General features: G+C 67.0%; 35 protein-coding genes, 1 other RNA gene and 1 pseudogene. 6 read left to right on the forward strand and 31 right to left on the reverse strand.

Going from position 1 to position 41,767, the window contains the following annotated elements:
• The 11 genes from ACYP5B_RS35925 to ndk all read right to left on the reverse strand — a co-directional run.
• A partial coding sequence (locus tag ACYP5B_RS35925; protein ID WP_459572816.1) for an HflX-like GTP-binding protein occupies nt 1-503 on the reverse strand: 503 nt, incomplete at its 3' end.
• 295 nt (nt 504-798) lie between these two features.
• Complete coding sequence (hfq, locus tag ACYP5B_RS35930; RefSeq protein ID WP_006157757.1) at nt 799-1,038, reverse strand: RNA chaperone Hfq; 240 nt, start codon at nt 1,036-1,038, stop codon at nt 799-801.
• Between the two features lie 207 nt (nt 1,039-1,245).
• A complete protein-coding gene (gene der, locus ACYP5B_RS35935) occupies nt 1,246-2,589 on the reverse strand; it encodes a ribosome biogenesis GTPase Der (RefSeq protein WP_043347450.1) in 1,344 nt (447 codons plus the stop codon).
• 224 nt (nt 2,590-2,813) lie between these two features.
• Entirely contained in the window at nt 2,814-4,001 is a 1,188-nt protein-coding gene (gene bamB / locus ACYP5B_RS35940; RefSeq protein WP_318231095.1) for an outer membrane protein assembly factor BamB, read from the reverse strand.
• 104 nt (nt 4,002-4,105) lie between these two features.
• The gene (locus ACYP5B_RS35945; protein ID WP_400097528.1) at nt 4,106-4,738 is read right to left on the reverse strand and encodes a YfgM family protein; all 633 of its coding nucleotides are present in this window, start codon (nt 4,736-4,738) and stop codon (nt 4,106-4,108) included.
• Between the two features lie 97 nt (nt 4,739-4,835).
• Nucleotides 4,836-6,116 (reverse strand): histidine--tRNA ligase, encoded by a 1,281-nt coding sequence (hisS, locus tag ACYP5B_RS35950; RefSeq protein WP_400097560.1) that lies wholly within the window; start codon nt 6,114-6,116, stop codon nt 4,836-4,838.
• Nucleotides 6,117-6,263: 147 nt separating this feature from the next.
• Entirely contained in the window at nt 6,264-7,556 is a 1,293-nt protein-coding gene (gene ispG / locus ACYP5B_RS35955; RefSeq protein ID WP_459572817.1) for a flavodoxin-dependent (E)-4-hydroxy-3-methylbut-2-enyl-diphosphate synthase, read from the reverse strand.
• Between the two features lie 50 nt (nt 7,557-7,606).
• Entirely contained in the window at nt 7,607-8,602 is a 996-nt protein-coding gene (locus ACYP5B_RS35960; protein WP_459572818.1) for a RodZ domain-containing protein, read from the reverse strand.
• A complete protein-coding gene (gene pilW, locus ACYP5B_RS35965) occupies nt 8,595-9,374 on the reverse strand; it encodes a type IV pilus biogenesis/stability protein PilW (RefSeq protein WP_400097522.1) in 780 nt (259 codons plus the stop codon). The genes ACYP5B_RS35960 and pilW overlap by 8 nt, the downstream gene beginning before the upstream one ends.
• Nucleotides 9,371-10,525 (reverse strand): dual-specificity RNA methyltransferase RlmN, encoded by a 1,155-nt coding sequence (rlmN, locus tag ACYP5B_RS35970; protein ID WP_267603628.1) that lies wholly within the window; start codon nt 10,523-10,525, stop codon nt 9,371-9,373. Before rlmN ends, pilW begins: the two co-directional genes overlap by 4 nt.
• 53 nt (nt 10,526-10,578) lie before the next feature.
• Nucleotides 10,579-11,004, reverse strand: a complete 426-nt coding sequence (ndk, locus tag ACYP5B_RS35975; RefSeq protein ID WP_006157747.1) for a nucleoside-diphosphate kinase — start codon at nt 11,002-11,004, stop codon at nt 10,579-10,581.
• 339 nt (nt 11,005-11,343) lie between these two features.
• Between ndk and ACYP5B_RS35980 the strand changes: the two genes are divergently transcribed.
• Nucleotides 11,344-12,045 (forward strand): Bax inhibitor-1/YccA family protein, encoded by a 702-nt coding sequence (locus ACYP5B_RS35980; RefSeq protein ID WP_006157746.1) that lies wholly within the window; start codon nt 11,344-11,346, stop codon nt 12,043-12,045.
• A gap of 102 nt (nt 12,046-12,147) precedes the next feature.
• Here the strand turns inward: ACYP5B_RS35980 and rlmD are convergent, their stop codons facing one another.
• The gene (rlmD, locus tag ACYP5B_RS35985; protein WP_459572903.1) at nt 12,148-13,452 is read right to left on the reverse strand and encodes a 23S rRNA (uracil(1939)-C(5))-methyltransferase RlmD; all 1,305 of its coding nucleotides are present in this window, start codon (nt 13,450-13,452) and stop codon (nt 12,148-12,150) included.
• Nucleotides 13,453-13,781: 329 nt separating this feature from the next.
• Here rlmD and ACYP5B_RS35990 point away from each other — a divergent pair, with 329 nt between their 5' ends.
• Nucleotides 13,782-14,651 carry an endonuclease/exonuclease/phosphatase family protein gene (locus ACYP5B_RS35990; protein WP_400097520.1) on the forward strand — a complete coding sequence of 290 codons (870 nt, stop codon included), beginning with the start codon at nt 13,782-13,784 and terminating at the stop codon, nt 14,649-14,651.
• A 30-nt stretch (nt 14,652-14,681) separates the two neighbouring features.
• Here the strand turns inward: ACYP5B_RS35990 and ACYP5B_RS35995 are convergent, their stop codons facing one another.
• From ACYP5B_RS35995 to surE, 5 genes are read right to left on the reverse strand one after another with little or no spacing between them, the layout of a single operon-like run.
• Nucleotides 14,682-15,530: a 3'-5' exonuclease gene (locus tag ACYP5B_RS35995; RefSeq protein WP_174423309.1), complete on the reverse strand. Its 849-nt coding sequence runs from the start codon at nt 15,528-15,530 to the stop codon at nt 14,682-14,684.
• The gene (gene rpoS / locus ACYP5B_RS36000; RefSeq protein WP_400097517.1) at nt 15,527-16,705 is read right to left on the reverse strand and encodes an RNA polymerase sigma factor RpoS; all 1,179 of its coding nucleotides are present in this window, start codon (nt 16,703-16,705) and stop codon (nt 15,527-15,529) included. Before rpoS ends, ACYP5B_RS35995 begins: the two co-directional genes overlap by 4 nt.
• A gap of 6 nt (nt 16,706-16,711) precedes the next feature.
• The gene (locus ACYP5B_RS36005; RefSeq protein WP_400097515.1) at nt 16,712-17,545 is read right to left on the reverse strand and encodes a peptidoglycan DD-metalloendopeptidase family protein; all 834 of its coding nucleotides are present in this window, start codon (nt 17,543-17,545) and stop codon (nt 16,712-16,714) included.
• An 8-nt stretch (nt 17,546-17,553) separates the two neighbouring features.
• On the reverse strand, nt 17,554-18,450 hold the full coding sequence (locus ACYP5B_RS36010; protein ID WP_318231103.1) for a protein-L-isoaspartate(D-aspartate) O-methyltransferase: 897 nt from the start codon (nt 18,448-18,450) through the stop codon (nt 17,554-17,556).
• A 28-nt stretch (nt 18,451-18,478) separates the two neighbouring features.
• Nucleotides 18,479-19,231 (reverse strand): 5'/3'-nucleotidase SurE, encoded by a 753-nt coding sequence (gene surE / locus ACYP5B_RS36015; protein WP_006157739.1) that lies wholly within the window; start codon nt 19,229-19,231, stop codon nt 18,479-18,481.
• A 232-nt stretch (nt 19,232-19,463) separates the two neighbouring features.
• On the opposite strand from surE, the gene ACYP5B_RS36020 reads away from it, so the two are divergent.
• A complete protein-coding gene (locus ACYP5B_RS36020) occupies nt 19,464-20,438 on the forward strand; it encodes an NADPH:quinone oxidoreductase family protein (RefSeq protein ID WP_150993125.1) in 975 nt (324 codons plus the stop codon).
• Between the two features lie 107 nt (nt 20,439-20,545).
• Here ACYP5B_RS36020 and ACYP5B_RS36025 read toward each other — a convergent pair whose 3' ends face one another.
• Entirely contained in the window at nt 20,546-21,604 is a 1,059-nt protein-coding gene (locus ACYP5B_RS36025) for a porin (RefSeq protein ID WP_459572821.1), read from the reverse strand.
• 257 nt (nt 21,605-21,861) lie between these two features.
• On the opposite strand from ACYP5B_RS36025, the gene ACYP5B_RS36030 reads away from it, so the two are divergent.
• Both ACYP5B_RS36030 and ACYP5B_RS36035 read left to right on the forward strand, forming a co-directional pair.
• Nucleotides 21,862-22,560: a response regulator gene (locus ACYP5B_RS36030; RefSeq protein ID WP_459572822.1), complete on the forward strand. Its 699-nt coding sequence runs from the start codon at nt 21,862-21,864 to the stop codon at nt 22,558-22,560.
• Nucleotides 22,557-23,980 (forward strand): annotated as a pseudogene (locus ACYP5B_RS36035) (sensor histidine kinase N-terminal domain-containing protein). Before ACYP5B_RS36030 ends, ACYP5B_RS36035 begins: the two are co-directional and overlap by 4 nt.
• A gap of 108 nt (nt 23,981-24,088) precedes the next feature.
• On the opposite strand, the gene ACYP5B_RS36040 reads toward ACYP5B_RS36035, so the two are convergent.
• From ACYP5B_RS36040 to ACYP5B_RS36095, 12 genes are all read right to left on the reverse strand, one after another.
• The gene (locus tag ACYP5B_RS36040) at nt 24,089-24,880 is read right to left on the reverse strand and encodes an ABC transporter permease (RefSeq protein WP_459572823.1); all 792 of its coding nucleotides are present in this window, start codon (nt 24,878-24,880) and stop codon (nt 24,089-24,091) included.
• A 63-nt stretch (nt 24,881-24,943) separates the two neighbouring features.
• On the reverse strand, nt 24,944-25,756 hold the full coding sequence (locus ACYP5B_RS36045) for an ABC transporter ATP-binding protein (RefSeq protein ID WP_459572824.1): 813 nt from the start codon (nt 25,754-25,756) through the stop codon (nt 24,944-24,946).
• 198 nt (nt 25,757-25,954) lie between these two features.
• Nucleotides 25,955-27,001 carry an ABC transporter substrate-binding protein gene (locus ACYP5B_RS36050; protein ID WP_267603641.1) on the reverse strand — a complete coding sequence of 349 codons (1,047 nt, stop codon included), beginning with the start codon at nt 26,999-27,001 and terminating at the stop codon, nt 25,955-25,957.
• A gap of 231 nt (nt 27,002-27,232) precedes the next feature.
• The gene (locus tag ACYP5B_RS36055; protein ID WP_459572827.1) at nt 27,233-28,267 is read right to left on the reverse strand and encodes a Bug family tripartite tricarboxylate transporter substrate binding protein; all 1,035 of its coding nucleotides are present in this window, start codon (nt 28,265-28,267) and stop codon (nt 27,233-27,235) included.
• A gap of 110 nt (nt 28,268-28,377) precedes the next feature.
• Entirely contained in the window at nt 28,378-29,346 is a 969-nt protein-coding gene (locus tag ACYP5B_RS36060) for a hydroxymethylglutaryl-CoA lyase (protein WP_267603644.1), read from the reverse strand.
• Entirely contained in the window at nt 29,343-30,539 is a 1,197-nt protein-coding gene (locus tag ACYP5B_RS36065) for a CaiB/BaiF CoA transferase family protein (protein WP_459572829.1), read from the reverse strand. The genes ACYP5B_RS36060 and ACYP5B_RS36065 overlap by 4 nt, the downstream gene beginning before the upstream one ends.
• 233 nt (nt 30,540-30,772) lie before the next feature.
• Entirely contained in the window at nt 30,773-31,678 is a 906-nt protein-coding gene (locus ACYP5B_RS36070; RefSeq protein WP_043347514.1) for a LysR family transcriptional regulator, read from the reverse strand.
• A 52-nt stretch (nt 31,679-31,730) separates the two neighbouring features.
• Nucleotides 31,731-32,345, reverse strand: coding sequence for a recombination mediator RecR (recR, locus tag ACYP5B_RS36075; protein WP_150993105.1), 615 nt, complete (start codon nt 32,343-32,345; stop codon nt 31,731-31,733).
• Nucleotides 32,342-32,659, reverse strand: a complete 318-nt coding sequence (locus tag ACYP5B_RS36080; RefSeq protein ID WP_267603649.1) for an antibiotic biosynthesis monooxygenase family protein — start codon at nt 32,657-32,659, stop codon at nt 32,342-32,344. The genes recR and ACYP5B_RS36080 overlap by 4 nt, the downstream gene beginning before the upstream one ends.
• Nucleotides 32,660-32,677: 18 nt before the next feature.
• Nucleotides 32,678-33,010 carry a YbaB/EbfC family nucleoid-associated protein gene (locus ACYP5B_RS36085; RefSeq protein ID WP_006157727.1) on the reverse strand — a complete coding sequence of 111 codons (333 nt, stop codon included), beginning with the start codon at nt 33,008-33,010 and terminating at the stop codon, nt 32,678-32,680.
• 82 nt (nt 33,011-33,092) lie between these two features.
• Complete coding sequence (locus ACYP5B_RS36090; RefSeq protein WP_459572830.1) at nt 33,093-35,447, reverse strand: DNA polymerase III subunit gamma/tau; 2,355 nt, start codon at nt 35,445-35,447, stop codon at nt 33,093-33,095.
• A gap of 82 nt (nt 35,448-35,529) precedes the next feature.
• A complete protein-coding gene (locus ACYP5B_RS36095) occupies nt 35,530-38,040 on the reverse strand; it encodes an adenosylcobalamin-dependent ribonucleoside-diphosphate reductase (RefSeq protein ID WP_459572831.1) in 2,511 nt (836 codons plus the stop codon).
• 103 nt (nt 38,041-38,143) lie between these two features.
• On the opposite strand from ACYP5B_RS36095, the gene ffs reads away from it, so the two are divergent.
• Nucleotides 38,144-38,242, forward strand: an RNA gene (ffs, locus tag ACYP5B_RS36100) — signal recognition particle sRNA small type.
• Nucleotides 38,243-38,453: 211 nt separating this feature from the next.
• Here ffs and ACYP5B_RS36105 read toward each other — a convergent pair.
• The coding region (locus tag ACYP5B_RS36105) for a UvrD-helicase domain-containing protein (protein WP_459572832.1) at nt 38,454-41,767 on the reverse strand (3,314 nt) is incomplete at its 5' end.

The following is a 41,767-nucleotide window of genomic DNA, read 5'->3' on the forward strand; positions in this document are numbered from 1 at the left end:
CGGTCCAGCTCGAGCTGGCGCTCCCCCGGGCCGCCGCGCATGCCAATACCGCCCTTCTGCCGCTCCAGGTGGCTCCAGGCGCGGACCAGCCGCGAGGCCTGGTACTGGACCTGGGCGAGCTCGACCTGCACCTTGCCGACGTGGCTCTGCGCCCGCTGGCCGAAGATGTCCAGGATCAGTCCGGTACGGTCGATGACGTGGCGCTGCAGGAAGCGCTCGAGATTGCGTTGCTGGGCCGGGCTGAGCGAGTGATTGAATACCACCACGTCGGCATCGAGTGCATCTGCGGCCTCCTTCAGCTCCTCCGCCTTGCCGGAACCGATGAACAGCGCCGGGTCCGGACGGGACCTGCGCCCGGTCAGCGTGTGCACCGGCGTGGAGCCCGCGGTCGACGTCAGCAACGCCAGCTCGCTCAGGCTTTCCTGGAAATCATGCTTGCCGAAATCGACACCAACGAGGATGGCGCGGGAAGACTCGGAATTGGAGGTGGCTCTAGATTGCAAACGGGAGGATCGCGAAACGCGAGAAAGGAAAACGGGTTGGAGGCTACTGGGAGGCAGTGGCTGGTGCCGTGAGGCAGGAGCCTTGGCCTGGGAAGACGCTTGAAGCGGGGACGCTGTCCGTGGCGGAATGCACCAGGGCGAAGCATGTCCGTGCCCGTGGCCACTTTGCAGCCAGGCCGGGCTGGTGTTTTTGGTGTCGCGCCGGAGCATCTGGCCCCTGCGCGACACCGGCAACTAGCGGCCGTGTCGTGGTACGACTGGCCTGCCGGAAAACTGCGGTGCTATCCGCGAATGATCAGCCTTCGGCCGTTTCGTCCACGCGGAAATTCACGGCGCGGGCCGGTACGACGGTGGAAATCGCATGCTTGTAGACCATCTGCGTCACGGTGTTGCGCAACAGGACGACGTACTGGTCGAACGACTCGATATTGCCTTGCAACTTGATGCCATTGACGAGGTAGATTGAAACCGGTACGTGCTCTTTGCGCAGCGCGTTCAGGAACGGGTCTTGTAGCAATTGCCCTTTGTTGCTCATGGCACACTCCAAATTTATAGATTTAGTGATAGATGATGGGGACGGTAATCCCCGATTCAAGTCAAACGGCGCAAACCGCGCCAAAAAAAGATCAAAACGGTACCAAGCTAGCATCGCCTCGCAGGGAACCCCCTGCTACCGTGAATTTAGCCTCAGTTCCAAACGAACGCAAACGAAACTTGCCCGCCTGGGCTCCCGCTGCCTGACTCAATCCTTCGAGTCTGCATATGGGTTTTTGTTCGTACGAAATTCGATGCGAAGCGGTGTGCCCTTCAGTTTGAAAGCCGAGCGGAAACGGTTTTCGAGATAGCGCCGGTAGGTGTCGGCGATGCCGGAAAGCGAATTGCCGTGCACGATGATAATGGGCGGATTGGAGCCACCCTGGTGCGCGTAGCGCAGCTTGGGCCGGGTCGCGCCGACACGCCGCGGCTGCTGGAACTCGACCGCTTCCTGCAGGATCCGCGTGAGCTGCGGCGTGGGCAGCTTGACCATGGCCGCGGCATACGCGTCATCCACCGAGCGCAGCAGCGCGCTGATGCCCGTGCGCTGCTGCGCGGACACAAAGTGGAAGTTGGCGAAGTCCAGGAACTGCAGCTTGCGCTCCAGATCGTGCTTGATGCGGTCGCGACTGTGGCCGTCGAGGCCGTCCCACTTGTTGACGCCAACCACCAGCGCGCGCCCGGATTCCACGATGAAGCCGGCGATGTGCGCATCCTGCTCCGACACGTCCTGCTGCGCGTCGAGCAGCAGCACCACGACGTTCGCATCGGCGATCGATTGCAGCGTCTTGACCACCGAGAACTTCTCGATGGCCTCGAACACCTTGCCGCGCTTGCGCAGGCCGGCTGTATCGATCAGCGTGTAGGGCTTGCCGCCGCGCTCGAACTCCACGTAGATGGCGTCCCGCGTGGTGCCGGGCATGTCGAACGCGATCACGCGCTCTTCGCCGATCAGGGTGTTGACCAGCGTGGACTTGCCCACGTTCGGCCGGCCCACGATGGCGATCTTGACGCCGCGCTGGGCGCCCTCGTCTTCCTCGGCGAGTTCCGGGCGCTCTTTCACCGCCAGTTCCAGCGCCTCGTCGACCAGCTCGCGCACGCCGTCGCCGTGGGTCGACGAAATGGCATAGGGGTCGCCCATGCCAAGCTCGTAGAACTCCGACACCACGGTGGTGTACTTCATGCCCTCGGCCTTGTTCACGGCCAGCATGACGCGGCGCCCGGTCTTGCGCAGGTAATCGGCGATCACCCGGTCCTGGGGCGCCAGCCCGAGGCGGCCGTCGACGAGGAAGATCACCACATCGGCCTCGACCACCGCCTGGCGGGTCTGCTTGGCCATCTCGGCAACGATGCCTTCCTTGGCCACCGGCTCGAAGCCGCCGGTATCGATGGCGATGAACGGACGTTCACCGATGCGGCCTTCGCCATAGTGGCGATCACGCGTGAGCCCGGGCAGATCGGCGACAAGCGCGTCGCGCGAACGGGTCATGCGGTTGAATAGCGTCGACTTGCCCACATTGGGACGGCCGACCAGAGCGATAACTGGTTTCATGCAATAAACGGAAATGGGGGCCGGCAGATGCCGCCCCCCAGGAACTCCGGAGTGATATGGGTCCGACGGCCGGGCGTTGCGCGCCTGGCCACTTTTCCTGTCGGGCGGCCGGGTTAGCGTTGCAACCCGACCTCGTTCACCTGCACGACCAGGAGGATCGTGCTACCGGATTGGCGCCGCCCATGCCGACAGGTGCACGAGCAGTCGCCATGATGTTGACCGCCTCAGTCCGGCACGAAGCCGTAGAGGTTGCCGTCGCGCGTCTGCACCACCAGGGACGCACCCGCCACCACCGGCGCAGCGGTAATCTCGCTGCCATCGGTCTTCATGCGGGCCACGAACTGGCCGTCGTCGCGAGAGAGGAAGTGTACATTGCCTTCGAAGTCGCCCATGACAACCGAGCGTCCCAGCGCCAGCGGCGCGCCCAGGCGACGATACAGGAGCTGATCGTTCTTCCAGCGCTCCGTGCCGTTCTGGCGGTCGAAAGCATGCACCACCGAGCGCTCGTCGCTGGCGTACAGCGAGCCGTCATCCTGCGCGGGGCCGGTCGGCGACGAGAATTCCTTGCCCCATTGCGGCTGGCCATTGGCCAGTTCCAGGCAAGCCACGCGGCCCTGGAACGTGGTGGCACAGACCTGGCGCCCGTCGACCATGGGCTGGCCCGTGACGTCGTTGAGCCGCTCGATCTCGGATACGCCCTTGGGATAGGACACCGTGCTTTCCCAGCGCAGCACGCCGTTGCCGGGAGCCAGCACGCCCAGCTTGCCGCCGGGGAAGCCCATCACGATGCCGTCGCCGGCAAACACCATGCCCATCGACGCGCGCAGGTTGAGCGGGGTCTGCGAGCGCTGGTAGATCCAGCGGCGCTCGCCGGTCTGCGCGTCCAGGCCAAGCACGCGGGTGTCGGTCGTGCGCACGACCACCAGGCCGTTGCCGACCAGCGGCGCGGAAAGGACCTCGCCATTGACCTGCTTCTTCCAGATCTGCTTGCCGCTGGCGTCAAAGGCGAACACCGCGCCCTTCTCGCCCGCCACCGCCGTGACGCTGCCGTCGCTGCCGGGGCCGGAGGTCAGGTCCGTGTCGGTCTTGGCCTCCCACAACGTGCGTCCGGTGCCGCCATCGAACGCCATCACCTTGCCGCCGTTCGAGGAGGCATATACGGTGCTGCCGGACACCGCCGGCTGCAGCGAGTACGGGCCGCTCTTGCCGACGCTGGCCTTCCAGGCCTGGCGCACCGACAGCGTCTGGGTGATCGGCTTGAGTTCGACCGGCGTGCGCTTGTCAGCCTTGCTGAACAGCGAGCAGCCGCCAAGGCTGGCGAGGCTGGCCGCACAAGCGGCGGCCACCACCAGGCCGCGGACGAAATTGCCGTGTTGCTGGTTCTGGGCCGTGCCGGAAAACAATGACTTCATGAGGTTCCGATCCTGATTTAAGTTGAGGCGCAAGGGTGCGGGCATGCGGGACATGCATGGCATGCGTATCCCGCGGGCCTGTCGGCGAGCCGGGCCAACCGCCTTCAGGCGGTGCCCAGCGCGTCAAGCTTGAACTGAATGATCTGGCGCATGGCGGCATCGTTGGCGCTCAGCTTGTCGAGCGCCTTCTGGTACGCCGAGCGGGCTTCCGCCCGCTTGTCCTGGGCAGCCAGCAGATCGCCGCGGCGGTCCGCATACAGCGCCACGAACGGTGCCGGCGGCTCGTCCTTGAGCAGTGCCAGGCCCTGGTCGTAGGCCTTCTCGTCAAGCAGCACGCCAGCCAGGCGCACGCGCGCGAGGTGAGCATACTCGCCATCGCCATGGTCGATCGCCCATTGCAGCTGGGCCTTCGTGGCGGCCAGGTCGCCTGCATCGTACAGCACCTTGGCCGACACCAGCGCGGTCATGGGGCCATAGGCGGTCTTGCCGAATTTTTCCTCGAGGTCGCCGGCAGCGCGCTTGACCCGCGCGACATCGCGGCTCTCGGCGGCCTTGACGACCTGCTCGTACAGCAGCGCCGCTTCTCCGGCCTGCTTGCGTTGCCAGTAGTTCCAGCCGCTCCAGGCAGCGAAAGCCAGCAAGCCGGCGATCAGGGCCCAGGTCACGGTATTGCCGTACTGGCGCCACCAGGCCTTGAGGCTCTCAAGCTGTTCCTGTTCTTCTAGATCGTAAGCCATGTCGAGGGATCCACCCGCGTTTGTTTGTATGAAGGACCGCGCTCGCGCTGCCCCTGGTTCCGATGCTGCCTGCTTACCTGCCCGCTTACCAGCCCGCTTATTCGCTGGCGCCAACCATCGCGTCGATGATGTGGTCGACCAGCTTCTCAGCCGCCACCGTCACCTGCGCGCCACCGCCTTCGGCCTGGGCGCCCTGGCGCAGGTCCTTGACCTGTGCCGTGCCCGCCACTACCTCGTCCTCGCCAATGATAACGGCATAGGCCGCACCGCTACCGTCGGCGCGCTTCATCTGCGACTTGAAGCTGCCGCTCTTGCCATCGGGCGTGGCATGCAGCAGCACGTCGAGGCCGGCATCGCGCAGGCGCTCGGCGATGACCATGGCCTGCTGGCCAGCCGCTTCGCCCTGGTGGACGAGGTACACATCGGCGCCTTCCGCCTGCGGCACGAGCTTTTCCTCGCGCAGCAGTTCGATAATGCGCTCGATGCCCATCGCCCAGCCGCAAGCCGGTGCCGCCCTGCCGCCCATCTGCGCGATCAGCGGATCGTAGCGGCCGCCGCCGGCGATGGTGCCCTGCGCGCCGAGCTTGTCGGTGATCCACTCGAACACGGTCAGGTTGTAGTAGTCCAGCCCGCGCACCAGGCGCGGATTGATCTTGAACGGGATGTTGTTGGCCTTGAGCAGGCGCTGCACGCCGTCGAAGTGGGCCAGCGATTCCTCGCCCAGGAAATCGATCAGCTTGGGCGCGTTGCTTGCCATTTCCTGCAGCGCCGGATTCTTGGTATCCAGCACGCGCAGCGGGTTGGTGTACAGGCGGCGCTTGCTGTCTTCGTCAAGAATGTCCTGGAAGCCTTCCAGGTACTTGATCAGTTCTTCGCGGTGCGCGGCGCGCTCATGCGCCTGGCCCAGCGAATTGAGTTCGAGGCGCACGCCGACCAGGCCCAGGTCATCCCACAGGCGCTGGCACATCATGATGATCTCGGCGTCCACGTCCGGGCCGGCAAAGCCGAGGGCCTCGGCGCCAAGCTGGTGGAACTGGCGATAACGCCCGCGCTGGGGACGCTCGTGGCGGAACATCGGGCCGGTGTACCACAGGCGCTTGGGGCCGTCGTACAGCAGGTTGTGTTCGATGGTGGCGCGCACCGCGGCCGCCGTGCCCTCGGGGCGCAGCGTCAGTTGCTCGCCGTTGAGCGCATCGGTGAAGGAATACATTTCCTTCTCGACGATGTCGGTGACCTCGCCGATGCCGCGCACGAACAGCTGCGTGTGCTCAACGATGGGCGTGCGCAACTGCTGGTAGCCATAGGCGCGCAGCATCGCGCGCGCGGCGTTCTCGAAATGCTCCCACAGCGGCGCGTCGGCGGGCAGCATGTCGTTCATGCCCTTGACGCCCTGCAGTGCCTTGGGCAACTTGATCTTGCTGTCGGCCTTGCTATTGTCAGCCTTGGCGCCGTCGCTGGCGACCACCTGATTCACGGGTTGATTCATCTTCTCTTGTCTTTCCCTGCAGCGCCTGGCCTTGTCGGCTCAGGCTGCCACCTCATTGCTGGCGCTCCCGGCCTTGTTGCCGTAATGGGTGCGCACATAGTCATCGACGATCGCCTGGAATTCCTCGGCGATGCGATCGCCGCGCAGCGTCTTGACCTTGACGCCGTCGACAAACACCGGCGCCGCCGGCGATTCGCCCGAGCCCGGCAGCGAGATGCCGATGTTGGCATGCTTGCTTTCGCCCGGCCCGTTCACGATGCAGCCCATCACGGCCACATCCATTTCTTCCACGCCAGGGTAGGCGGTCTTCCAGGTCGGCATCTGCTCGCGCAGGTAGCTCTGGATGCTGGATGCCAGTTCCTGGAAGGTGGTGCTGGTGGTACGGCCGCAGCCCGGGCAAGCAATCACCATCGGGGTGAAGTTGCGCAGGCCCATGGTCTGCAGGATCTCCTGCCCCACATAGACTTCCTTCTCGCGCGCGGCGCCGGGTTCCGGCGTCAGCGAGATGCGGATCGTGTCGCCGATGCCTTCCTGCAGCAGCACGGACAGTGCCGCGGTGGAGGCCACGATGCCCTTGCTGCCCATGCCTGCCTCGGTCAGCCCGAGGTGCAATGCGTAGTCGCAGCGCTTGGTCAGCTCGCGGTACACCGCGATCAGTTCCTGCACCTGCGAGACCTTGCACGACAGGATGATCTGGTCGCCCGAGAGCCCGATTTCCTCGGCCTTCTTCGCCGATTCGATGGCCGAGGTGATCAGCGCCTCGACCATCACGTTCTGCGCCGGCCACGGCTCGGCGCGCAGGGCGTTTTCGTCCATGATGCGTGCCAGCAGCGACTGGTCCAGGCTGCCCCAGTTCACGCCGATGCGAACCGGCTTGTCGTAGCGGCAGGCCATCTCGATCATCTGCGCGAATTGCGTGTCGCGCTTGGCCCCCTGCCCCACGTTGCCGGGGTTGATGCGGTACTTCGACAGCGCCTGGGCGCAGTCGGGATAATCGTGCAGCAGCTTGTGGCCGTTGTAGTGGAAGTCGCCCACCAGCGGCACGTTCACGCCCATGCGGTCCAGTTGCTCGCGCAGGGCGGGCACCGCCGCCGCGGCTTCCGGCGTGTTGACCGTGATGCGCACGATCTCGGAACCGGCACGCGCCAGCTCCTTGACCTGGATCGCGGTGCCGATGGCGTCCACCGTGTCGGTATTCGTCATCGACTGCACGCGCACGGGGGCGTCGCCACCGATCGTGACCACGTTGTCGCCCCACACCACGCGCGCCTGGCGCGTTTTGCGGCGGGGCAGCGGGCCGGGCAGTACCGGCATACAAGCCTGTTGGTTCATAGCATTACCACCTTGCAATGCGGCGTTGCGCATGGCTGGAGAAACGATGTTCAGGGCAGCGTCAGGCGCGCCACATTATTGCGGTTGGCCGCCTGCAGGTCGACCGGCGTGCCGTTGCGCGTCAGCGACTCGACGCCCTTGACGTTGCCGATCACGATTTTGTACGGCGGCGTGCCGCCGCCACTGAGATCCTGGCCGGCGCGCGCGGTACCGCCGAGCACAACCTTGCCGCTACGGTCGCGGACCTCATACCAGGTGTCCGAGGCGAAACGGATGCGCAGCTCGCCCGCGCCAGCTGCTGCTGCGAGCGCAGGCACCGCCGCCGAAGCGGCTACCGCGGGCACGGCGGCTGGAGCCGGCGCTGCCGAAGGTGCAGGTGCCGCCGAAGGTGCCGGCGCCACCGCCACCGGGCCGCTGGCAGGCAGCGACTCGGACGGCGCGGGGGCGTCGGACGCGGCCATCACGGGCGGCAGCGCGGCCGTGACGGTACCGGGCTCGCTGCCTTGCACCGTGGCTTGCGCCGCCGGGGGCGCCGTGAGGGTTTCCTTGCGCGCCTCGATCCATTGCTTGAAGTGGTCCAGCCCGAACAGCACCCCGCCGCCGATGACAGCGACCACCAGGGCCAGCCAGATCCACCGGCCGCCCGAGCCACCGGAGCCAAAGCGGTTACGGTCGTCGAAACTCTCGTTCAGGCCGCCTTCGCGGCGCATGCCGATTTCCACCACCGGCACGGCCTGCGCGTGGAAACGCGCCAGCAAGGCATCGATGTCGATCTGGAGCATGCGCGCGTAGGCCCGCATCACGCCTTTGGCAAAGGTCACGTCGGGCAGCGCCGCGACGTCGCCCTGCTCGATGGCGGCCAGCTTGTGCGAGGCGACCTTCAGCCGCGCGCTGACATCTTCCAGCGAGAAACGCTGATCCTTGCGCGCTTGCGCCAGGCGTTCGCCAATCTCGCGCGCCACCGCCTCGCGCCCGGCATCCGCGGGGGTACCCCCCGCATGACCCGTCGCTGCAGTCTGGCCTTCGGCGCGCTCGTGCTCACTCATCCCATGCTCCTTGTTCGTATGCGGTCAACTCACGCGAATCGGGGAAACGGCTGCGCAACAGTGCCACCAGGGCATTCTGCGCGGCTACGTCACCCTGACGGCGGGCAATGCGCGCACCCAGCCAGAGGGATTGCGCGCTGACGAAATTGCTGCTGTTGATGCGGCCGACATACTGCTGGGCCCGCTGGTAGTCCCCGCGCTGGTAATACAGCAGCGCCAGGTTGTTGTTGGCTACCGGGTTGTTGCGATCGAAGCGCAGCGCGCCAAACAAGCTCTTCTCGGCTGCCTCGCTGTTGCCATTGCGCAGCTGGCAGGCGCCAAGGCTGGTCAGTGCCTTGCCGGGCCCGCTTGCCGAAGGCGCGTTGACCGCGCGCTCCAGGTAAGGCACGGCCTCGGCATAACGCCCGTTCACGCACAGGAACCAGCCGTAGTTGTTCAGCACGTCGCCATCGTCGGCACGCATGGCCAGCGCGCTACGGAAGCTCTCTTCGGCCAGCGCGCGCTCGTTCATGTTCATGTAGACCAGCGCGCGGATATGGTACGCGTCGACCAGCGTCGGGTCGATCGCGATGGCTTGCTTGGCCTCGTCCAGCGCGACGTTGTACTGCCCGGCTTCAAGGTAGCTGGTAGCCAATTGGAGGCGGATAGTGGCACGCCGGCTCAGCTCGGTCTGGTCGGACGCGGTCTGCAATTCGGGCTTGACCGGCGGCGGCAGCTGGCACGCGGCCAGCAGCACCAGCCCCATCAGGACCGCGACTATCAGACGGGTCATGCAGGCCGGGCCTCTTGCGGCTGGCCGGCCGCGGGCGCCGCCACGATCGGCGTGATTTTGCCGAACTTGCCACGCTGGGCCAGGCGGGTACGGTCCTTGACCTCGCCCGCGAGCTGGCCGCAGGCCGCGTCGATATCGTCGCCGCGCGTCTTGCGGATGGTGGTGACGATGCCGGCGTCCATCAGGACCTGGGCGAAGCGGCGGATCTGCTCGTTGTTCGAGCGCTTGAGCCCCGACTCAGGGAAGGGGTTGAACGGGATCAGGTTGAACTTGCAAGGCACGTCGGCCACAAGCTTCAGCAGTTCCCGGGCATGCTCGACGCCGTCATTGACGCCATCCAGCATGCAGTATTCGAAGGTGATGAAATCGCGCGGGGCAAATTCCAGGTAGCGGCGGCAAGCCGCCATCAGCTCGGCGAGCGGGTACTTCTTGTTGAGCGGCACCAGCATGTCGCGCAACGGATCGTTGGACGCGTGCAGCGATACCGCCAGCGCCACGGGCAAATCCTTGGCCAGTCGGTCCATCATCGGCACCACGCCGGAGGTGGACAGCGTCACGCGCCGGCGCGACAGCCCGTAGGCATGGTCGTCCAGCATCAGGCGCATGGCCGGCACAACCTGGTCATAGTTGAGCAGCGGCTCGCCCATGCCCATCATCACCACGTTGGAGATGACGCGGTCGTCCTTGGCGCCACGGCCCAGTTGGGCACGCATGGCAAACTCGGCCATCCACAACTGGCCGATGATCTCGCCAGTAGTCAGGTTGCGCGAGAAGCCTTGCTTGCCGGTCGAGCAGAACCGGCAATTGACGGCGCACCCCGCCTGCGAAGACACGCACAGCGTGCCGCGCGTCTCCTCAGGGATGTACACCGTCTCCACCGCATCGCCGGCGCCAACGTCCAGCAGCCACTTGCGCGTACCGTCGGCCGACAGGTTGTCGGTGATGACGGCAGGCGAGCGGATCTCGGCGCGCGTGGCGAGCTTTTCGCGCAGCGACTTGGCGAGATCCGACATGGCATCGAAACGGCTGGCGCCGAACTGGTGAATCCAGCGCTGCAACTGCCGCGCACGAAACGGCTTCTCGCCGAGCTCTCCGCAATAGGCGGTAAGCGCGTCCGCATCCAGGTCGAGCAGGTTGACGAGAGTGTTCATGACGGCAGTATCAACTTCAATAGCAGTCTAGTCTTGTGGAATAGACCAGACAATCAGCGGCTGTAAACGTTCATGCCGGGGAAGAAGAAAGCGATTTCGACGGCAGCGGTTTCCGCTGCGTCCGAGCCGTGAACAGCGTTGGCGTCGATGCTGTCAGCGAAGTCTGCACGGATCGTGCCGGCTTCAGCCTTCTTCGGGTCGGTTGCGCCCATCAGGTCGCGGTGCTTGGCAATGGCGTTTTCGCCTTCCAGGGCCTGGATGATGACCGGGCCGGAAACCATGAAGTCCACCAGGTCCTTGAAGAACGGGCGGGCAGCGTGCACTGCATAGAATTGCTCGGCTTCGCCGCGCGACAGGTGAACCATCTTGGCAGCCACGATCTTCAGGCCGGCGGCCTCGAAACGAGCGTAAATCTGGCCGATGACATTCTTTGCCACGGCATCCGGCTTGATAATCGACAGGGTGCGTTCGATCGCCATAAAAACTCCAAAAAATGAAGGGGTTACAATTCAAGTAAACGTGCAATTCTAGCACGAGACGGTTATGGTTTCGAGAAGGCCCATGGCCGCTGGTTCCCCGGAGCCAGCCAAGGCACAACACACACCGCAAAGAGTCCAAAGAAGCACTTGAGATGGCGGGCCATGTGCAGGGAACGCATGAGGCCGGTTGCGATCAAATCATCACCGTCAGCGCGGGTTTTGCGAAAAAAGTGGCCGATACGTTTCACAACCCTTGCAATTCCCTTACTGCGATGCCACATTGGCGTTGTGCCCGCCTGGGTTACCCCGGCGCCTCACCGTTTTGAGACAGGAGTCACCATGGATAACAAGCTGAACACATACAGTTTCGGCAGCGGCACCGCGACGAGCGACGTCGTGGTGCGCAATCGGGTCATGCGCAACACCTACTGGTTGCTTGCCATTTCGATGATTCCCACCGTCATCGGTGCGTGGATCGGCGTCACCACGGGCTTCAGCCTGATGAAAGGCAGCCCCGGCCTGTCGATGATCCTGTTCCTGGGCATCGCGTTCGGCTTCTTCTATGCCATCGAGAAGACCAAGAACAGCAGCATGGGCGTGGTCCTGCTGCTGGCCTTCACCTTCTTCATGGGCCTGATGCTGTCGCGCCTGATCGGGTCGGTGCTGCAGTTCTCCAATGGTCCGGCACTGATCATGTATGCCTTTGGCGGCACAGCGGCGGTGTTCGGCGCCATGGCCACCATCGCTACCGTCAGCAAGCGCGACTTCTCCGGACTGAGCAAATTCCTTTTCGTCGGCGTGATCCTGCTGATCCTGGCCAGCGTCGCCAACATCTGGCTGCAGCTGCCATCGCTGATGATCACGGTTTCGGTGATCGCCATCGGCATCTTCTCAGCCTACATCCTCTTTGACGTGCAGCGCGTGCTGAACGGCGGCGAGACCAACTACATCACGGCAACGCTGGCGATCTACCTGGACGTGTACAACGTCTTCGCCAACCTGCTGGCGCTGCTGGGTATCTTCGGCGGCAACCGCGACTAAGGCGGGCGGCCCGGCCGCCCTACTCCAGACTAAAAAGGCCAGCGCATCCGTGCTGGCCTTTTTCATTGCCGCGACCGCTTGGCCGCGCCAACCCTGCGCCGCTCAGCCGCGGTCGAACACCGCGATCGATTCCACGTGCGAGGTGTGCGGGAACATGTTGACCACGCCCGCGCCGGACAGGCGGTAGCCGGCCTCGTGCACCAGCAGGCCGGCATCGCGCGCCAGCGTGGCCGGGTTGCACGAGACATAGACGATGCGCTTGGGCAGCACGTCGCTACCGGCCTGGGCCAGCTCGCCCAGCGCCTTGCTGACCGCCAGCGCGCCTTCGCGCGGTGGGTCGATCAGCCAGCGGTCAAAACGGCCCAGCGCGGCGATGTCCTCGGCGCCCACCTCGAAGAGGTTGCGGCAGGCGAATTCGGTCTTGTGGTCCAGCCCGTTGATGGCCGCATTGGCCAGCGCCCGGGTGGTCAGGACCTCGCTGCCTTCGATGCCCATCACCGAGCGGCCGCGCGTGGCCAGCGGCAGCGTGAAATTGCCGATGCCGCAGAACAGGTCGAGCAGCCGATCATCCGGCTGCGCGTCCAGCAGGCGAAGCGCGCGGCCGATCAACGCGCGGTTGATCTGGTGGTTGACCTGGGTAAAGTCGGTCGGCTTGAACGGCATGCGGATGTTGAATTCCGGCAGCGTGTAGGCCAGCTCGCGGTCCAGCGGGTAGAACGGCACCACCGTGTCCGGGCCCTTGGGCTGGAGCCAGAACTGCACGCCGTGCTGGTCGGCGAAGGCACGCAGCAGCGCCTCGTCGGCTTCGGTCAGCGGCATCAGGATGCGCAGCACCAGCACGGTCACATCCTGCCCCACCGCCAGCTCGACCTGCGGCAGGCGGTCGCGGATCGACAAACCCGTGATCAGCCCGCGCAGCGGCACCAGCAGAGCCGATACGTGCGGCGGCAGCACTTTGCAGCTCGCCATATCGGCCACATAGCTGCTCTTTCGCTCATGGAAGCCGACCAGCGCCAAGCCCTTCTTCGCCACGTAGCGCACCGTCAGGCGCGCCCGGTAGCGATAACCCCAATCCGGGCCGGCGATCGGGCGGAACACCACGTCCGGGCGCAGCTTCGAAAGGTGCCAGAGATCGTCCTCCAGCACGCGTTGCTTGATAGCCACTTGCGCGCGCGCATCCAGGTGCTGCATCGAACAACCGCCGCATACGCCAAAGTACTCGCAGCCCGGCTTCACGCGCATCGACGAGGCTTTCTTGATCGCGCCCAGGTTTGCCTGCTCGAAACTGGCCTTGCGCTTGAAGCTGCTGTAGCTGACGGTCTCGCCCGGCAGCGCGCCCTCGACGAAAATCACCTTGCCTGGGCTGCCGTCCTCATTGACCAGCCGGCCAACGCCGCGCGCCTCCATGTCGAGGCTGTGGATCTGCACGACGGGCAGCTGCACGGGCGCAGGCTTGACCGATGCGGGCACGGCCGGGGAGGCGGAAGCGCCACCTTCCGGCGCAGAATGGGCTTGCGAGAGAGTCACGGCTTGAGACACCTGGGGAACCTGACGTATTGTTTTGTGAGAGCGCGATTGTAGTCCAGACGCACAGCCGGGCGGCCCTGCGGCGGGCCCGGTGGCACGAAGACCGGGACAAGCGCGCCAGATAAGCGCAACATGGGTGCAGCACGCGCGTGGCAATACCGGCACAGAACACCGGCACCACGCGCCGCGGCAACCAAGCAGGGGGCGACATGGAACTGATTTCCTGGAATATCCAGTGGGGTCGTGGCGCCGACGGGCGCGTCGACCTGGCCCGCACCGTCAGGACGCTGCACGCGATCGCCGATGCCGACGTGCTATGCCTGCAGGAGGTGACGCGCGGCTACTCCGACCTCGCAGGCGACCCTGGCCCCGACCAAGTGGCCGAGCTGGCGGCGCTGTTGCCCGGCTACCGGATCCTCTATGCCCCAGCGGTGGACCGTTTCGCCGCCAACGGCGCGCCGCGCCAGTTCGGTAACCTCATCGCCACCCGCCTTCCCTTGTTCGAAGTATTCCGCCACGCCCTGCCCTGGCCGACCGATCCGACCGTCCCGTCGATGCCTCGCGTGGCGCTGGAAGCGACGGTGCTGACGGGAGACCGGCGCCTGCGCGTGATCTGCACCCATCTGGAGTATTACTCGACACATCAGCGCGCGGCCCAGACCGACGCGTTGCGCGCCTGGCACCGTGAGGCCTGCGAGCACGCCAGCCAGCCCGGCCTGCGCGAGACCGGCCCCGGCCCGTTCACGCCCGAAGCCCGGCCCGCATCCGCCGTGCTGTGCGGTGATTTCAACGGCGCACCGGACGATATCGCTTACCTGCGCATGCTGGCGCCATATGACGGCTGCCACGAAACCGGCATCATCGGCTGGCACGACGCCTGGACGCATACCCACCCCGGCAAGCCCCATGCACCAACTTGCGGCTTGTATGACAAGGACCAATGGCCGCAGGCACCGTTTGCCTGCGATTTCGCCTTCCTGACGGAAGACCTGCTGTCGCGCGTGCTGTGCTGCGAGGTGGATGGTGAAACGCGGGCATCCGACCACCAGCCGATCTATCTGTCGCTGGCGGACGAATAAGGGCCTGTCACGGGGCGCGCCGGGACGCGCTTAGATTTCCGGTTCTTCGTCGTCATCGCCGCCGGCGTACACCGGCTTGATGCGGAAGGACTGGAGGTACTGGATCCACTGGGAGCCCGGCAACTCGGCGAGCGACTCCTGCACGAATTCGATTTCGGTATCGAACTGCTTCGGCGTGAGGCCGCCGCGCATCAGCTGGAAGCGGCAGTACACCAGGTAGGTGTTGACGACGTCGGTCTCGCAGTAGTCGCGGATCGCGGGCAGCTGGCCGTCCTGGTAGGCCTGCCAGACCTTGCTGCCGTCCATGCCCATCTTGCCGGGAAAGCCGCACAGCTTGGCCAGATCGTCCAGCGGTGCGCTGGCGCGGGGCTGGTACATCGCCAGCAGGTCCATCAGGTCCAGGTGCCGCATGTGGTAACGACTGATGTAGTTGTTCCACTTGAATTCGCGGCTATCTGACTCGCTGCCTTCGCCCATTTCCCAGTAGCGCGGCGCGACGATGCCATGCACCAGCCCGCGATAATGCAGCACAGGCAGGTCGAAGCCGCCACCGTTCCACGACACCATCTGGGGCGAGTAGCGCGCCACCAGGTCATAGAACTTCTGGATCAGCACCGCCTCGCCGTCTTCCAGCGTGCCAAGCGAGCCCACATGGAAGACCGGGGTGCCGTCGCGCTGGTTACGGCGCAGCACGCAGGAAATGGCCGCGATGCGCTGCAGGTAGTGTGGCAGGAAATCGGTGCCGTTTTTCTCGCGGCGGGCCGCGAAAGCATGTTCGGCGACCTCGGCATCGGTCATGGAATCGGGATGGTCGTGCAGACGACGCAAACCATCGACATCGGGAATCGTCTCGATGTCGAATACCAGCACAGGTGTCATAGAACAGCGTCCTTGCGCACGCCTTGCGAAGCAAAATGGCGTTTGAGCTTGACCAGCGCCTCTTGCTGGATCTGGCGCACACGCTCGCGCGTCAGCCCCATTTCCTCGGCAAGTTCTTCCAGCGTGGCCGGCTCGATGTGATTAAGCCCGAAGCGGCGCTCGACAACATAGCGGTGCTTTTCGGACAAACGCGCCAACCATTGTTTCATCAGGTTTTCCAGCTCGCGGTGCGCGACTTCCTGGTCGGGCGCAGCGTTGTGCTCGTCCGAGAGGAAATCAAGCAGGCTGGATCCGGGATCGAGATCGAATGGCGTGTCGAGCGAGGTGGTGTGCTCGTTGAGCGCGAGCACGTCTTGTATTTCGTCGGGGGTCTTGCCCAGCAAGTGGGCAATGTCTTCCAGGCTGGCATCGCGGCCGTCGGTGCCGCCCTTCTCCAGATGGCGCTTGGCGCGCAGCACCTGGTTGAGTTCGCGGATGACATGGACCGGCAGGCGTACGGTGCGGGCCTGGTTCATGATGGCGCGCTCGATGCTCTGGCGTATCCACCATGTGGCGTAGGTCGAGAAACGGAATCCGCGGGAGGGATCGAATTTCTCGATGGCATGCATCAGGCCGAGATTGCCTTCCTCGATCAGGTCCAGCAGCGGCACGCCGCGATTGAGGTAGCCCTTGGCGATGCTGACCACCAGCCGCAGGTTACGCTCGATCATGACCTGCCGCGCCGAGAAATCGCCGCCCTTGGCCAGGGTGGAAAAATGCAGCTCTTCGGGCGCGGACAGCAGCGGCTTGATGCTGATGCGATTCAGGTAATGCTGGACGGTATCGGCTGCCAGCTCGGTGTGCAGCACGGTGCGGAAGTCGTCGTGATCGGGCGCGGCGGGCTCGGCGGTGGCCTCGCCCTCTTCTTCGTCCTCGGATTCTTCTTCGTCCTCGTCGCGGGCCTGGCGCTCGACTTCCTCGACCATCAGGTCGGCCTCGCGCAGGCCTACCGCCGTACCCGTGGTGATGGGCTCATCGGTAAGCGGAACCAGGTCGGCGGCCGGGTCCTGGCCGTAGGCCTCGGAATCTGCATCGGCATCGGCTTGCGCCACGCCAGTGGACTGCTGCAACTCCGGCTGCTTGGGACGCCGAGCGCGGCTGGTGCTTCCGGTGGAGACAGTTTTCTGGCGTGGCATGAACCCTCACTGTGGCGGCAGATACCGCATCGGATCGACTGGTTTCCCGTTCTTGCGTACCTCGAAATGCAGCTTCACACGATCGGTGTCACTGTTACCCATCTCTGCAATCTTTTGTCCCTTGCGGACCGTTGCCTGCTCCGTCACCAGCACCTTGTCGTTGTGGCCGTACGCAGTGAGATATGTATCGTTGTGTTTGATGATGACAAGATTCCCGTAGCCGCGCAAGGGGCCAACGTGAATCACGCGGCCATCGTCGGCTGCCTGCACCGGATCGCCCTTTTTGCCGGCAATATCGATGCCCTTGTTGCCTTTTTCGTCGAAATGCCCGATCAACTGGCCGGTGACCGGCCATGCCAGCTTGACCGAGCCATCGGCGGCGGGCGCGGAAGCCCCGCCAGCGGTGGCTGTCGACGGAACCGGCGTGGGCACCGGGCGGGCCTGGTCGATCGGCTGGCCCTGCACGCCGCCTGGCGCCACCGGCATGGTGGCGACACCGGTGCCCGCGTTGACGTCGGCACCCGGAGGCGCCACGCGCAACAATTGGCCCACTTCGATCTGGTTGGCGTTGGCCAGCGAATTCCAGGCCGCGACATCGCGGTAGGACTGGCCGTTCTCGAGCGCGATTCGATAAAGCGTATCGCCTCGCTTGACGCGATAGTATCCAGGCGGCGCGGGCTCCAGCGGGACGACACCGGCGACGCCGGCTCCGGAGGTGCGGTCCACCACGGGCGCCGGCATGGGCGAGGAGGCACAGGCGGCCAGCAGGGCCAGCAGCAGGGAGGCGGTAGCGAGCTGCCCGGCGCGGGCGAAACGTTCCGTGTTCACGATATTGTGCATAGTTCGACTCAGATGGTGCCCGATTTTAATGGCACAAAGAAAACGGCTTCAAGCGCGGTCCGGTGAAATCGATGCCGGTTACGCCGCTCGATCAACAACAATTGCTGTGTGACGGTCTGCCCGGGCCCGCCGGCGGGGGGAGCCACCGCCACGGGCGCAATCAGCCGCCCGCCAATGGCAAGCTGCTCCAGCAACGCCTGAGGCACCTCCATGCCGGCCGCCGCCAGGATAATCGACGAAAACGGCGCCGCCTGGGGTAAACCCAGCATGCCATCGCCATAATGCAGGCGCAGGTTTGGCACTCGCAGCGGCCGCAAGTTCGCCTTGGCTTGTTCGTGCAGCGGACGAATCCGCTCGATGGAGAACACTTCACGCGCCACCAGGCTCAGCACCGCCGCCTGGTAGCCGCAGCCGGTGCCGATTTCCAGCACGCGCTCCAGCGGTTCATCCGCGCCGAGGCCATCGCGCAACAGCTCGATCATGCGAGCCACCACCGACGGCTTGGAGATGGTCTGCTGGTGGCCGATCGGCAACGCCGCGTCTTCATACGCTTGCGATGACAGGCCGGGCTCGACAAACAGGTGGCGCGGGATGGTGGCAATCGCGTCAAGCACGCGCTCGTCGCGGATGCCGGCGGCGACGAGCCGCGCCGCCAGCGCGCCGCGCGCCCGCTCCGAGGCCATGCCGCCGCCGCCCGCCGTGGCGGCGCTGGCGCGAGCCTGCACGGCGCTCGCTGCCGGGGTGGGCGCGGCAGGCGCCTTGGCCGCGCGCGATTTGGCGGCCATCGCCGCGCCGCGCGCGCCGCCCACGGCAGGCATGCCGGCGGTACGCGCCGGCGCGGGCTTGCGCTCGACCACCGCGTCCAGCGACAGGGGAAACTTAGGGCGACGCGGGACGGAACTCATGACGGCCGGCTACTGCGCGCGGCAGGGCTTATGCCAGCCACTGGTTGATCTGCTCGAGCTGCCCGCGGTGAGTCAGGTCCAGCTGCAAAGGGGTCAGCGACACGAAGCCTTCGCCCGTGGCGTGGAAATCCGTGCCCTCGCTCGCATCGCGCGCATCGCCGGCGGGCCCGATCCAATAGTTGGTATCGCCGCGCGGGTTGACCTGCGTGATCACCGGCTGGGATGGATGGCGCTTGCCGAGCCGGGTGGCACGGTAGCCCTTGATGTGTTCGAACGGCAGGCTGGGAATATTGACGTTGAGCAGGAACGGCTCGGCCGCGGGCTTGGCGATATAGCGCTCGACGATGTCGCGCGCCACGCGCGCGGCGGCGTCGAGGTGGGTCCAGCCTTTGTCCACCTGCGAAAAGGCGATCGAGGGAATGCCAAGCAGGAAGCCCTCGATGGCGGCGGCGACCGTGCCGGAATACAGCACGTCCTCGCCCATGTTCTGGCCCTGGTTGATGCCGGACACCACCAGGTCGGGCTTCTCGTCAAGCAGGCCGGTCAGCGCGATATGCACGCAATCGGTTGGCGTGCCGTTGACGAAGCGGAAACCCTTCTGCACGCCCTCCCGGGCTTCATAGATGGACAGTGGCCGCTGCAATGTCAGCGAGTTGGAAGCACCGCTGTGGTTTTGCTCAGGCGCAATCACCGTGATGCGCGCCAGCGGCGCCAGCGCGGCATGTAGCGCGGCTAGCCCCGGCGCCAGGTAGCCGTCATCGTTTGCGAGGAGGATATGCATGGCCGAGATTGTACCTGACAAGGCTGCCGCAAGCGCCCTGTGCGCAGCGCAAATCATGGCGCAAAGCAGCGCCCGCGGCAGGCTCGCCAGCTTGTAACAGAACGACCGTGCTATTTTTGCGCTACACTTGCCCGAGCCTGCCTGGCGCAACTGGCATGGACCTCGCGTGCACCGCGCATGCACCCTTTTGCGCCATCTTCAGCCGGGCATCGAACATATCACTGGAGACATGATGAAAGCCGTACTGTGCAAAGCCTGGGGCCCGCCTGATTCGCTGGTTCTCGAAACCCTGCCCGACCTGGTGCCCGGCGCGGGCGAAGTGGTCATCGACGTAAAGGCAGCCGGCGTGAATTTTCCCGACGTCCTCATCATCCAGAACAAATACCAGGCCAAGCCGCAACTGCCGTTCTCGCCAGGCTCGGAGCTGGCCGGCGTGGTCAACGCGGTCGGCGAAGGCGTGACGCACGTCAAGCCCGGCGACAATGTCATCGCCTACCTGGGCAACGGCGCCTTCGCCTCGCAGGCCAAGGCCCCCGCCGCCGCAGTCGTGCCGATGCCGCCGGGCATCGACTTCGAGACCGCCGCGGCGTTCACCCTCACCTATGGCACCTCGCACCACGCGGTGATCGACCGGGGTGAGCTAAAGGCCGGCCAGACCATGCTGGTACTCGGCGCTGCCGGCGGCGTGGGCCTGGCTGCCATCGAAATCGGCAAGGCCATCGGCGCGCGCGTGATCGCCGCCGCTTCCACCGACGAGAAGCTCGCGGTCTGCAAGGACCATGGCGCCGATGCGCTGATCAACTACAGCACCGAAGACCTGCGTGAACGCGTGAAGGCGCTGACCGACGGCCGCGGCCCCGATGTGATCTATGACCCGGTGGGTGGCATCTACGCCGAGCCGGCGTTCCGCTCGATCGGCTGGCGCGGCCGCTACCTGGTGGTGGGCTTTGCCAATGGCGAGATCCCGAAGCTGCCGCTGAACCTGGCGCTGCTCAAGGGCGCCTCGCTGGTGGGCGTGTTCTGGGGCGACTTTGCGCGGCGCGAGCCCAAGGCCAACCAGGCCAACATGGCGCAGATGCTGGGCTGGATGAAGGAAGGCAAGATCCGCCCGCACATCTCCGCGCGCTATGCCCTGGAACAGGCGCCGCAAGCCCTGAAAGACATGGAAGCCCGCAAGGTCACCGGCAAGATCGTCATCGTGCCTTGATGCAGCGCGCCTTTGGCGCCGCGCAAAAGAAAAAAGGCGCCTGGGGCCGTAGCACCAGGCGCTTTTTTTTTGCTCAGTGGCGCTTCACGCAGCCATAAGGGCGCGCATCAGAAGCGATGCTGCAAGCCGGCGGTCACGCCCACCTGGTTGTTCGCATGGCCGATGAAGTCCCGGGACAAGCTCACGTTCTGCCCGTTGCGCGCCTTGGCATAACCGCCCGACAGGTAGGCCGTGGTGCGCTTGGACAGCGCGTACTGGGCGCGCACCGAGAACAGGATCGGATCGGCATCGCTGCCGCCCTTGATGTTCTGCTTGTAGACCGCGCCATACAACGTGAACGCCGGCGTGAAGTCATACGAGGCGCCGCCCCAGTACATGTCGCTGCGGTGAGACGCGGCAGCCGTGGTGAAGGTCCGCTTGTAGTTGCGATAGCCCGCGTAGAGCTTGAGGTCGCCGAAGTCGTAGCTGGCGCCGGCGTGGATGCCCTGGATGTAGTCCGTGACATCGGCGGGCGTGGTGCTCGTGCCCGCGCCGTTCTGGCGATCCCAGGTTGCGGCCGCCGCAAAGCCACCCGAGCTGTAGCCTACGCCGAGATCGTACTTGGACAAGCTCTTGAAGCTGCCGGCCACTTCGCCCAGTGCCACCGTGGCGCCAAGCTTCACGCCGCCAAACGTGCCGTCGTAGCGGATCGCGTTGGAAGCGCGCGAGAAAAAGCCGTCCTTGCGATCGCCGGTAGCGGTCGCCGAGGTCGCCCACGAGTAATTCGGCGCGTAGCCCATCGGGTCGAACGGCAGCATGAAATCGTAGGTGGTGGTGAAGGTGCGGCCCAGCACCACTTGCCCGTACTTGCTGGACAAGCCAACGATGGCGCGGCGATCGAACAGCGTGCCGTCGGAATCCAGCCGGCCGGTATCGATGCCGATGCCGCTCTCCAGCTGGAACAGCGCCTTGAGCCCGCCGCCCAGGTCCTCGCTGCCGCGCATGCCCCAGCGCGAGGTGTTCTTGCCGCCCGAGGTCATCTTGAGCACCGAGCCGTTCGGTCCGGCATGGCTGGCGTATTCGATGCCGGCATCCATGATGCCGTACAGGGTCACGCTGGATTGCGCCGCGGCGCCACCGGCCAGGCTCATGGCCATCGCTGCCAGCGCGATCGATTTGAACTTCATGCTGTCTCCTCTTGTGATTTGTGCTTGTTGTGGTGATGTCGGGGCAGGCCCCCCGGGATGGCACGCATGGTATGGCAGGCGCACTTTCAGTTCGCTTTCGAAATTCGACGGATTTCATCGCCGCGCGAGCGATTGGGGTTAGGAGTTTCCCTAGCTTCAAAGTCGTGCCGGATACCTGTATTTCTCAGCGCGGCCCGCCTTTCCGGCCCTCCCCGCTTTCACCGATTTCACCCGGGTGCCCCGCCCCCGCCAAGAGAATGCGAATCCTGCTCGTTGAAGACAATGTGATGCTGGCTAATGCCCTGGTCGAGGCGCTCAGCCAGGCGGGCTTCGCCGTCGACTGCATGCACGATGGCCGCGCGGCGGATCATCTGCTCTCGACCCAGGATTACGCGCTGGTCATCCTCGACCTGGGCCTGCCCAAGCTCGATGGCCTGGAGGTGCTGCGACGCCTGCGGCAGCGGCGCAATGCCATGCCCGTGTTGATCCTGACGGCGCACGGCTCGGTCGAGGACCGCGTGAAGGGACTCAACCTCGGCGCCGACGACTACCTGTCCAAGCCCTTCGACCTGTCGGAGCTGGAAGCCCGCGCACGCGCGCTGATACGCCGCAGCTTTGGGCACGAGAGCACGCAGCTGCAATGCGGCACGCTGTGCTACGACGGCATCAGCCGCGCCTTCGTGCTGGGCGGCGTACCCCTGGCGCTGACCCGGCGCGAGCGCGCCGTGCTCGAGGTGCTGATGCTGCGCGACGGACGCGCCGTCAACAAGGAAGCCATGTCGGAGAAGATTTTCGGCATCGACGAATCGGTCAACCCGGACGCCATCGAAATCTACGTGCACCGCCTGCGCAAGAAGCTCGAAGGCAGCGGCGTGGCCATCGTGACCCTGCGCGGGCCGGGCTACCTGCTGGACGCCTGCACGCAAGCGGGCGCGGCCACGCCTGCCGCCCGATGAAAGTCCCGAGCCTGCGCCTGCAGCTCTCGCTCTGGCTGCTGCTGCCGTTGCTGCCCTGCTGGCGCTGGACGCTTGGATGACCTATCACCGCGCGATGGATGCCGCCGACGTGGCGTTCGACCGCACGCTGGAAGCCTCGCTCAAATCGATGCGCGAAGGCATCCGCTTGCATGAAGGCCGCTTCGCCATCGAGGTCCCCTACCTGGCGCTGGAGATCTTCGAATCCGAGGCCGGCAGCCGGATCTACTACGTGATTCGCGACGAGCACGGCGCCACGCTGACCGGCTACGACGACCTGCCGATGCCGGCCACGCCAAAGCAACCGCTCTACAAGACCGTCTTCTACGACGCCGCTTTCCGCGGCGAGCCGGTACGCATGGCAGCGCAGCCGCTACCGGTGCGCGACATGCCGTCGGGGCAGGCGCGGCTGGTCTGGGTGCTGGTCGGCGAGACCATCGAGCCGCGCCAGTCGCTGGCGCACGAGATCCTCGCCGGCTCGCTGCAGCAGGAGATGGTGCTGGTCACGCTGGCGCTGGGCATCGTGTGGTTCGGCGTGCGGCGCGGCCTGCGGCCACTGCACCGGCTCAGCGCCGCGGTGGCCGAGCGTGGCGCCGACGACCTGGCGCCACTGGAACAGAAAGACCTGCCTGCCGAAATGAAGCCCCTGGTCGAGGCGATCAACCAGTACGTCGCGCGCCTGCACCGCATGTTGCTGGCGCGCAAGCGCTTCTTTGCCGATGCCGCCCACCAGTTGAAGACCCCGCTGGCCATCATGCAGGCGCAATCCGAGCTGGCGCTGCGCGAGCAAGATGACGAACGCATGCGCCGTCACCTGCGGCCGCTGCACGAGACCGTGCGCCACGCCGCCAAGGGCGTACAGCAACTGCTGTCGCTATCGCGCCTGGAGCCGGACAGTGGCTACGCGCCGGCATTGCAGCCCTTGCGCCTGGACCTGCTGGCCAGGGAAGCGGCGCTCGAATGGACATCGGTGGCGCTGGCCAGCCAGGTCGATCTTGGCTTTGAAGCGCCGGCGCCGGTGCAGGTCATGGGACAGGCAGAACTGCTGCAGGAACTGATCGGCAACCTGGTGGATAACGCGATCCGATATGCCGGCCCGGGTGCGCAGGTGACGGTGCGCGTGGGCGACCCGGATCACCAGCCATTGCTGCAGGTCATCGATAGCGGCCCCGGTGTTGCCGATGAAGAGCGCGACAAGGTGTTCCACCGCTTCTATCGTGGCGAATCCAACCAGGCGCAGCAAGGCAGCGGCCTGGGCTTGCCAATCGTGCGCGAGATCGCGCGCGCGCATCGTGCCGCCGTGACACTCGAGAAGACGCCCGGCACGGGCCTGACCGTCAGCGTGCGTTTTGCGCCGGCGACGGGCACCGGCGCGGGACCGGACCCGCTGCACGCCGCCTAAGGCGGGCAATTGGTCGGTACTGCCAGTTCCTGCCGCAGCGGATTGATCTTCAGGCTCGGCCGGAGGAAGATTCCTCCGGCCGTTTTCCTGGCTGGTCGCGTGCTCGCCTTACAAGCGTTCGGTCTCGCCGCTGCGCGGCTGCCACTTCATCAGGCGCTTCTCGACCACGCCCACCATGGTGTCCAGCACCAGCGCCGCCGCGGTCAGCACCACGATGCCGGCAAACACGGTGTTGATGTCGAAGGTGCCCTCAGCCTGCAGGATCAGGTAGCCGACGCCGCGCGCCGAGCCCAGGTACTCACCCACCACCGCGCCCACGAAGGCCAGGCCGACGGAGGTGTGCAGCGAGGAAAACACCCAGCTGGTCGCGCTTGGCAGGTAGACATGGCGCAGCAGCTGCTTGTGGTTCGCGCCCAGCATGCGCACATTGGCCAACACCACGGGGCTGACTTCCTTGACGCCCTGGTAGACGTTGAAGAACACGATGAAGAACACCAGCGTCACCGCCAGCGCTACCTTGGACCAGATGCCCAGGCCGAACCAGACGGCAAAGATCGGTGCCAGGATCACGCGCGGCATCGAGTTCATCGCCTTGATATAGGGATCCAGGATGGCTGAGGTGAGCGGGCTGAGCGCCAGCCACAGGCCAACGCCAAGGCCGGCGGCCGTGCCGATGCCAAAGGCCAGCAGCGTCTCGATCAGGGTCACGCCGAGGTGGACGTAGATGTCGCGCTCGACGACAAACCAGTTCCAGATGCGCTGGGCCACCATGAGCGGCTCACCGAAGAAGAAAGCAACCTGCTGCGAGCGCGTGGCGGCATGCCAGGCGCCGATGATCACAACGAGGACGAGCAACTGCCAGAATCGCAGCATGCCCTTGGAGTCGGGACGGAAAGCCATGGGAATCGAAACTCGAATTGAAATCAGACCGGATTGAATGGGAAGGCAACGCGCCGGGCCATCTCAGGCGACCTTGCGCTGCTGTGCGTAGCCCTTGAGGACTTCCTCGCGCAGCACGTCCCAGATGGCCGCGTGCAGCTCGACGAAGCGCGGATGGTTGCGGATCTCGGCCACGTCGCGCGGGCGCGGCAGGTCGATGGCGAACTCGCCGATCGGGTGCGTGCCGGGACCTGCCGACAGCACCACCACGCGATCGCTCATGGCGATGGCCTCGTCAAGGTCGTGGGTGATGAACAGCACCGCCTTGCGCTTGGCCGCCCACAGCTCCAGCACCTCGTTTTCCATCAGCTGGCGGGTCTGGATGTCGAGCGCGGAGAACGGCTCGTCCATCAGGATGATGTCCGGATCGAGCACCAGGGTCTGGGCCAGGCTCACGCGCTTGCGCATGCCGCCGGAGAGCTGGTGCGGATAGCGGTCGCCGAAGCCGCCCAGGCCAACGCGGCGCAGCCAGGTTTCGCCCTCCTGCTCCGCTTGGGCGCGCGCCATGCCGCGGAACTCAAGCCCGGCGATGACGTTGTCCAGCGCGCTGCGCCACGGCATCAGCGCCTCGGCCTGGAACATGTAGCCGGCACGGGTGTTGATGCCGCGCAGCGGCTCGCCGAACACCCGTACCTCGCCGATCGAAGGCTGCAGCAAGCCGGCCCCCACATTGAGCAAGGTGGACTTGCCGCAGCCGGTCGGCCCCACCACGGAGACGAACTCGCCGGGCTGGATGTCCAGGGTAGTCTCCTTGACGGCGGTATAGCGCTGGCTGCGAACGTCGCGGGAGACGAAGGTGCAGGTGACGTTGTCGAGGGAAAGTGCGGGAGTGCTCATGGCAGGCTCTTGGCGGGTTCGGTGCTGAATGACGCAACGGGTGCGATGGATTCAGGCACCGCGACACCGCGCGATAGTAATGACGTGGAAAGCAGGTTCAGGACGGCGCGCCGGATGCCATGGGTGGCATCGGTGCGCGCCAATGCAAAGGCCCGCTGCACGCAGCGGGCCGCCGGCACCCTGGGCGCAGGCGATGCCTTACTTGTACTTGGCGTTCGCCTTCTGCACGAAGGTGTTGGTGAAGGTATTCTCCAGCTTGATGGTCTTGCCCTTCAGGTCCGGGTCGAACTGTTGCAGCGTGTTGAGCGCGGTCTTGGGGCCGTCAGCCGGCATGCTGCCGTCCGGCGAGATGGCTTCCTTGACCTTTTCCCAGGCGGACAGGTACAGCGCGCGGTCGCCCAGCAGGTAGCTTTCCGGCACGGTCTTGACGATGTCCGACGGGCCAGCCTTTTGCAGCCACTTGAGCGCGCGCACCATGGCGTTGGTGAGCGCCTGCGTGGTGTTCGGGTTCTGCTGGATAAAGGCGGTGGACGCGTACAGGCAACCCGACGGCATATTGCCGCCAAAGACAGCCTGGGTGTCCTTCAGCGTGCGGGTGTCCGAGGCGATGCGCACTTCATTCTTCTGGGTCAGCATCGACACCACCGGATCGAGGTTGGCCATCGCGTCGATCTGGCCGGAGCGCATGGCCGCCACCGCGCCGGCGCTGGCGCCGACACCGATGAAGGACACGTCCGATGCCTTCAGGCCGGCTTTTGCCAGCACGAAGTTGGCCATCATGTTGGTGGAGGAGCCCGGCGCGGTCACGCCGATCTTCTTGCCCTTCAGGTCGGCCACCGACTTGAAGTTGGGCATGGTCTTGTTGGAGACCACCAGCACGATCTGCGGGGCGCGGCCCTGCAGCACGAATTCCTGGTACTGCTGGCCCTTGGATTGCAGGTTGATGGTGTGCTCGTAGGCGCCGGAGACCACGTCGGCACTGCCGCCCACCACGGCCTGCAGTGCCTTGGCGCCGCCGGCGAAGTCGACGATCTCGACGTCGAGGCCTTCATCCTTGAAGTAGCCGAGGCGCTCGGCAATGGTCAGCGGCAGGTAGTAGAACAGGTTCTTGCCGCCCACGGCGATGGTGATCTTGGTCTTCTCGGGCTTGCCCTGTGCCTGGGCGTAGCCGCCAAAGGTGAACCAGCCCGCCAGGAACAGCGCCAGCGCGAGCAGCGCCTGCTTCCAGAATTTCTTGTTATACATTTCTCTCTCCTACCTGATTACCCGTCGACTGCCGCTCTCGCGCTGATGCATGCCATCGTGTGCCACGTCTTTTCGTGGTGCCGCGTAGCGGCAAGTTGCGATGCTAGCCGATGCCGCGCCAGGCCGCATCGGGATCAACACCTATGCTGCACCGGCATGCACCGGTGAGCGAGCATCGAAGATACAGGTTGCGCCTTTCGGCCGGCTTACTGCCGGCACCGGGGGCACGCATCATTCCGCGTGGATATCGGCCGCCTTGATGACCTTGGCCCAGCGCGCCAGCTCGTTGCGCTGATAGGCGGCGAGCTGCGCCGGGCCCATGAACTTCGCCTCGGCGCCGAGCTCCTCCGCCTTCTTGCGGAAGGCCTCTGTCTGCATGATGCGGTCGATCTCGCCGGCGAGCTTGTCGATGATCGGCTTGGGCGTGCCGGCCGGCGCGTACATGGCGAACCAGGACGACACATCCAGATCGGGGTAGCCCGCTTCCGGCGCGGAGGGCACGTCCTTCAGGCTGGGCAGGCGCTGCTTGCTGGTGACCACCAGCGGGCGCAGCTTGCCGCCCGCGATATGCCCCATCAGCGGCGGCGGCGTGGTGATGGTGAGATCCACCGAGCCACCCAGCAGGTCGGTCATGGCCGGGCCGGTGCCTTTGTATGGGACATGGGTGATCTGGATGCCGGCCATCTGGTTCAGCAACTCAGTGGAGACGTGCTGCAGCGAGCCGTTGCCCGACGACGCGTAGTTGAGCTTGTTGGGGTTGGCCTTAGCATAGGCCACCAGTTCCTTGAGCGTCTTCACCGGCAGGCTCGGCCGCACCACTAGCACCTGCGGCGCCGACAGGATGTTGGCGACCGGCGCGAAGTCCTTCACCGGGTCCCACGCGTTCTTCATCAGCAGCGGCGAGATGACCTGGTAGCCCGAGTACTGCACCATCAGCGTGTAGCCGTCCGGCTTGGCGCGCGCCACCGTCTGCGCGGCGATGCCGCCCGAGCCGCCCGGACGGTTGTCCACCACCACCGGCTGGCCGAGGGCCTTGGACAGGGGCTCGGAGATCATGCGCGCGGCCAGGTCAGTCGTGCCGCCGGCTGCGGCGGACACCACCAGCGTGACCGGGCGCGTTGGGTAGGCGCCGTCCTGCGCCCAGGCGGCCGTGCCGGCCAGGCCGGCGGCGGCCAGCGCCACGACGGCGAGCGTCTTGCGGCGCGCAGGCGAGACGGACGTGGAAGATTGGGGACGTGCGGCGGCAGATGCCGGATTGCGAGGCATGGAGTGTCTCCTGCTTGGTGCTTGTTGATCTTGGTTTTTTGTTCAGCGCCCGCCGGCCCTCGCCGTGCGGTGCGCACCCGTCCTTCGGGATTCTTGCCGCGCAGCGGGCGTCAGCCCTGCCCGGCGAAATGCTCGGCCAGCCAGGCCGGCGGCTGATGCGTGCGCAAGCGCGTGCCGGCACGCAGCAACTGGCTGGCGGTGTCGCGCTGGACCAGCGCCGGCAAACCGGCCACCACATCGAGCAGGCGCGCCAGGTCCACCCCGGTGTCCACGCCCATGGCGTCGAACATATGCACCAGTTCCTCGGTGCTGACGTTACCGCTTGCGCCGGGCGCAAAGGGGCAACCGCCCAGGCCGCCGGCGGCGGCATCGAAACGGGTCACGCCCGTTTGCCATGCGGCCAGCGCGTTGGCCAGGCCCATGCCGCGGGTGTTGTGCAGGTGAATGGTGAGGCCCGCCTGCGGCAGGCTTTGCCCGAAGCGCGCGCACAGCGCGGCCACCTGCGTGGGATACGCCATGCCGGTGGTGTCGCACAACGTGATGCCCGCCGCGCCAGCATGGGCGAAGGACTCGGCCAGCGCCATCACGGCATCGGCGTCGACCTCGCCCTCGAAGGGGCAGCCGAACACGGTGGACAGCGACACATTGACCGGCACGCCGGCCGCGTTGGCCGCCTCGATCATCGCCAGCAGCTGGGCCTGCGACTGGGCGCGCGTCATGCGCAGGTTGGCGCGGTTGTGCGTCTCGCTGGCCGACATCACCAGGTTGAGCTCATCGGGCCGGCACGACAGCGCGCGCTCCAGGCCGCGCAGGTTCGGCACCAGCGCGGTGTAGCGCACGCCCGCGCCGCGCTGCATGCGGTGCATCACCGCTTCGGCATCGGCCAATGCGGGGATGGCCTTGGCCGAGGTAAAGGACGTGGCTTCGATGCGGGCAAAGCCGCAGGCGGACAAGGCGTCCAGGAAGGCCACCTTGGCGTCGGTCGGGACCACGGCCGGCTCGATCTGCAAGCCGTCGCGTGGCGCGACTTCGTTGATCTCGATGCGGGCCGGGCCGCGCGGCATGGATGGCGCGCTCATGCCACCACCCCGCGTGCGCGCATGTCGGCAATGGTGGCGGCGTCGAAGCCGGCCGCCTCCAGCACGCTGTCGGTATGCTCGCCCAGCGTGGGCGCGCGGTCATGGATGGCGCCCGGGCTGCCCGAGAGCTTGGGCATGATGCCAGGCACTTCGACCGTCAGGCCGCTGGCTGCGGTCACGCTTTCGATCACGCCGCGCGCACGGTAGTGCGGGTCCTCCGAGATGTCCTTGACCGTGTAGATGCGCCCGGACGGCACTTCGGCCTGCTTGAGCACCGCCAGCGCATCTTCCACGCTTTGCGTGCGCGTCCACGCGGTGATGGCCGCATCGATCTCGTCGACGCGCTTGACGCGGCCGTCGTTGCGCGCGAGCGCCGGATCGTCACCCAGGTCGGCGCGGCCGATGGCATGCATCAGGCGCTTGAAGATGGCGTCGCCGTTGGCGGCCACCAGCACGTACTCGCCGCTGGCGCAGGGATAAGCGTTGGATGGCGCGATGCCGGGCAAGGCGCCGCCAGCCGGCTGGCGCACGGCGCCAAAGGCCGAGTATTCGGGCAGCAGGCTTTCGCTCAGGTTGAACAGCGACTCGTACAGCGCCACGTCGATCACCTGCCCTTCGCCGCCGCGCGCATCGCGCTCGTACAACGCCAGCAGCACGCCGAGCGCTCCATGCAGGCCGGCAATGGTGTCGCCCAGCGACAGGCCGGCGCGCACCGGGGCACGGCCCGGCTCGCCGGTCAGGTAGCGCAGGCCGCCCATGGCCTCGGCCACCGCGGCAAAGCCCGGCTCGTCCTTCTTCGGACCGGTCTGGCCGTAGCCGGACACGCGCACCATGATCAGGCCGGGGTTTTCCGCGCGCAGCGCTTCATAGCCCAGGCCCCATTTCTCCATGGTGCCGGGACGGAAGTTCTCGATCAGCACGTCGGCCTCGGCGGCCAGCTTGCGCACCACGGCCTGCCCTTGCGGATTGCGCAGGTCGATGCAGATAGACTGCTTGTTGCGCGATTGCGCTTCCCACCAGACGGAGGTGTCCTCGTAAAGCATGCGCCATTTGCGCAGCGGGTCGCCCTGTCCGGGCGGCTCCACCTTGACCACGTGGGCGCCAAAATCGGCGAGGGTCTTGGCGGCGAAGGGGCCGGCAATCAGTTGCCCGAGTTCGAGTACCCGAATGCCTTCGAGGATCTGTCGCGCCATGGTGGGGGTGTCTCCGTGCGGTGTGGATTACAGCGTGCGTGTGCCAAAAGGATGCGCCGCGGCCAGTGCGGCCAGTGCGGCTGGCAGCACGCCTTGTTTCGACGCAGTGTGCCCCAGCCGGGCGGCTGGCGGAATCGGCATTCGGAGAAGCGGGCCTTCTCGGAACGCGAAAGCCCCGGACCAGCCACGAGAACCGCGCGAATCAGCGCCGGGGCTTCAGAAGGGCCGGGGCGTCAGAAGGGCGCGCGATCACCGCAAAGGTGGGTGATGAGCAGCCGCGCCGACACCGTCAGGCCGGCGGGATCGCGCATGCCGATCAGCAGCGTGCGGCGCGCCCAGGCATCCTGCAGCCCCACCAGCGACAGACCCATCGACTGCACATGGGGCTCGGCCGCGATGCGCGGCAACACGCCCACGCCCAGCCCCGCCATCACCATGCGGCACATGGCGTCGAAGCTGCGCACCTGGATGCGCAGGCGGAAAGGCCGGTCGAGCCGGCTGCTTTCCTCCAGCAGGCGGGCCGCCAGCGAGGTGACCTGCGGCAGGCTGACGAAGTCGTATTCCAGCGTGTCCGCATAGCGCACGGGCCCGCGCTCGGACAGCGGATGGCCCGGCGGCGTGACCAGCACCAGTTCGTCCTGCCGGTACTCCACCGTGACCAGGCCCGCGCTGGGCGTGCGGTCGGCAAAGATGCCCACATCCGCGCGGTTCTCCACCAGCGCGGCCACGATCTCGCTGCTGTTCTGCTCCTCGAGCTCGATGCGGATGGTGGGATGCAGCGCCATGAAGGTCGCCAGGTCGTCGGGCAGGAACTGCGTGATGGCCGAGGTGTTGGCGCACACGCGCACCTGGCCGCGCACGCCGCTGGCGTAGTCCGACATCACGCCGGCCATGCGTTCCACGTCCTGCAGGATGGTCAGCGCATGGTGAAAGCACGCCTGCCCGGCCTCGGTCAGCTGCACCCCGGCCGCGTGGCGGAAGAACAGCGGCGCGCCAACGGCGGCCTCCAGGTCGGAAATACGCTTGCTGGCCGCCGCCACCGCCAGGTGCGACTGGCGCGCGCCGGCGGAAATGCTGCCCTGGCGGGCCACGGCCACGAACAAGCCAAGCGTGACAAGGTCGAAACGGGCGAGATTCATGCGATCGTGACCCGGCGCACGGACCCATGCATGGCGATACGATCGGGCACGGCTACACCGCGCGCCGGTCCATCACCGCGCGGGCAATGGTGCCGGCATCGACGTATTCGAGCTCGCCGCCCACCGGCACGCCGCGCGCCAGGCGCGACACCTTGAGGCCGCGCGCCTTGAGCATCTCGCCGACGTAGTGCGCCGTGGCCTCGCCTTCGCTGGTGAAATTGGTGGCGACGATCACCTCCGTCACCGGCCCGCCCATGGCGGGATCGGTGGCGCGCGCCAGCAGCCGGTCCAGGTGGATCTCGCGCGGGCCGATGCCGTCGAGGGGCGAGAGCCGGCCCATCAGCACGAAATACTGGCCGCGATAGGTCAGCGTCTGCTCGATCATGATCTGGTCGGACGGCGTCTCCACCACGCACAGCAGCGAGGCGTCGCGCCGCTCATCCAGGCAGGTCGAGCAGATCTCCTGCTCGGTGAAGGTATTGCAGCGCGAGCAATGCTTGATGCCATCGGCCGCGCCGCGCAAGGCGTCGCCCAGCTTGCGGGCGCCTTCGCGGTCGTGCTGCAGCAGGTGGTAAGCCATGCGCTGGGCCGACTTCGGCCCCACGCCGGGCAAGACCCGCAGCGCCTCGATCAGCGCCTGCAGCGAGGTCGGGGGAGCACCCTTCATGCCGGCTCCCCGGGCGCAGCCATGCTCACCACCGGCACGTGATGCAGCACGGTGGGAAACGGCTCGTAGAAATGATGCAGCAAGGCTTTCCACTGCTGGTACTCGGGCGAGCCGCGAAAACCCTCGGTGTGGGCTTCCAGCGTGCGCCAGCGCACCGTCAGCAGGTACGCCGACGGCTGCTCGATGCCGCGATGCAGCTCAAGCCCAAGGAAGCCCGGCATGCCCGCGATGATATGGCGCGCCTGCCCGAAGGCCGCTTCAAAGGCGGCTTCCTGGCCGGGGCGCACCGGCAGCACTGCGGATTCGAGAATCATGCGGGCTCCGTGTCAGGCTCAGAACGGCAGCTTGAAGCCTGGGGGCAACGGCAGGCCGGAGGTCATCGAGCCCATCTTTTCCTGCGAGGTAGCCTCGGCCTTGCGCACGGCGTCGTTGAACGCGGCGGCAACCAGGTCTTCCAGCAGTTCCTTGTCTTCGCCTTCGGCGAGCAGGCTGGGGTCGATGGAGACGCGCTTGACGTCGTTCTTGCAGGTCATCACCACCTTGACCAGGCCGGCGCCGGACTGGCCCTCGACCTCGATCAGGGCAAGCTGCTCCTGCATCTTCTTCATGTTTTCCTGCATCTGCTGGGCTTGCTTCATCAGCCCGGCCAGTTGGCCCTTCATCATGGAGTGCTCCTGATTAGCGATTGGATAGAAGTTACGGGCCGCCGCGCGTCATGGGCGCCGGCGGCCCGGCAAAAATAAGAGGTCAGGCAGCGCGCGGCTGGATCGATCCCTCAAGGATCGTGCCGCCAAACTCGCGCAGCAAGCCCTGCACGAAGGGATCCCCTTCGATGGTGGCCTCGGCTTCGCGCTGGCGCTCGGCGCGGGCCTGGGCATCGGCCGCGGCGGCGGTATCGGCCACCGCGCCTATCTCGCACTGCACCCGCACTTCGGTGCCGAGATGCTCGGCCAGCGTCTGCTGCAGGCGCTCGACAACGCCTGCCTCGGTAATGGGCGCCACCGGCGCGCGCAGGTGGAAGGTACGGCCAACGACCTGGACGAGCTCGCTCTGGTAGGCCAGCTGCTGCGCGAGGCCCTTGAGCGGCAGGCTGGCAGCCAGTGCCGGCCAGGCACCGGTGAACACCGGCGGCGTGCCATCTTCGCCGGCCACCGGCGGCTTCGGCGGCGTGAGCCGTACCGGGGCCACCGGCTCGGCCGGGGCGGCTTGCACGGCAGCGGGAGCCGGCGGCGCAACTCGCGGTGCGGGTTCGCGCCGGGGCGCGGCCTGGCGCGAGGGCATCGTCTCGGGATCGCTGTCGTACGGCCCGATCACGGGCAGATCGGGCGGGAGGTCTTCCCAGGGCGGCACGTCGCTGCTGCCTGCGTGTTCCCAAGGCGGAACGTCATCGCCCGGGCCGCTATCGCGGGCATCGCGGGCATCGCGGGCATCGCGGGCATCGCGGGCATCGCGCGCATCCGTGGCGGCCTGCCGCGGGGGCACAGGCTCCCGGCGCACCGAGGCCGGCGCCGCGGCGGCAGGCATCGGGGCAGCCGGCCTCGACACCGCTGCAGGCGGACCCGGCGGGCGCAAGGGCTGGGCCGAGGGCTGGCGCGCAGCCGGCGCCGCCGCAGCAGGGGCGGCAGCGGGCGGCGGCGTGCGCGGGCTGCCGCCCGCACGCGCGGCAGAGGCCAGGCGCGCCGCGGCCAGCGCAGCACGCGCCGGCGACATCAGCGCACCGGCTGCGGGAGCGGGAGCGGCTGCCGGCGCGGCAGCAGCCGGAGCCGGGCTCGGCATCCTCACGGGCGCCGCAGGCCGCAAAGCCGGCGCCGGTTCTTGTGCCTGGACTGGTGCGGGATCGGTAGGCGCAACTGGCGCGGCCGGACGCATGGCAGGCGCAGCAGGCGCCACGGCGGCGCTAGCCGCGGCCGCATCGGCCGCAACCCGGCCCGCCGGCGTGGCGGCACCGCGCGCGCGCGGCGCCGGTTGGCCACCCCCCTGCGCCACCGTGGGCGTGGGGCTGGCCGACGGGCGGAACGCCAGCATGCGCAAAAGCGTCATGGTGAAGCCCGCGTATTCGTCGGGCGCCAGCGCCAGCTCGCTGCGGCCAAGGTTGGCGATCTGGTAGAACAGCTGCACTTCCTGCGCATCGAAGGCGGCGGCGAAGCGGCGCACTTCCGCGGCTTCCGGCCATTCTTCCTGGACCGAGGCAGGCACCGCCTGCGCCAGCGCGATCTTGTGCAGCAGCGAGGCCAGGTCCTGCAAGGCGCCGGCAAACGACAGGCTGCGATCGGCCATGCCGTCCGCCACCGCCAGCATGGCGCCACCGTCTTCGGCGGCCAGCGCATCCAGCAGTTGCACCAGGTAGCTTTGATCGATCGCGCCCAACATGCCGCGCACGGCGGCCTCGGACACCTGGCCGGCGCTATAGGCGATGGCCTGGTCGGTCAGCGACAGCGCGTCGCGCATCGAGCCGTGGGCGGCCTGGGCCAGCAGGCGCAGCGCGTTGGGCTCGCGCACGATGCCCTCCTCGCCCAGCACGTGGTCGAGGTGGCTGACGATATGGCCCGGCGGCATCTGCTTGAGGTTGAACTGCAGGCAGCGCGACAGCACCGTGACCGGGATCTTCTGCGGGTCGGTGGTCGCCAGGATGAACTTGACGTGCGCGGGCGGCTCTTCCAGCGTCTTCAGCATGGCGTTGAAGGCGTGGTTGGTCAGCATGTGCACTTCGTCGATCATGTAGACCTTGAAGCGCCCCGCCGTGGGTGCGTACACCGCCTTGTCCAGCAGGGACGCCATTTCGTCGACGCCACGGTTGGAGGCTGCGTCCATCTCGATATAGTCGACGAAGCGCCCGCTATCGATCTCGGTGCAGGCCTTGCACACCCCGCAAGGCTGCGCGGTGATATCGCCCGTGCCGTCCGGCCCGATGCAGTTCAGCGCCTTGGCGAGGATCCGGGACAGCGTGGTCTTGCCGACGCCCCGCGTGCCGGTGAACAGGTAGGCATGGTGCAGCCGCTGTTGTTCCAGCGCGTGCGTGAGCGCGCGGACCACGTGCTCCTGGCCGACCAGCGTGGTGAAATCCCGGGGGCGCCATTTGCGCGCTAGCACTTGATAACTCATGGCGGCGATTGTAGCAAAAGGCGGCCGTCCTTCAGGCGGGATTCACATGCGTCCCGGGTGCGTTGCCCTACGCCCCAAGCCCCTAGCCACATTCCCCGACATAACCGCAGTTGGCGCACTTGGCGCAGCCATCTACCTTGTGCAGGGCATGGGCGCCGCACTCCGGGCAAGGCTTGCCCGAGCCCAGCCCCAGCCCGGCGGCCGGCAAGCCGCCGGAGCGTGCGGCCTGGGCCGCGCCCCCGCCATCGACGCCGCCCCCGCCGGGCCCTTCCAGCCCGGCCAGACGGGCCGCAAGCGCCGCCACCGGCACCTGGGCGCCTTCCGCGTCGAGGAACCCTCGCTTGATCAGGATGCGTTGCAGGGCGTAGCCGATCGCCGCCACCTCGGAATCATGGAAGCGCGGCACCTCGGTGCCGTCCTGGCGCGCCAGCGTGCCATAGCGCACCGTGCCCTTGTCCCATACAACATTGCGCATATCGGCCAATGCCTTGGCGATCGAGCCGCCGGAACGCGCCACCATCGACAGCAGCCGCATGGTAGAGGTGATCCACTGCTGGCCGTCGTTGCGCTGCCCGGCCGGCATGAAGAACTCCACCGGGCGCTCCACGGCCACGGGCTTGCCGTCGAGCAGACCGGCCACGCGCATGAAGTTGACCGTCAGGTAGACCGTCTTGTGCCCCTCATAGGTCATGTACTCGACCTTGGAAGTCACCCCTTCGAGGTCGCCCACCGGACGGCTCCCGAATGGCTTGCGCAGCGGATCGTCCGTCACAGCGGGCGCGGCAAGTGCATCAGGGGCGCCCGCCGGGGGCGGCGTCACCGACAGCACTGCGCCCAGCACGCTGTTGGGGCGGTACGTGGCGAGCCCCTTGAGCCCCGCGCGCCAGGCTTCCAGGTAAAGGTTGCGGAAGGCCTCGTACGGGTAGTCCTCCGGCACGTTCACCGTCTTGCTGATGCTGGTGTCGATATAGGGCTGGACCGCCTCGAGCATCTTCATATGATCCAGCGCCGACATCTGCAGCGCCGTGACAAAGCTGTCGGGCAACTGCGCCATATCGCCGCCGAGGTGGCGATAAAGGCGCCAGGCATGATCCGCCACCTCGAACACCTTGTAGTTGTCGTCCGCCATGCGTTTCTTGCGGTTGTAGGTCCACGAGAAGGCGGGTTCGATGCCGTTGGAGGCGTTGTCGGCAAACGCCAGCGTGATGGTGCCGGTCGGGGCGATCGACAGCAGGTGCGAGTTGCGGATGCCGTCGCGGCCGATGGCTTCGCGCACCGCCGGCGGCAGGCGCCGCGCGAAGCCGCTGGCCAGGTACGCCTCGGCGTTGAAGAGGGGGAAGGCGCCCTTCTCCCGTGCCAGCCCGGCCGATGCCAGGTAGGCGGTATCGCGCAGGGTCTGCGCGATGCGCGCGGCCAGCGCGCGCCCCGCCTCGCTGTCGTAGCGGATGCCCAGCATCACCAGCGCGCTGCCCAGCCCGAGGAAGCCCAGGCCGATGCGCCGCTTGGCGTGTGCCTCGGCCTGCTGCTCCGGCAACGGCCAGTAGGTGACGTCGAGCACGTTGTCGAGCATGCGCACCGCCAGCCGCACCACCTCGGCGAAGGCCTCGAAATCAAAGCGGCTGTCCGTGCCGAAGGGCTGGCGCACGAAGCGGGTCAGGTCGATCGAGCCGAGGTCGCAGCAGCCATAGGCCGGCAGCGGCTGCTCCGCGCAGGGATTGGTGGCCTCGATGCGCTCGCAGTAATAGAGATTGTTGTCGTCGTTGATGTGCGACAGGAACAGGATGCCGGGCTCCGCATGGTCGTAGGTGGCCTGCATCACCTGGTCCCACAACTGGCGCGCCGGCACGCGGCGATGGACCCACTGCCCGTCGTCGCGCCGGTAGGCGCCATCGGCGATGGTTTGCGCCGCGGGCTCGGCCTCGTGCACCAGTTCGACCTCGCCATCGGCCTCGACCGCGCGCATGAAGTCGTCGCCCACGCCGATCGAGAGATTGAAGTTGGTCAGGTCGCCCTGGTCCTTGGCGTGGATGAAGGTCTCGATATCCGGGTGGTCGCAGCGCAGCACCCCCATCTGCGCCCCACGGCGCGAACCGGCGGACTCCACCGTGGCGCAGGACGCATCGAACACCCTCATGAACGACACCGGCCCCGAGGCGCGCGAGTGCGTGCCCCGCACCAGCGCGCCGGCTGGGCGGATCGCGGAGAAGTCATAGCCCACGCCGCCGCCGCGCCGCATGGTCTCCGCAGCCTGCGCCACCGCGGTGTAGATGCTCGGCTTGCCGTCACGCGCTTCGGACACGGAGTCGCCCACCGGCTGCACGAAGCAGTTGATCAGCGTGGCCTCGATGCGTGTTCCCGCCGCCGAGTTGATGCGCCCGGCCGGCACGAAGCCCTGCTCCTGCGCCCACAGGAAACGCTCGGCCCATTGCTCACGCTGCGCCTCGGGCTCCGCCTCGGCCAGCGCGCGCGCCACCCGCTGGCGCACATCGGCGGCAGTCGCTTCCTCACCCTTGGCGTACTTCTCCAGCAGGACCTCCGTGGAGATGTCCTGGGGCGGCAGCGTGGCGCGGAGCATCTGGTCTTTGGCATTCATCGTGGATCTCGCAGGTGTCTGGGTTGCATGACTCAATCAATTTACGCAATCAATTTCGCGGAAATCCGCCGGACCCGCCCGCTCTGGGTTACAATGCCGACCGGACGGGCCTCCTCGCATGGTGGCGCGGTCAACCTGGTCAGGTCGGGAACGAAGCAGCCACAGCCGTTTTCCGCCAGTGCCGAGGGTCGGGCTCGTCCCCCTAACATCTTCCCTAGCTGGTTTCCACAGCTATCCCGCAGCACCCCCCCTTCGCATCATCGCGCTTTCTTCAAGTCAGTGCATCAAGCCGTTGATGGCACGTTGATGGCATATTGACGGCACCGACCATCCGCCCGCCACAACGTTCGGCAAGGCATCGCAGAATCGGTATCCACGCAACGCCCTCCCGTTCTCCTTGATCCAGCCCCCGCCTAGAACAGCGTGCCCTGGCGCGACGTGTGCAGCGCATCCGCCGCAATCCACTCTCCGTCGGCCGTGGCCACGCCGGCCTCGACCCGCCGCCCAGGGAACATGGGCCTGACGGCCGCCACGTAGCCCGCGAGCTGCTGCGCGTAGGCCGCGTGCTCCTGCGGCAGCAGGCGCAGCTTGTAATCGATGATCACCACCCGATCGGCAAACTCCACCAGGCGGTCGATCCGCAGCAGGCGGCCGCGCGCATCGTAAAGCTCGACCTCGTTGCGCGCGCTGAGCGCGGCTTGCGGGAACAGCAACGGCCGCAATGCCGGCGCGTCCAGCATCAACCGGGCGCCTTCGACCGCGGCATGCGCCTGGTCCCGCCACAGCGTGCGCGCCTGCGCCGTGCCGGCGCCCGCCAGCGGGAACCAGCGCATCACCACCTCGGGCGTGGGCATCCCCTCGAACGCCTCCGGATAGCGCGTCACACGTTCCAGCAGCGCGTGCAACAACTCGCCATGGCGCGCCGCGTCGGCATCGAACACGATCGTGTGGTCGCCATCCTCGCCCCGGGCAGCGCCCTGCTCCGCTTCCTCGTCTTCCCACGCCAGCACCGGCGCCAGGCTCTCGGCCGCTTCGCGGTAACGCTGGCGAAAATCGGTAAAGCGCACGCGCGCGTCATTGCTGGCGGCGGCATCCGCCACATCCTGCGCGGTGGCCGCGGGGAACGGCTCGACTTCCACGCCGACCCCGGCCGCCAGCAGCCGCGCATACCAGCTGCCGGCGATCTCGCGGTTGCCCTCGGCGCTGTCGGCGCCGCGCGATGCGCGCCCCTTGACGCCGCTCACCAGCAAGCCCTGGCGCGCGCGCGTCATCGCCACATAGAGCAGGTTCCAGTTCTCGCGCTCGGCCAAGGCGGCCTCGGCCTCGAACAACGGCGCGCGAGCCAGCCCGCGCGTGCTGCGCTTGCCGTAGGCGGAGAAATGCACCGGCACCGCGGACGAAGGCGGCCAGTCGATCAGGATGCCGCCCCGGTCCGCGGCGGCATCGCTGTGGTTCGCGTCCAGCAGCACGACGAACGGGGCCTCCAGCCCCTTGGCCGCGTGCACGGTGAGGATGTGGACCGCGTCCTGCGCATTGTCGGCGGCGTCGGTGTCGCCTTCCGCGTCTTGCGCACTGTCGGCCATGCCGCCTTCGTCCGGGCTTTCGCCTTCTTCGCCACGCCGGATTTCCTGCAACTCGTCGATGAACTTCGGCAGGCTCGGATAGCGCCCGCCGTCGAGATCGAGCGAGAGTTTCAGGAAGGCATCCAGGTTGGCCAGCACCTGGTCGCGGATTTCGGCGGGCGCGGCCTCGGCATAGCGCCGGCGCACTTCGCCGCCATGGTAGATGTGGTCGATCAGGTCATGCACCGGGCGATGCGGCGCCACTTCCAGCCAGTGGCGCAGACGCGCCACGCCATCGCGCAGTGCCGGGCTGCCGAACTCCGGCAGCCCCTGCTCCCGCAGGCAGGCCCACCAGCCGGGCCGCGGCTCGCGCGCCTGGGTCATCTGCGCGATGGCGATCAGGTCCTCGTCGGTCGCGCCCACCAGCGGGCTCTTGAGCACATGGGCCAGGTCCAGGTCAGACTCCGGCGTCATCAGGAACGCCAGCAGCGCCGACAGGTCGAGCGCTTCCAGCGTGGCCAGCAAACCGCCGCGGCGCGGGCTCAGGCAGGGAATGCCGGCCTCGCGGAAGGCGCGTTCGTATTCCGCCAGATGGGTCTTGCGGCGCACCAGCAAGTGCACATCGCTCCAGCGCGCGGGCCGCGGGCCCCCGCTGTCGGCAACGGGCACCGTGGCGCGGATGTGCTTTAACCAGGCGGCCACGCGCCGGCCTTCTTCAAGCCTTAGCGAATCGCCCTCGTGCTGGCGCGGCTGCGTCAGCGTATCGCGGTGCGTGGCGGCGTCCTGCGCGGCCTCGGCTTGCTCAGCCTCCCCTTGCGGGGCCTGCGTTCCGGCCGGCTCCGCCTCGGGCTCGACCAGCGGCAGCAGCCACACCGGGCCGCCCGGCTCGTCCAGCGCGGTCGTCTGCGTCTCGAACAGCGGATAGCGCCCGTCCGCGCGCGCGGTGTCGAACACCGCGTTGACCCAGTCGAGCACTTCCGGGCGGTTGCGGCGGGTACGATTGGTCCGCAGCACGGTGGCGCCGAAGCCCGCCAGCAGCATCTCGCTGGCGGTCTGGAACAGGCGCGCATCGGCGCGGCGGAAGCGATAAATCGATTGCTTCGGGTCACCCACGAGGAACACTGTGGGCCGCTCGCCCAGGCCCGCGTAACCAGCCAGCCAGCCCTGCAGGATGCGCCATTGCAGCGGGTTGGTGTCCTGGAACTCGTCGAGCAACAGGTGGCGGTAGCGCGCATCGAGCCGGACCTGCAGGTAGGTCGCGGTCTCTTCGTCGCGCATCAGCCGCGCGGCCAGCCATTCGAGGTCGGCAAAGTCCATCGCACGCTGCTCGGACTTGTGATGCTGGTAGCGCGTCAGCAGCGCGTCGCCCAGTTCGTACAGCGCCAGGTTGACGGCCAGCACCGCGGCCTCGCAGCGGCGCTGCGCGACTTGCTCCAACGCGGCGCACATCTCGCCGTGCTCCGCGAGGAACGCATCGACCATGGCCTCGCCGCCGAGCGCCTTGGTCAGCGCCGTGGTGGCGCGCAAGGAGCGCGGCTTGCCGGCGGCGGTGAAAAACGCGTCGCGCAAGATCGCGAAAGTGCGCTCGGCGGGCTCGCCCCCTTCGGCGCCCGCCTCGCGCCAGGCGCGGATCGCCAGGATCGCATCGGCCAGGCGCGTGGCGTGGGCCTGCTCGGTCTTGCCGCCCCGGCCCAGTTGCGACGCCATGCCCTGGCAGGCGTCGAGCCAGCTGTCATCGGCCAGCACTTCCAGCAACACGTCGATCTGGGCATCCTCGCCCAGGTCCGCGGCGAGCGCCTCGGCGGGATCGGCGCTTTCGCGCAAGGCAAACCATTCGCTGCGCGCATGGAACATGGCGTCCAGCAAGGCCCGCGCCTGGAATTCGCCGATGGCGTCCACCAGCCGCTCGAAGGCCACGCGCAGGTTGGCATATGGCGGCGTGGCCAGGGCCTGCCAGAACGGCGCCCATGCCTCGCGCTTCATGCGCAGCGCGTCTTCGCGCAGCGTGGCGCCCGGCACGATGCCCGACGCCAGCGGCGCGCCGCGCAGCAGCGTGCCGAACCAGCCGTGGAAGGTGTCGATGGCCATGCGCCCGGGCGCGGCCAGCACCTGCGCGTGCAGGCCGCGCGCGCGCGGCAGCGCGGCGCGCGCGGCATCAGGCGAGA

The organism is Cupriavidus sp. 8B (assembly GCF_054589115.1).

Excerpts from the sequence above, each read along its gene's own strand:
- hfq (WP_006157757.1), bottom strand. The coding sequence starts at position 1,038 with ATGAGCAACAAAGGGCAATTGCTACAAGACCCGTTCCTGAACGCGCTG.
- der (WP_043347450.1), bottom strand. The coding sequence starts at position 2,589 with ATGAAACCAGTTATCGCTCTGGTCGGCCGTCCCAATGTGGGCAAGTCG.
- bamB (WP_318231095.1), bottom strand. The coding sequence starts at position 4,001 with ATGAAGTCATTGTTTTCCGGCACGGCCCAGAACCAGCAACACGGCAAT.
- ACYP5B_RS35945 (WP_400097528.1), bottom strand. The coding sequence starts at position 4,738 with ATGGCTTACGATCTAGAAGAACAGGAACAGCTTGAGAGCCTCAAGGCC.
- hisS (WP_400097560.1), bottom strand. The coding sequence starts at position 6,116 with ATGAACGACATGCTGCCCGCCGACGCGCCGCTGTGGGAGCATTTCGAG.
- ispG (WP_459572817.1), bottom strand. The coding sequence starts at position 7,556 with ATGAACCAACAGGCTTGTATGCCGGTACTGCCCGGCCCGCTGCCCCGC.
- ACYP5B_RS35960 (WP_459572818.1), bottom strand. The coding sequence starts at position 8,602 with ATGAGTGAGCACGAGCGCGCCGAAGGCCAGACTGCAGCGACGGGTCAT.
- pilW (WP_400097522.1), bottom strand. The coding sequence starts at position 9,374 with ATGACCCGTCTGATAGTCGCGGTCCTGATGGGGCTGGTGCTGCTGGCC.
- rlmN (WP_267603628.1), bottom strand. The coding sequence starts at position 10,525 with ATGAACACTCTCGTCAACCTGCTCGACCTGGATGCGGACGCGCTTACC.
- ndk (WP_006157747.1), bottom strand. The coding sequence starts at position 11,004 with ATGGCGATCGAACGCACCCTGTCGATTATCAAGCCGGATGCCGTGGCA.
- ACYP5B_RS35980 (WP_006157746.1), top strand. The coding sequence starts at position 11,344 with ATGGATAACAAGCTGAACACATACAGTTTCGGCAGCGGCACCGCGACG.
- rlmD (WP_459572903.1), bottom strand. The coding sequence starts at position 13,452 with ATGGAGGCGCGCGGCGTTGGCCGGCTGGTCAATGAGGACGGCAGCCCA.
- ACYP5B_RS35990 (WP_400097520.1), top strand. The coding sequence starts at position 13,782 with ATGGAACTGATTTCCTGGAATATCCAGTGGGGTCGTGGCGCCGACGGG.
- ACYP5B_RS35995 (WP_174423309.1), bottom strand. The coding sequence starts at position 15,530 with ATGACACCTGTGCTGGTATTCGACATCGAGACGATTCCCGATGTCGAT.
- rpoS (WP_400097517.1), bottom strand. The coding sequence starts at position 16,705 with ATGCCACGCCAGAAAACTGTCTCCACCGGAAGCACCAGCCGCGCTCGG.
- ACYP5B_RS36005 (WP_400097515.1), bottom strand. The coding sequence starts at position 17,545 with ATGCACAATATCGTGAACACGGAACGTTTCGCCCGCGCCGGGCAGCTC.
- ACYP5B_RS36010 (WP_318231103.1), bottom strand. The coding sequence starts at position 18,450 with ATGAGTTCCGTCCCGCGTCGCCCTAAGTTTCCCCTGTCGCTGGACGCG.
- surE (WP_006157739.1), bottom strand. The coding sequence starts at position 19,231 with ATGCATATCCTCCTCGCAAACGATGACGGCTACCTGGCGCCGGGGCTA.
- ACYP5B_RS36020 (WP_150993125.1), top strand. The coding sequence starts at position 19,464 with ATGAAAGCCGTACTGTGCAAAGCCTGGGGCCCGCCTGATTCGCTGGTT.
- ACYP5B_RS36025 (WP_459572821.1), bottom strand. The coding sequence starts at position 21,604 with ATGAAGTTCAAATCGATCGCGCTGGCAGCGATGGCCATGAGCCTGGCC.
- ACYP5B_RS36030 (WP_459572822.1), top strand. The coding sequence starts at position 21,862 with ATGCGAATCCTGCTCGTTGAAGACAATGTGATGCTGGCTAATGCCCTG.
- ACYP5B_RS36040 (WP_459572823.1), bottom strand. The coding sequence starts at position 24,880 with ATGGCTTTCCGTCCCGACTCCAAGGGCATGCTGCGATTCTGGCAGTTG.
- ACYP5B_RS36045 (WP_459572824.1), bottom strand. The coding sequence starts at position 25,756 with ATGAGCACTCCCGCACTTTCCCTCGACAACGTCACCTGCACCTTCGTC.
- ACYP5B_RS36050 (WP_267603641.1), bottom strand. The coding sequence starts at position 27,001 with ATGTATAACAAGAAATTCTGGAAGCAGGCGCTGCTCGCGCTGGCGCTG.
- ACYP5B_RS36055 (WP_459572827.1), bottom strand. The coding sequence starts at position 28,267 with ATGCCTCGCAATCCGGCATCTGCCGCCGCACGTCCCCAATCTTCCACG.
- ACYP5B_RS36060 (WP_267603644.1), bottom strand. The coding sequence starts at position 29,346 with ATGAGCGCGCCATCCATGCCGCGCGGCCCGGCCCGCATCGAGATCAAC.
- ACYP5B_RS36065 (WP_459572829.1), bottom strand. The coding sequence starts at position 30,539 with ATGGCGCGACAGATCCTCGAAGGCATTCGGGTACTCGAACTCGGGCAA.
- ACYP5B_RS36070 (WP_043347514.1), bottom strand. The coding sequence starts at position 31,678 with ATGAATCTCGCCCGTTTCGACCTTGTCACGCTTGGCTTGTTCGTGGCC.
- recR (WP_150993105.1), bottom strand. The coding sequence starts at position 32,345 with ATGAAGGGTGCTCCCCCGACCTCGCTGCAGGCGCTGATCGAGGCGCTG.
- ACYP5B_RS36080 (WP_267603649.1), bottom strand. The coding sequence starts at position 32,659 with ATGATTCTCGAATCCGCAGTGCTGCCGGTGCGCCCCGGCCAGGAAGCC.
- ACYP5B_RS36085 (WP_006157727.1), bottom strand. The coding sequence starts at position 33,010 with ATGATGAAGGGCCAACTGGCCGGGCTGATGAAGCAAGCCCAGCAGATG.
- ACYP5B_RS36090 (WP_459572830.1), bottom strand. The coding sequence starts at position 35,447 with ATGAGTTATCAAGTGCTAGCGCGCAAATGGCGCCCCCGGGATTTCACC.
- ACYP5B_RS36095 (WP_459572831.1), bottom strand. The coding sequence starts at position 38,040 with ATGAATGCCAAAGACCAGATGCTCCGCGCCACGCTGCCGCCCCAGGAC.